57 protein-coding genes and 1 tRNA gene (2 of these 58 cut by a window edge) are annotated in these 55666 nt (G+C 66.3%); 22 read left to right on the forward strand and 36 right to left on the reverse strand.

Annotated features, from left to right (window positions below):
• On the reverse strand, positions 1–1009 hold the beginning of the coding sequence (locus FBX97_RS07410) for an FdhF/YdeP family oxidoreductase (RefSeq protein ID WP_141829954.1). The gene continues 1289 nt to the left of window position 1, outside the view; 1009 of the gene's 2298 nt are visible here — the first part of the coding sequence; it begins with the start codon at positions 1007–1009; its stop codon lies off the left edge, out of view.
• A gap of 191 nt (positions 1010–1200) precedes the next feature.
• On the opposite strand from FBX97_RS07410, the gene FBX97_RS07415 reads away from it, so the two are divergent.
• Positions 1201–2313: a catalase family protein gene (locus FBX97_RS07415; protein ID WP_141829955.1), complete on the forward strand. Its 1113-nt coding sequence runs from the start codon at positions 1201–1203 to the stop codon at positions 2311–2313.
• A gap of 11 nt (positions 2314–2324) precedes the next feature.
• Entirely contained in the window at positions 2325–2711 is a 387-nt protein-coding gene (locus FBX97_RS07420) for a hypothetical protein (protein WP_141829957.1), read from the forward strand.
• 156 nt (positions 2712–2867) lie between these two features.
• On the opposite strand, the gene FBX97_RS07425 is transcribed toward FBX97_RS07420, so the two are convergent.
• The 7 genes from FBX97_RS07425 to fdnG all read right to left on the reverse strand — a co-directional run bounded on the left by FBX97_RS07425 (position 2868) and on the right by fdnG (position 12157).
• Positions 2868–2963 (reverse strand) — tRNA-Sec (locus FBX97_RS07425).
• A gap of 20 nt (positions 2964–2983) precedes the next feature.
• Positions 2984–4879: a selenocysteine-specific translation elongation factor gene (gene selB / locus FBX97_RS07430; RefSeq protein ID WP_141829959.1), complete on the reverse strand. Its 1896-nt coding sequence runs from the start codon at positions 4877–4879 to the stop codon at positions 2984–2986.
• Positions 4876–6297 carry an L-seryl-tRNA(Sec) selenium transferase gene (selA, locus tag FBX97_RS07435; RefSeq protein WP_255517335.1) on the reverse strand — a complete coding sequence of 474 codons (1422 nt, stop codon included), beginning with the start codon at positions 6295–6297 and terminating at the stop codon, positions 4876–4878. The genes selB and selA overlap by 4 nt, the downstream gene beginning before the upstream one ends.
• A 16-nt stretch (positions 6298–6313) precedes the next feature.
• Entirely contained in the window at positions 6314–7342 is a 1029-nt protein-coding gene (gene fdhE, locus FBX97_RS07440) for a formate dehydrogenase accessory protein FdhE (protein ID WP_141829962.1), read from the reverse strand.
• Positions 7343–7472: 130 nt separating this feature from the next.
• Positions 7473–8156 carry a formate dehydrogenase subunit gamma gene (locus FBX97_RS07445; RefSeq protein WP_141829964.1) on the reverse strand — a complete coding sequence of 228 codons (684 nt, stop codon included), beginning with the start codon at positions 8154–8156 and terminating at the stop codon, positions 7473–7475.
• On the reverse strand, positions 8146–9066 hold the full coding sequence (gene fdxH / locus FBX97_RS07450) for a formate dehydrogenase subunit beta (protein ID WP_141829966.1): 921 nt from the start codon (positions 9064–9066) through the stop codon (positions 8146–8148). The genes FBX97_RS07445 and fdxH overlap by 11 nt, the downstream gene beginning before the upstream one ends.
• Before the next feature lie 19 nt (positions 9067–9085).
• On the reverse strand, positions 9086–12157 hold the full coding sequence (gene fdnG, locus FBX97_RS07455) for a formate dehydrogenase-N subunit alpha (protein ID WP_141829967.1): 3072 nt from the start codon (positions 12155–12157) through the stop codon (positions 9086–9088).
• A 259-nt stretch (positions 12158–12416) separates the two neighbouring features.
• Between fdnG and fdhD the strand changes: the two genes are divergently transcribed.
• Together fdhD and FBX97_RS07465 are read left to right on the forward strand one after the other, a co-directional pair.
• A complete protein-coding gene (gene fdhD, locus FBX97_RS07460) occupies positions 12417–13214 on the forward strand; it encodes a formate dehydrogenase accessory sulfurtransferase FdhD (RefSeq protein ID WP_255517336.1) in 798 nt (265 codons plus the stop codon).
• Between the two features lie 48 nt (positions 13215–13262).
• Entirely contained in the window at positions 13263–13583 is a 321-nt protein-coding gene (locus tag FBX97_RS07465) for an EthD family reductase (RefSeq protein WP_141829971.1), read from the forward strand.
• A gap of 26 nt (positions 13584–13609) precedes the next feature.
• Here the strand turns inward: FBX97_RS07465 and FBX97_RS07470 are convergent, their stop codons facing one another.
• Complete coding sequence (locus FBX97_RS07470; RefSeq protein WP_141829972.1) at positions 13610–13960, reverse strand: hypothetical protein; 351 nt, start codon at positions 13958–13960, stop codon at positions 13610–13612.
• Between the two features lie 182 nt (positions 13961–14142).
• On the opposite strand from FBX97_RS07470, the gene FBX97_RS29840 reads away from it, so the two are divergent.
• The 3 genes from FBX97_RS29840 to FBX97_RS07485 all read left to right on the forward strand — a co-directional run bounded on the left by FBX97_RS29840 (position 14143) and on the right by FBX97_RS07485 (position 18348).
• Positions 14143–16089, forward strand: coding sequence for a patatin-like phospholipase family protein (locus tag FBX97_RS29840; RefSeq protein ID WP_141829974.1), 1947 nt, complete (start codon positions 14143–14145; stop codon positions 16087–16089).
• A 77-nt stretch (positions 16090–16166) separates the two neighbouring features.
• Positions 16167–17312 (forward strand): DSD1 family PLP-dependent enzyme, encoded by a 1146-nt coding sequence (locus FBX97_RS07480; RefSeq protein ID WP_141829976.1) that lies wholly within the window; start codon positions 16167–16169, stop codon positions 17310–17312.
• A 25-nt stretch (positions 17313–17337) separates the two neighbouring features.
• On the forward strand, positions 17338–18348 hold the full coding sequence (locus tag FBX97_RS07485; RefSeq protein WP_141829977.1) for a LacI family DNA-binding transcriptional regulator: 1011 nt from the start codon (positions 17338–17340) through the stop codon (positions 18346–18348).
• A gap of 25 nt (positions 18349–18373) precedes the next feature.
• On the opposite strand, the gene FBX97_RS07490 is transcribed toward FBX97_RS07485, so the two are convergent.
• From FBX97_RS07490 to FBX97_RS07520, 7 genes are all read right to left on the reverse strand, one after another.
• A complete protein-coding gene (locus FBX97_RS07490) occupies positions 18374–19177 on the reverse strand; it encodes a transporter substrate-binding domain-containing protein (protein ID WP_221631760.1) in 804 nt (267 codons plus the stop codon).
• An 11-nt stretch (positions 19178–19188) separates the two neighbouring features.
• Complete coding sequence (locus FBX97_RS07495; protein ID WP_221631762.1) at positions 19189–20121, reverse strand: isoaspartyl peptidase/L-asparaginase; 933 nt, start codon at positions 20119–20121, stop codon at positions 19189–19191.
• Positions 20118–20852 carry an amino acid ABC transporter ATP-binding protein gene (locus FBX97_RS07500; protein WP_141829979.1) on the reverse strand — a complete coding sequence of 245 codons (735 nt, stop codon included), beginning with the start codon at positions 20850–20852 and terminating at the stop codon, positions 20118–20120. Before FBX97_RS07500 ends, FBX97_RS07495 begins: the two co-directional genes overlap by 4 nt.
• Before the next feature lies 1 nt (position 20853).
• Positions 20854–21528, reverse strand: coding sequence for an amino acid ABC transporter permease (locus FBX97_RS07505; protein WP_221631764.1), 675 nt, complete (start codon positions 21526–21528; stop codon positions 20854–20856).
• Entirely contained in the window at positions 21525–22187 is a 663-nt protein-coding gene (locus tag FBX97_RS07510) for an amino acid ABC transporter permease (RefSeq protein WP_141829981.1), read from the reverse strand. The genes FBX97_RS07505 and FBX97_RS07510 overlap by 4 nt, the downstream gene beginning before the upstream one ends.
• Before the next feature lie 116 nt (positions 22188–22303).
• Entirely contained in the window at positions 22304–23035 is a 732-nt protein-coding gene (locus FBX97_RS07515; RefSeq protein ID WP_141829982.1) for a copper homeostasis protein CutC, read from the reverse strand.
• The gene (locus tag FBX97_RS07520; RefSeq protein WP_141829984.1) at positions 23028–23945 is read right to left on the reverse strand and encodes an ROK family protein; all 918 of its coding nucleotides are present in this window, start codon (positions 23943–23945) and stop codon (positions 23028–23030) included. Before FBX97_RS07520 ends, FBX97_RS07515 begins: the two co-directional genes overlap by 8 nt.
• Positions 23946–24039: 94 nt before the next feature.
• Between FBX97_RS07520 and FBX97_RS07525 the strand changes: the two genes are divergently transcribed.
• Positions 24040–25407: a hypothetical protein gene (locus FBX97_RS07525; RefSeq protein WP_141829986.1), complete on the forward strand. Its 1368-nt coding sequence runs from the start codon at positions 24040–24042 to the stop codon at positions 25405–25407.
• A gap of 122 nt (positions 25408–25529) precedes the next feature.
• On the opposite strand, the gene FBX97_RS07530 is transcribed toward FBX97_RS07525, so the two are convergent.
• Both FBX97_RS07530 and FBX97_RS07535 read right to left on the reverse strand, forming a co-directional pair.
• Positions 25530–26693 carry a site-specific integrase gene (locus FBX97_RS07530; RefSeq protein WP_141829988.1) on the reverse strand — a complete coding sequence of 388 codons (1164 nt, stop codon included), beginning with the start codon at positions 26691–26693 and terminating at the stop codon, positions 25530–25532.
• 329 nt (positions 26694–27022) lie between these two features.
• Entirely contained in the window at positions 27023–29251 is a 2229-nt protein-coding gene (locus FBX97_RS07535; protein ID WP_255517337.1) for a TonB-dependent receptor, read from the reverse strand.
• 326 nt (positions 29252–29577) lie between these two features.
• Between FBX97_RS07535 and FBX97_RS07540 the strand changes: the two genes are divergently transcribed.
• Both FBX97_RS07540 and FBX97_RS07545 read left to right on the forward strand, forming a co-directional pair.
• Positions 29578–29856 (forward strand): hypothetical protein, encoded by a 279-nt coding sequence (locus FBX97_RS07540; protein WP_141829990.1) that lies wholly within the window; start codon positions 29578–29580, stop codon positions 29854–29856.
• Between the two features lie 22 nt (positions 29857–29878).
• Positions 29879–30277: a hypothetical protein gene (locus FBX97_RS07545; protein WP_141829991.1), complete on the forward strand. Its 399-nt coding sequence runs from the start codon at positions 29879–29881 to the stop codon at positions 30275–30277.
• Positions 30278–30287: 10 nt separating this feature from the next.
• Here the strand turns inward: FBX97_RS07545 and FBX97_RS07550 are convergent, their stop codons facing one another.
• The 4 genes from FBX97_RS07550 to FBX97_RS07565 form a co-directional block, all read right to left on the reverse strand.
• Positions 30288–30623, reverse strand: coding sequence for a four-helix bundle copper-binding protein (locus FBX97_RS07550; RefSeq protein WP_141829993.1), 336 nt, complete (start codon positions 30621–30623; stop codon positions 30288–30290).
• A 108-nt stretch (positions 30624–30731) separates the two neighbouring features.
• Positions 30732–32054 (reverse strand): amidohydrolase family protein, encoded by a 1323-nt coding sequence (locus tag FBX97_RS07555; RefSeq protein ID WP_141829995.1) that lies wholly within the window; start codon positions 32052–32054, stop codon positions 30732–30734.
• Positions 32051–32665, reverse strand: coding sequence for a nicotinamide riboside transporter PnuC (gene pnuC, locus FBX97_RS07560; protein WP_141829996.1), 615 nt, complete (start codon positions 32663–32665; stop codon positions 32051–32053). The genes FBX97_RS07555 and pnuC overlap by 4 nt, the downstream gene beginning before the upstream one ends.
• Before the next feature lie 102 nt (positions 32666–32767).
• Positions 32768–33265, reverse strand: coding sequence for a pyridoxamine 5'-phosphate oxidase family protein (locus tag FBX97_RS07565; RefSeq protein WP_141829998.1), 498 nt, complete (start codon positions 33263–33265; stop codon positions 32768–32770).
• A 383-nt stretch (positions 33266–33648) separates the two neighbouring features.
• On the opposite strand from FBX97_RS07565, the gene FBX97_RS07570 reads away from it, so the two are divergent.
• The 5 genes from FBX97_RS07570 to FBX97_RS07590 all read left to right on the forward strand — a co-directional run bounded on the left by FBX97_RS07570 (position 33649) and on the right by FBX97_RS07590 (position 39591).
• Positions 33649–34929, forward strand: coding sequence for a TIGR03088 family PEP-CTERM/XrtA system glycosyltransferase (locus FBX97_RS07570; RefSeq protein ID WP_141830000.1), 1281 nt, complete (start codon positions 33649–33651; stop codon positions 34927–34929).
• A 96-nt stretch (positions 34930–35025) separates the two neighbouring features.
• Positions 35026–36654, forward strand: coding sequence for an L-aspartate oxidase (gene nadB / locus FBX97_RS07575; protein WP_141830003.1), 1629 nt, complete (start codon positions 35026–35028; stop codon positions 36652–36654).
• Entirely contained in the window at positions 36654–37568 is a 915-nt protein-coding gene (locus FBX97_RS07580; protein WP_141830005.1) for a DMT family transporter, read from the forward strand. Before nadB ends, FBX97_RS07580 begins: the two co-directional genes overlap by 1 nt.
• A 64-nt stretch (positions 37569–37632) precedes the next feature.
• Positions 37633–38529, forward strand: a complete 897-nt coding sequence (locus FBX97_RS07585; RefSeq protein WP_141830006.1) for an NAD-dependent protein deacetylase — start codon at positions 37633–37635, stop codon at positions 38527–38529.
• A 21-nt stretch (positions 38530–38550) separates the two neighbouring features.
• A complete protein-coding gene (locus FBX97_RS07590; RefSeq protein WP_141830008.1) occupies positions 38551–39591 on the forward strand; it encodes an alpha/beta fold hydrolase in 1041 nt (346 codons plus the stop codon).
• Between the two features lie 9 nt (positions 39592–39600).
• Here the strand turns inward: FBX97_RS07590 and FBX97_RS07595 are convergent, their stop codons facing one another.
• From FBX97_RS07595 to queE, 9 genes are all read right to left on the reverse strand, one after another.
• Entirely contained in the window at positions 39601–40233 is a 633-nt protein-coding gene (locus FBX97_RS07595) for an NUDIX hydrolase (RefSeq protein WP_255517338.1), read from the reverse strand.
• Between the two features lie 7 nt (positions 40234–40240).
• Positions 40241–41116: a carboxylating nicotinate-nucleotide diphosphorylase gene (nadC, locus tag FBX97_RS07600; RefSeq protein WP_141830012.1), complete on the reverse strand. Its 876-nt coding sequence runs from the start codon at positions 41114–41116 to the stop codon at positions 40241–40243.
• Positions 41113–42249: a quinolinate synthase NadA gene (gene nadA, locus FBX97_RS07605; protein ID WP_141830014.1), complete on the reverse strand. Its 1137-nt coding sequence runs from the start codon at positions 42247–42249 to the stop codon at positions 41113–41115. The genes nadC and nadA overlap by 4 nt, the downstream gene beginning before the upstream one ends.
• Before the next feature lie 94 nt (positions 42250–42343).
• The gene (locus FBX97_RS07610; RefSeq protein ID WP_141830016.1) at positions 42344–43945 is read right to left on the reverse strand and encodes an ABC-F family ATPase; all 1602 of its coding nucleotides are present in this window, start codon (positions 43943–43945) and stop codon (positions 42344–42346) included.
• A gap of 124 nt (positions 43946–44069) precedes the next feature.
• Entirely contained in the window at positions 44070–45002 is a 933-nt protein-coding gene (gene ldcA / locus FBX97_RS07615; protein ID WP_370457176.1) for a muramoyltetrapeptide carboxypeptidase, read from the reverse strand.
• Complete coding sequence (locus FBX97_RS07620) at positions 44999–45925, reverse strand: alpha/beta fold hydrolase (RefSeq protein WP_141830019.1); 927 nt, start codon at positions 45923–45925, stop codon at positions 44999–45001. The genes ldcA and FBX97_RS07620 overlap by 4 nt, the downstream gene beginning before the upstream one ends.
• Positions 45926–46041: 116 nt before the next feature.
• Positions 46042–46542 carry a tRNA adenosine(34) deaminase TadA gene (gene tadA, locus FBX97_RS07625; RefSeq protein ID WP_255517400.1) on the reverse strand — a complete coding sequence of 167 codons (501 nt, stop codon included), beginning with the start codon at positions 46540–46542 and terminating at the stop codon, positions 46042–46044.
• A gap of 90 nt (positions 46543–46632) precedes the next feature.
• A complete protein-coding gene (gene queD / locus FBX97_RS07630) occupies positions 46633–47079 on the reverse strand; it encodes a 6-carboxytetrahydropterin synthase QueD (protein WP_141830023.1) in 447 nt (148 codons plus the stop codon).
• Positions 47080–47103: 24 nt separating this feature from the next.
• Positions 47104–47739, reverse strand: coding sequence for a 7-carboxy-7-deazaguanine synthase (gene queE, locus FBX97_RS07635; protein ID WP_141830025.1), 636 nt, complete (start codon positions 47737–47739; stop codon positions 47104–47106).
• Between the two features lie 213 nt (positions 47740–47952).
• Here queE and FBX97_RS07640 point away from each other — a divergent pair, with 213 nt between their 5' ends.
• Together FBX97_RS07640 and FBX97_RS07645 are read left to right on the forward strand one after the other, a co-directional pair.
• Positions 47953–48432 carry a hypothetical protein gene (locus FBX97_RS07640; RefSeq protein WP_141830027.1) on the forward strand — a complete coding sequence of 160 codons (480 nt, stop codon included), beginning with the start codon at positions 47953–47955 and terminating at the stop codon, positions 48430–48432.
• A 168-nt stretch (positions 48433–48600) separates the two neighbouring features.
• Positions 48601–49602, forward strand: a complete 1002-nt coding sequence (locus tag FBX97_RS07645) for a sensor domain-containing diguanylate cyclase (RefSeq protein ID WP_255517339.1) — start codon at positions 48601–48603, stop codon at positions 49600–49602.
• A gap of 63 nt (positions 49603–49665) precedes the next feature.
• Here FBX97_RS07645 and FBX97_RS30025 read toward each other — a convergent pair whose 3' ends face one another.
• The 4 genes from FBX97_RS30025 to FBX97_RS07665 all read right to left on the reverse strand — a co-directional run bounded on the left by FBX97_RS30025 (position 49666) and on the right by FBX97_RS07665 (position 53161).
• A complete protein-coding gene (locus tag FBX97_RS30025) occupies positions 49666–51384 on the reverse strand; it encodes a DUF2382 domain-containing protein (protein ID WP_255517340.1) in 1719 nt (572 codons plus the stop codon).
• A 23-nt stretch (positions 51385–51407) separates the two neighbouring features.
• Positions 51408–51839 (reverse strand): YsnF/AvaK domain-containing protein, encoded by a 432-nt coding sequence (locus FBX97_RS07655; protein ID WP_255517341.1) that lies wholly within the window; start codon positions 51837–51839, stop codon positions 51408–51410.
• Positions 51840–52085: 246 nt separating this feature from the next.
• Positions 52086–52346 (reverse strand): hypothetical protein, encoded by a 261-nt coding sequence (locus FBX97_RS07660; RefSeq protein WP_141830028.1) that lies wholly within the window; start codon positions 52344–52346, stop codon positions 52086–52088.
• 23 nt (positions 52347–52369) lie between these two features.
• Positions 52370–53161 carry a DNA/RNA non-specific endonuclease gene (locus tag FBX97_RS07665; protein ID WP_141830030.1) on the reverse strand — a complete coding sequence of 264 codons (792 nt, stop codon included), beginning with the start codon at positions 53159–53161 and terminating at the stop codon, positions 52370–52372.
• A 175-nt stretch (positions 53162–53336) separates the two neighbouring features.
• Here FBX97_RS07665 and FBX97_RS07670 point away from each other — a divergent pair, with 175 nt between their 5' ends.
• The 4 genes from FBX97_RS07670 to FBX97_RS07685 all read left to right on the forward strand — a co-directional run bounded on the left by FBX97_RS07670 (position 53337) and on the right by FBX97_RS07685 (position 54527).
• The gene (locus tag FBX97_RS07670) at positions 53337–53729 is read left to right on the forward strand and encodes a hypothetical protein (protein ID WP_141830032.1); all 393 of its coding nucleotides are present in this window, start codon (positions 53337–53339) and stop codon (positions 53727–53729) included.
• Positions 53730–53987 carry a DUF5985 family protein gene (locus FBX97_RS07675; RefSeq protein WP_141830034.1) on the forward strand — a complete coding sequence of 86 codons (258 nt, stop codon included), beginning with the start codon at positions 53730–53732 and terminating at the stop codon, positions 53985–53987.
• Between the two features lie 2 nt (positions 53988–53989).
• Entirely contained in the window at positions 53990–54259 is a 270-nt protein-coding gene (locus FBX97_RS07680) for a DUF5985 family protein (protein ID WP_141830035.1), read from the forward strand.
• A gap of 64 nt (positions 54260–54323) precedes the next feature.
• Entirely contained in the window at positions 54324–54527 is a 204-nt protein-coding gene (locus FBX97_RS07685) for a hypothetical protein (RefSeq protein WP_141830037.1), read from the forward strand.
• On the opposite strand, the gene FBX97_RS07690 is transcribed toward FBX97_RS07685, so the two are convergent.
• Positions 54517–55350 (reverse strand): phytanoyl-CoA dioxygenase family protein, encoded by an 834-nt coding sequence (locus FBX97_RS07690; protein ID WP_141830038.1) that lies wholly within the window; start codon positions 55348–55350, stop codon positions 54517–54519. The genes FBX97_RS07685 and FBX97_RS07690 overlap by 11 nt on opposite strands.
• Before the next feature lie 217 nt (positions 55351–55567).
• Here FBX97_RS07690 and FBX97_RS07695 point away from each other — a divergent pair, with 217 nt between their 5' ends.
• Positions 55568–55666, forward strand: partial view of an ATP-binding protein gene (locus FBX97_RS07695; protein WP_141830040.1) — the 5' portion only. The gene runs 2217 nt beyond the window's last position; 99 of the gene's 2316 nt are visible here — the first part of the coding sequence; the start codon lies at positions 55568–55570; the stop codon falls past the right edge of the window.

Raw genomic sequence — 55666 nt, forward strand, 5'->3', positions numbered from 1 at the left:
CGGCCCAGTCGAGGGCACGCGCCGAGGTCGCCAGTTCCTCGAAGCCGTGCGTATGGCCGGCGAGGAAGGGCGCGTCGAGCGTACGGCCGGCGTGCGCGGCCATGGCGGCATCGTCGGCGTCGATCACGGCCTTGCACAGGCCCATCAATGCGGCGGTATCGCCGCCGGCCTTGAGCTGGTGGTACTGGGTGCTGATGCAGGTCTCGCTGCCGGTCAGCATCTCGAGCGGCGATTGCGGATTGGTGAAGCTGACCAGGCCGCGTTCGCGCAGTGGGTTGAAGGTGATGATCTCGACGCCGCGCTTGCGCGCTTCCTGCAGCTGGTGCAGCATGCGCGGGCTGTTGACGCCCACGTTCTGGCCGAAGAAGAAGATACAGTCGGTCTTTTCGAAATCGTCCAGGGTGACGGTGCCGATCGGCACGCCGATCGACTTCGGCAGCGCCACCGAGGTGCTCTCGTGGCACATGTTGGAGCTGTCCGGCAGGTTGTTGTTGCCGTACATGCGCGCCAGCAGCTGGTACATGTAAGAGGTTTCGAGCGAGGCGCGGCCCGAGCTGTAGAACACCACCTGCTTCGGATCGAAGCCGCGCAGCTGGGCGCCGATCTCGTCGAAGGCCTGGTCCCAGCCGATCTCGGTGTAGCGGTCGCTGGCGGCGTCATAGCGCAGCGGCACCGTCAGGCGGCCGATGTCTTCCAGGTCGTGGTCGTCCCAGCTTTCCAATTCGCGCACCGTGTGCTTGGCGAAGAATTCCGGCTTGACCACCTTGCTGGTGACTTCCCACGCCGTCGCCTTGGCGCCGCTTTCGCAGAATTCGGCCGGGTGCGGATGCGCCGGCTTGGCCCAGGCGCAGCTGACGCACATGAAGCCGTCCGGCTTGTTCTGCTTGAGGAGGAGGGCCGAACCCTCGACCGGGACCCGCTGCTCGAGCAGGATGGTGGTCACTTCCTTGATCGAGCCCCAGCCGCCGGCCGGGAGTTTGGGTTCGTTGCTGCTGCCATCCTTGTTCATGATCCGTGCCCTGTGGTGGTCTCCATACGAGCAGCGTGCGTCACCGGCGCAGCCATGTCTGTTCGCAAGCGCACATGGGAGGCCGCATCGAATGCATTCGCAATCAAATCCGTCAAATACGTGCGCCGCTGCACAGAAGAGTCGGCGCGGGTCCGGCATCATGTCAGTTCCATAACCGAAAGCGAACGATCATGACGACTCCCGCTGAAATCCGTCCGATTCCTTATACGCCGGCCTATGAGGTGCCGGAAGACGAGGAACAGGTCACCACCTTCGACCTGAAGGACACGATGCACGGCATCTCGGTCAAGACCTTCCAGGATTCCGGGCATGCGATCCGCAGCGTGCACGCCAAGACGCACGGCCTGCTGGTCGGCGAACTGACCGTGGAGGGTGGCCTGGCGCCCGCGTATGCCCAGGGCCTGTTCGCCCAGCCCGGCCGTTATCCGGCGGTGATCCGCCTGTCGACCACCCCGGGCGACATCCTCAGCGACGACGTCTCGACGCCGCGCGGGCTGTCCTTGAAGGTGATCGGGGTGCCGGGCAGCCGCGTCGAGGGCAGCGAGGATGCCACCACCCAGGACTTCGTGCTGGTCAACGGGCCGGTGTTCAGCGCGCCGAACGCCAGGAAATTCCTGGGCAGCGCCAAGCTGCTGGCCTCGACCACCGACAAGGTGCCGAACCTGAAGCGCGCCTTTTCGGCGGTCGCGCGCGGCGCCGAAAAAGTCATCGAGGCCGTCGGCGGCGAGAGCGCGACGCTGAAGTCGCTGGGTGGCCATCCGGAAACCAACCCGCTCGGCGAAACCTATTACAGCCAGGTGCCGATCCTGTTCGGCGACTACATGGCCAAGGTGTCGGTGGCGCCGGTCAGCCCCGAACTCACCGCGCTGAAGGATGCCGCGGTCGACCTGAAGGACAAGCCGGACGGCCTGCGCGATGCGGTGGTCGATTATTTCTCCGGCCACGGCGGCGAATGGGAGTTGCGCATCCAGCTGTGCACCGACATCGACAAGATGCCGATCGAGGATGCCTCGGTTGAATGGCCGGAAGACCTCAGCCCGTATGTGACGGTGGCGCGCCTGCGCGTCGCCCAGCAGGAAGCCTGGAGTACCGACCGGGCACAGAAGATCGACGAAGGCATGCAATTCAACCCATGGCACGCGCTGGCCGCGCATCGCCCTCTGGGTTCCATCATGCGTGTACGCAAGGAAGTGTATGCAATGTCAAAACGCTTCCGCGCCGAACGCAACGGTGTCGAGATCGCCGAGCCAAGCTCGGTCGACCCTATTCTCGGCAAACATTGAAAGGAACGACCATGAAGACCAAACTCGCAATCGTACTGGCCGGCCTGCTGGGCGCCGGCCTGGCCCAGGCCCAGAGCCACTCGGTGGCCAATTACTCGAACCCGCCCAACACCCAGGCCGACAGCAAGGCCGGCACCGACGCCACGCCGGGCCTGAGCGCCACCCATGCGCGCCAGGACGTGCATCACACCAACCAGAACAAGCCGAACGGGAAGCACAAGAACATCGGCAAGGGCGTGAAGTCGAAGAATGGCGCCGATAACGCGACCACCACCCAGCCGAAGCCGGGTGCGGAAGCGACGCTGCAGAAGGATCCATCGGAGGCGGTGGATCCGCAGCAGCAGAAGGCGTTCAATGCGACGTCGTCGACGTCTTCGAGCACTCCGGATTCGAAGTAATAATCATCTCGGCCGGCAGGTGCTGCACATAGCAGTACCTGCGGCCGAAGCACGTCGCCCCTGTGCAGGCAGGGGCCCAAGTTTTGCGCTATGCCGGCAACTTGGGCCCCTGCCTTCGCAGGGGCGACGTTTACGTGCTAATTGATACTAAAAGATTGGCGGAAGGCAGAAAGAGTCGAACTTACAGGAGAGCGGCTGACGCCCCCCACTGGGTTTGAAGCCCAGCCCCATCACCGGATGAGAATGCCTTCCTTCGTCGTACAGAACCGGGGTCAGCTTTGCCAGCTGACTTGCGGACGCAGCATGTGGCTGTTGCGGACGCGGCGAGTATAGCCGACGCGGTCGAAAAACTCCAGAATCTGGATCGCGCGCTTGCGTCCCAGGCCGGTGGCGTCGCGGAAGGCGGCGGCCTGCACGTCCGGCAGGCCGGCCACGATGTGTGCCAGTTCGGCCAGCGGCGCCGGGTGGTAGAACAGGTCGGGCACCACCTGGCTCAATTGACCCGCGCGCGCCAGCTTGCGCAGCAGTGCGCGCACGGCATCCTCGGCCACGTTGTAGGTCCTGGCCAGGTCGCGCACCCAGGGCGGATCGTAGCGGCCGGCCTGCAGCGCCGGCAGCAGGCGCGCTGCCAAAGCCTCCTCGGCAGCGCTGAGGGCGACGCTGTGTCCCGGCAGGTGCACGCTGTGGCCGGTGCGGGTCAACGTCCCCGCGTCCAGCATGCGCGCCGTGAGGCCGCTCCACAGGGCGTCGCTCGCATCCGGCGCCGCCATGCGCTTCAGGCGCCACAGTTCCGGGCCGGCTTCGTCGGGCTGGCGCGCGTGAAAGTCGGCCAGCACGGCCAGCACCTTGTCCTGCAGCGGCGCCAGCATCGCCGGATCGACCAGCAGCGTATCGCCGCCCGGGAGCGGCAGGCGCAGCGTGTCGGGTGGCAGCGCCAGCCGCTCCAGCGGCACTTGCGTCAGGCGCACCAGTTCGGCGCCGCTCAGGCCCGAGGGGCTGGCGCGCAGCAGCGGTGCGGCATCGCCGTTGTCGACGAAGGCGGCCAGTGCGTCGAGCCAGGCCAGGCGCGCCGGGCTCCTGCGCTTGCGCGCGGCGCCGAACGGATCGAGCACCACGCCGCCGCCGACCGTCTGGGTGGCCTGGGCATTGCGCAGCACGAAGCGGTCGCCCGGCACCGCGTGCAGCGCCTGCTCGAATACCAGCTGCACGCGGCCGCGCTGGCCGGCCTGCAGCTGCTCGGCGTCGAGCGGCACCACGTTGGCGGTATGGTGGGCGGCGCCGATGTGCACGTGTACCGGGCTCCAGGCTTTGAGGGCGCTGCCGGCGTCGGGCAGAAGTTGCAGGTCGACGTCGAGGCGCTCCGAGCACGCGCCCATGCGCGGATCGACGATCCAGGTGCCGCGTTCGATGTCCTCGCGCGCCACGCCGGCCAGGTTCAGCGCCAGGCGCTGGCCGGCCAGGCCGCGCTCGGCGGCGCGGTTCTGGGCGTGGACCGCGCGCACGCGCGCCCCCTTGCCCGAGGGCGCCAGCACCACGCTGTCGCCGATGGCGACGCTGCCCGCGAGCGCGGTGCCGGTGACCACCGTGCCCTGGCCGGACAGCGTGAACACGCGGTCGACGCCCAGGCGGAACAGGCGCGCCTCGTCGCGCGCCGGCAGCGATGCTTCCAGCGCGCGCAGGTGGGCCAGCAGGGCGGCCACGCCCGTATCGCCCTGGTCGGTCGAGCGGGTCGGGAAGATCGGCGCGCCGGCAAACGGCGTCGCCGCCAGCAGTGCGCGGATCTCCCCTTCGACTTCGGCGATGCGCTGCGCATCGGCACGGTCTGCCTTGGTCAGCGCCACCACGCCGCGGCGCACGCCGAGCAGCTGCAGGATGGCCAGGTGCTCGCGCGTCTGCGGCATCACGCCGTCGTCCGCAGCCACCACCAGCAGGGCAACGTCGATGCCGGTCACGCCCGAGGCCATGGTGCGGATGAACTTTTCGTGGCCGGGCACGTCGATGATGCCCAGCACGTGACCGTCCGACTGCGACGGTAAATACGCGTATCCCAGTTCGATCGAGATGCCGCGCGCCTTTTCTTCCTTCAGGCGGTCGGTGTCGACCCCGGTCAGGGCGCGCGTCAGCGTGGTCTTGCCATGGTCGATATGGCCTGCGGTACCGACGATCATGCTGCTGCGGACGCCAGCTGCGCCAGTTGGCGGATGAATACGTCGCGCTGCGGCTCTTCGAGGCAGCGCAGGTCCAGCCACAGGGTATCGTCGGCGATGCGGCCGACCACCGGGCGCGGCAGGGCGCGCAGGCGCCGTTCCAGCACGCCCAGCGGATTGCCGCGTACGCCCGCACCGGCGCGGATCGCCAGGCCATAGCTCGGCAAGCGGTCCACCGGCAGGGCGCCGCTGCCGATCTGGCTGCTCATCGGCTCGGCCGCCACCGCGTAGCCGGGGCCGAGTGCATCCTGCATCGGCTGCAGCAGCGCTTCGGCCAGCGCGCGCATGTCGGCTGCCGGACGGGTCAGCAGGCGCAGCGTGGTCAGGCGTTCGGGCAGCAGGTCGGGCGCGCGGTACAGGTTCAGCACCGGTTCCAAAGCAGCTAGCGTCAATTTCGACACGCGCAGCGCGCGCTTCAGCGGGTTCTTCTTGATCGTGGCGATCAGGTCGGCACGGCCGGCGATGATGCCGCACTGCGGGCCGCCGAGCAGCTTGTCGCCGCTGAAGGTGACCAGGTCGGCCCCGGCCGCGATGGTTTCCCTGACCGTGGTCTCGTGCGGCAGGCCGTAGCGCTCCAGGTCGACCAGCGTCCCGCTGCCGAGATCGACGGCGATCGGGATGCCGCGCTCGCGCGCCAGCGGCGCCAGTTCGGCCACCGTCACTTCCTTGGTGAAGCCGGTGATCGCGTAATTGCTGGTGTGGACCTTGAGCAGCATGGCGGTGTTCTCGCCGGCGAACTCCGCATAGTCCTTCAGGTGGGTGCGGTTGGTGGTGCCGACTTCGCGCAGGATGGCCCCGGCGCGGGTCATGATGTCGGGGATGCGGAAGGCGCCGCCGATCTCGACCAGCTCGCCGCGCGAGACGATCACTTCGCGGCCGGCACCCAATGCGTTCAGCATCAGCAGCACGGCCGCCGCATTGTTGTTGACGATGGTGACGGCCTCGGCCCCGGTCAGCGCCCGCAGCTGGGCTTCGACCAGGTTGTCGCGGTCGCCGCGGCTGCCGGTCTCGAGGTCCCATTCCAGGTTCATCGGCCAGCGCAGCGCTTCGACCACGGCCTGCACCGCTTCGTCGGGCAGCAGCGCGCGTCCGAGATTGGTGTGCAGGACGGTGCCGGTCAGGTTGAACACCGGAACCAGCTTCGAGGCGTTGCTGCTGCGCAGGCGCGCGTCCAGCAGCGCCAGCAGCGCGGCCGGCGCCGTATCGGGCGCTTCGCCGGCCAGGAGGCGCGACCGCACCTCGCTCAGCACCGCGCGCAGCGTCTCGACACTCTGTTCGCGCCCGTATTGCGCCAGCAGCGGTGCGCAGGCCGGATCGTCCAGCAGCACATGCACCGCAGGCAGCCGCAGGTTGGGGGTTGCCGCACCATCGGCTGCCATTACGCTCGTTCCTTCATCATGCATCTTCCTTCAGCCATAGCAGCGGGTTGCCGCTGGCGCGGGCATAACCCGCTTCCGACACCAGCACGTCCAGCATCATGCTGGCCAGGTCGTCCGCCACCGGTTCGACATGGAAGTCGTGTTCCTGGTTGAAGATCTTGCGGTAGGTATGGCAGTCGTCGCAGGTTTCGGCGCGCGCCACCTTGGACGGGTCGATGTTCTTGTAGCCCGGTTTGCCGGCCTTGGCGGCGGCTTCGTTTTCGAGCTGCGGGTCCTCGTCCTTGCCGATCAGGCCCTGGTAGGCGATCTTGCCGTTCGATTCGCAGCACGAGCACTTCACGCGCACCATGTGCCATTCGCTTTCGCAGACGCTGCAGTGCAGGTAGCGGTAACCCTGCGACTGGCCGCCGATGCGCACCACGCTGGCCACCGGATGCGAGCCGCATACCGGGCACAGGGTGCTCGTGACCAGCGGCTGGGCCCAGGCGGCGTCCAGCTGGCCCGCCATCAGGCTCCAGGTGACTTGCAGGGCGGCCGCGATGAACGGCGCGCGCAGCGGATCGGCGCCTTCGTCGAAGCTGCCGAGGATGGCGTCGGCGATGCCTTCCAGCTCGGCGCTCGGGGTGGCGCGCAGGCTGGCGACGGCCGGCGCCAGCTGCGGCGGCGCGTCCTTGGCGGCTTCGAGCGCGTCGAGCAGGCTGGCGAACACGCCCAGCCAGACCGCGGGACGGGTGCCGGTGGCCGGCAGCGGCGGCATATTGTGGTCGTGCGCGAGCTTCAGCTCTTCATTCGCAGGCAGCGCCACGCCGGTGGCGCCGAGGCGGGTGACCACGGTGTGCTGGGCGTCGGCGACGCATGCCATCAGGGTCAGATAGCCTTTGAGGGCTTCCTCGACCGGAATGCCGGGCACTTCGCCGGCGGCCAGGGCGCGCAGGCGCGCGGCGCGGGCCTGGTAGAGGGACGCCGGGTGCGGCAGCAGCAGGCGCGGGATGGCGTTATGATCGAGTGCTTCGATCTCGCCGGGTTGGAGTAGACGTTGTACCAAGATATCTCTCGACTAAAAACAAAGGCCGGGTCGCGTCGGCGAACCCGGCCTATTCTAAATGAATGATGAAAAGCTTGCCGTCGTCGTCCCTGCCTTCGCAGGGACGACGGGTCATGCTTGCCGGGTCAACTTAATGACCGCTGTCACCCTTCTTCATCACCTCTTCGAACCACTTCGGATGGTGCTTGCGCGCCCAGCCGTAGCTGACGAAGCCGCGCGTCATCGCGCCGATCGAGCCCTTGATCCACAGGCCGGCGTAGATGTGCACGATGATCGCCGTGATGATCACGAAGGCGAAGAACGCGTGCATCAGCGCCGAGAAGCGGATCAGGCCGATCGGGAAGAAGTGCGAGAACCACTGGCGCCAGATCACGATGCCCGACAGCAGCAGCACGATCATGCACACCACCAGCGTGAAGAACAGCATCTTCTGGCCGGCGTTGTACTTGCCGATGCGCGGCAGCTTGTCCTCGCGGTTGGCCAGCACGTCGCCGATCTGCTTCAGCCACTGCTTGTCGCCGTCCTCGAACTTGTTGTGGGCACGCATGCGCAGTGCCAGCAGCATGAACGAGACGAACATCACCACACCGAAGAACGGGTGCAGGATGCGGGTCCACTGGCCGCCGCCGAACAGCAGCGCCAGCCACGACATGGCAGGGTGGAACATGGCCAGGCCGGTCAGCGCCAGCACGATGAAGCAGATCGCCGTCAGCCAGTGATTGCTGCGTTCGTTGGCGGTGTAGCGCTGGATGACCGGGTTGCCGTCCTTATCGGTCCGCAACTTGATCAAGTTGCCGTCCTGATCACGCTTCATGCTTTTCCCCTTTCAACTGGCGGGCCTCGTGCAGCGCCTCGGCTTCCTCGTCCTTGCTGACCTCGTTCGGGCCGACACGGGTGTAGTGGAACCAGCCGGCGACCGCGGCCGCCGCCATGCCCAACAGGGCCAGCGGCTTGGTGGCGCCTTTCCACAGGCCGACCATCGGGCTGATGGACGGGTTGTTCGGCAAGCCGTGGTACAGCGCCGGACGGTCCGCGTGGTGCAGCACGTACATCACGTGGGTGCCGCCGACGCCGGCCGGGTCGTACAGGCCAGCGTTCTCGTAGCCGCGTTCCTTCAGGTCTTCGATACGGCCGGCGGCGTGTTCCTTCATCGCCTCCTTGGTACCGAAAACGATTGCGCCGGTCGGGCAGGTCTTGACGCAGGCAGGCTCCTGGCCGACAGCCACGCGGTCCGAGCACAGGGTGCACTTGTAGGCGCGGTTGTCTTCCTTCGAGATGCGCGGAATGTTGAACGGGCAGCCGGTGACGCAATAGCCGCAGCCGATACAGTTTTCCTCGTGGAAGTCCACGATGCCGTTGTTGTACTGCACGATCGCACCCGGCGACGGGCAGGCCTTGAGGCAGCCCGGCTCTTCGCAGTGCATGCAGCCGTCCTTGCGGATCAGCCACTCGAGGTTGCCGTCGTTGGTCTCGTGCTCCGCAAAGCGCATCACGGTCCACGACTTCGGCGTCAAGTCGAGCGGGTTGTCATACACGCCCGCATTGACGCCGACTTCGTCGCGCACGTCGTTCCACTCCATGCAGGCGGTCTGGCAAGCCTTGCAGCCGATGCACTTCGAGACGTCGATCAGCTTGGCGACCTCGCCGGCCGCCGGATGACGATTGGTCGGCGGTACCGTCGTGGTAGCGGAAACCCGCTTGATATCCAAAGATTGTAATGCCATAAATATTCTCTCCGGAGCCTTATGCCTTCTCGACTTTCACCAGGAACGACTTGAATTCCGGCGTCTGCGAGTTGCCATCGCCCACGGCAGGGGTCAGCGTATTGGTCAGGTAGCCAGGCTTGGTCAGGCCCTTGAAACCGAAGTGCAGCGGAATGCCCACGGTGTGGGTTTCCTTGCCGTCGATCTTGAGCGACTTGATTCGCTTGGTCACCACAACCTTCGAAATGATATGGCCGCGCTTCGAGCTCACCTTCACCGTCTCGCCGCTGCTGACGCCGATCTGCTTGGCCAGCGCTTCGCCGATCTCGACGAACTGCTCCGGCTGGATGATCGCATTCAGGCGCACGTGCTTGGTCCAGAAGTGGAAGTGCTCGGTCAGGCGGTAGGTCGTTGCCACCACCGGGAACTCCTGCGCCGTGCCGAACTGCGCACGGTCACCCGGGAACACGCGGGCGCCCGGATTGCTGGTCGCCTTCGGATTGTTCGGGTGCATCAGGTTCTTGCCGACCGGGTTCTCGAACGGCTCGTAGTGCTCGGGGAACGGACCTTCGTTCATCTGGCCGCGGGCGAAGAAACGTGCCACGCCTTCGGCGTTCATGATGAACGGGTTCATGCCGTTGGCCGGATCCTCGTCCAGCTTGAAGTCCGGCACGTCCGGACCGCTCCAGGTCGCACCGTTCCAGGCCACCAGCTTGCGCTTCGGGTCGAACGGCTTGCCCTTGGTGTCGGCCGAGGCACGGTTGTACAGCACGCGGCGGTTGGCCGGCCATGCCCACGCCCAGTTCAGGGTATTGCCGATACCGGTCGGGTCACTGTTGTCGCGGCGGCCCATCTGGTTGCCGGCCTGGGTCCAGCTACCGCACCAGATCCAGTTGCCCGAGGCGGTCGAGCCGTCGTCGCGCAGCAGGCCGAAGCTGCCCAGCTGCTCGCCTTTCTTGGCCAGCACCTTGGTCGGGTCCTTCGGATCGAGCACGTCGGCCAGCGCCTTGCCGTTGAACTCCATCGCGAGTTCTTCCGGGGTCGGGCTGCTCGGCTTGGCATACGGCCAGGTCAGGTTGACGATCGGGTCCGGGAACTTGCCGCCTTCCGTCACGTACGCCTGCTTAAGGCGCAGGAACAGCTCGGACATGATCTCAATGTCCGAACGTGCCTTGCCCGGCGGCTCGACGCCTTGCCAGTGCCACTGCAGCACGCGCGACGACGACACCAGCGAACCGCGCTCTTCGGCGAAGCAGGTGGTCGGCAGGCGGAACACCTCGGTCTGGATCTGGGCCGGATCGACGCGATGGAACTCGCCGTGCGGTTTCCAGAACTCGGCGGTTTCCGTTTCCAGCGGGTCCATGATGACCAGCCACTTCAGCTTCGACAGCGCTTCGGTGGTCTTCTGCTTGTTCGGCGCCGACGCGATCACGTTGAAGCCCTGGCAGATGTAACCGTTCATCTTGCCTTGGTGCATCAGCTCGATCGCCTGCAGCAGGTCGTACGGCTTGTCCAGCTTCGGCAGGTAGTCGAAGGCGAAGTTGTTGTCGGTGGTGGCGGCGTCGCCCCACCAGGTCTTCATCAGCGAGACGTGGAACTTCTTGTAGTTCTGCCAGTAGCTCAGCTGGTTAGGGCGCAGCGGCTTCGAGGCGCGTGCCTCGATGAACTTGCCGAAGTCCTGTTCCGCTTCGAACGGCAGCGTCATGTAGCCGGTCAGCAGGTTCGACATCAGGCCGAGGTCGGTCAGGCCCTGGATGTTCGAGTGGCCGCGCAGTGCGTTCATGCCGCCGCCCGCCGCACCGATGTTGCCCAGCAGCAGCTGGACCATCGCGCCGAGGCGGATGATCTGGGCGCCGACCGAGTGGTGGGTCCAGCCCAGCGCGTACAGGATGGTCGCGACACGGCCCGGGACCGCGGTCGATGCCAGGGTCTCCGCAACTTTCTGGAACTGTTCCGGCGCCACGCCGCAAATCTGCTGCACTTTTTCCGGCGTATAGCGCGAATAGTGCTGCTTCATCAGCTGGTACACGCAGCGCGGGTGCTGCATGGTCGGATCGACCTTGGCGAAACCGTCTTCGCCGATCTCGTAGTTCCAGCTCGACTTGTCGGTGTACTTGCCGGCCTTCTCGTCATAGCCCGAGAAGATACCGTCGTTGAACTGGTAATCCTCGCGCACGATGAAGGACATGTCCGTGTAGTTCTGGACATACTCGTGCTGGATCTTGTCGTTCGTCAGCAGGTAGTTGACGATCGCACCCAGGAATACGATGTCCGTGCCGGTACGCGTCGAGACGTGGAAGTCGGCGACGGACGCAGTACGGGTAAAGCGCGGGTCGACCACGACCAGCTTCGCTTTATTGTGGGCCTTTGCTTCGGTGACCCATTTGAAACCACACGGGTGTGCTTCAGCGGCATTGCCGCCCATGACGAGGATGACATCGGCGTTCTTGATGTCGACCCAGTGATTCGTCATCGCACCACGGCCAAACGTCGGGGCAAGACCTGCCACCGTCGGACCGTGTCAAACACGCGCCTGGTTATCGAATGCGAGCATACCCAAAGAACGGATCGTCTTGTGGGTAATGTATCCTGCTTCATTGCTGGCAGCCGATGCGGCCAGCATGCCGGTGGTGAGCCAGCGGTTGACGGTCTTGCCGTCCGGGGTCTGCTCGATGAAGTTCGCGTCGCGGTCTTCCTTCATCAGCTTGGCGATACGGTCGAGGGCCTTGTCCCACGAGATCTTGGTCCACTCGCTGCTGCCCGGTGCGCGGTATTCCGGCTCCAGCAGGCGGCTCGGGCTGTGGATGAAATCGACCAGCGAAGCGCCTTTCGGGCACAGGGTGCCGCGGTTGACCGGGTGGTCCGGGTCGCCTTCGATGTGGATGATCGAGGCGGCAGCGTTCTTCGCGCCATCGCCCAGGCCATACATCAGGATGCCGCAACCGACTGAGCAGTAGGGGCAGGTATTGCGGGTTTCAGTCGTGCGGGCAAGCTTGTACTGCCGGACTTCGGCCAATGCCGTTGCCGGCGCAAAGCCGAGTACTGCCAGACTGGAACCCGCGATGGTCGCGCCAGAGACCCTGAGGAACTGGCGCCGTGACATCTGGTTCATGAATAATCCTTCTAACGGGAAAGTATTGCTTCGCTACTTTACCACTCTATGGAAACCTTGGTGCTACCATGTTTGAAAACAGGTCTGTACGCACGGAAAAATACGTAGTATCCACAACGTTTCTTTGTGGCTTCGTGTATTGCTTTGCAACCATTAGTTAAAATACTTTCATTTGATGAAACTGCCGATTACAAATGATTCTGAACAAGAATCGACCGGAGAATTACCGAAAACGTCGCAGCCACGCCCTGTGTTGCGAATGAAACACGGTGTGTTGAGCAAGGCCGACGACCTCGTCGTCGACGAGCACGCCATTGCAATGACGTATAACGGGATATCACACGCAGTGATGATGGCCACCCCGGCCGACCTCGAGGATTTCGCGCTCGGCTTCTCGCTCAGCGAAGGCATCATTGCGCATCCGGGCGAGTGCTACGGCATCGACGTGGTCAACGGCGCCGGCGGCATCACGGTCGAGATCGAGATCGCCAGCGGCGCTTTCATGGCGCTCAAGGAACGCCGCCGCACGCTGGCCGGACGTACCGGCTGCGGCCTGTGCGGGGTCGACAGCCTCGACCAGGTCTGCCGGCCGCTGCCGATGCTGGCGCGCGCGCAGGGCTTCAATACAGAAGGGGTGCGGCGCGCACTGAGCGAGATCGGCCCGCGCCAGGCATTGACCCGCCTGACCGGTGCCGCCCACGCGGCCGCCTGGTGCGGCATGGACGGCGAGCTGCACATCGTGCGCGAGGACGTCGGCCGCCACAACGCCCTCGACAAGGTGATCGGTGCGATGACCCGCGCCAAGGCTGCCCCTGCCGACGGCTTCCTGCTGATTACGAGCCGGGTCAGCTTCGAGATGGCGCAGAAGGCCAGCCTGGCCGGCGTGTCGGCGCTGGTCGGCATGTCGGCGCCGACGCTGGCCGCGGTCGAACTCGCCGAGACGGCCGGCATGACGCTGCTGGCGTTTGCCCGCGGCAGCGATTTCGTGTGCTACACCCATCCGGACGGCCTGCAACTGGACAGCGCTTGCCAAGTGGCGCCGCCTGGCGCAGCATAAGTGTTCAGGATGAGCAAACCGCATTAGCTAACTACCAGGAGAGCGGCAATGATCAAGGTGAGCGTAATGTACCCGAACGGCCCGGACGCCCGTTTCGACACGGCCTACTATGTGGAGCGCCACATGCCGATGGTGAAGGAACGCATGGGCAGCCAGTTGCGCTACTACACGGTCGACGTCGCGCTGGCGCCCGGCTCGACCGATCCGAATGCGCCCTACATCGCAATGGGCCACCTGTTCTGCGACTCGGCCGAAGCCTTCCAGGCCGGCTTCGGGCCGCATACGCAGGAAATCATGGGCGACATTCCGAACTACACCAACCAGAAGCCGGTGATCCAGATGAGCTCGGTGGCAGTCGGCGCGCCTTGAGCAGTCCGGCGCCCCTTTACGCGGCTTCAGCCCGACACCAGCGCCAGCAACTGGCGCCGGTCGTCGGGGCGCTGGACCTGGGCCGTGACCCGGTCCCACAGTAAAAACATGCCGTAGGCCCACTGCGTCACCAGTTCGGCCTCGGCCGCCGGCTTGTCCGCCAGGCCGCCCAGCAGGCGCCCGATCTCGGCGCGCGCCTGCGCGGTCACGTGCTCGTAATTCCACTCGTCCTTCGGCAGCATGCGCTGGCGCGCACGGTAGCGGCGCGCACGCTCGGCATCGCTCATTGCATCGTCCTTGGGCGGGCGGCCGCGCTTTTTGGCACGATTCGGGTCGAGCGGGAGTTCGATGGTGCGCTGGTCTTCGGGATGCTTCATGGATGGGCTTGCGTCGTTGTGGATGAGATCGATTATTCGTGATGCATCACGCGATAGCAAGCACCGAATTCAACTTCATTTATCGTGGCGCATCACGAAAAATGCCGCAGCCAGGCGGAGTCACCCTGGAACGCCGCGCCAGCCCACCTGCCTAAGGGAGATGCGGCGAAAGGAGGGCGATCATGGCATCCAGGGACATAGCGATTGCATGCCAGGGCGGCGGCAGTCATGCGGCTTACACCGCCGGCGTGTTGCCGGTACTCTTGGGCGAATTCGACAACCTGGCGCGGGCCCATGCGGCGGCCGGCCAGGCGTATCGCGAGTCGGGCACCGAAGGCGGCCTGGAAGCGCCGGTACTAGTCGCCATCAGCGGCACCTCGGGCGGGGCCATCAGCGCCTTGCTGGGCTGGTACGGCTTCATCACCGGCGGCTTTGAGGAGGCCAGGCGCCGGCTCGACACCTTTTGGGACAACAACTCGGCCACGCACTGGGCCGAGGCCACGCTGAACCACTATGCGCGTGCCGTCAGCGATGCCACGTCGATGTTCGGCCTGGACGTGAAATCCAGCCCGTACGCGCAAACGATGCAGGGCATGGAATGGTTCAGCGCTTCACTGTGGCCGGCAATGGCACGCGCGCTCGGCCCGGACAACCCGTGGATGCGGCCCGATTACTTCGCGCTGCCGCAGCTGCTGCGTCCTGCCGTCGATTGGCAGCTGATCCACGCCTGGGGCGAGTTCGCCAGCCTGCCGCTGGAAGTGCGGCGCTGGGTTCGCAGCGAATTGCAGGCGGCCATGTTCGCGCCCGACGCACCCTGCCAGCAAACCTACCGTGCCGAACGCATGGCGATCGAACAGCGGATCGAGGACAAGCTCGGCGCCGCCGGACGCGTGTTGGACCGCATCGAGCGGCTTGGCCTGGGTGACGCCAGCCTGCTGCGTGCAGCCTTCGGCCGCTGGCAGCCGCCGCCGCTGCGCTACGAGGCGCAGTCGCTGGAAGCGCTGGCCGGCGCGGTACAGGCCGTTACGCAATGCATCCCGCACCTGCTGATCGGCGCGGTCGAGCTGCACGAAGGCGATTTCGTGGCGTTCAGCTCGGAACGCGGCAGCGACGACGGCGGCATTTCGCTGGACGCCGTGCTGGCCTCGGCGGCGGTCCCGTGGCTGTTCCGCGCGCGCCTCATGCGCGGCCTCGACCCGGACACGCTGGCGCCGCGCGAGCTCGCGCTGTGGGACGGACTGTTTTCCCAGAATCCGCCGGTCCGCGATTTCCTGTCCGGGGTGCTGGACGACGCCAAGAAGCCAGACGAGATCTGGGTGGTGCAGATCAACCCGGCCCAGGCCAAGGTCGAAGCCGGGGCGGCGACGGGAAGCGGCGCCAAGGCCGCGCGGCGGCTGGTGATGTCCGGCGGCGAGATCTGGGACTTGCGCAACGCGCTGGCCGGCAACCTGGCGCTGAACCAGGAGCTCGGCTTCGTCGAAGCGATCAACCGGCGCATGGATGCCACGCCGCCGGACAGCGATGGCCGGATGCCGGCCAAGCGCGACGACCGCCGCGTGCAGGTCGACCGCATCGTCATGGACAGCGATGCGATCGAGCTGGCGACCGGCATGGACCTGGGCGCCAATTCCAAGCTCGACCGCGACCCGCGCCTGAAGGAGGCGCTGTGCGAGCACGGCCGCTTGCAGGCGCGGCGCTACCTGGCGCTGCGGCGCCAGGTCGGGCAGCTGTGCGGCGACCTCGGGCCGGTGCTGGCCGGCGCCTGCGGCAGCGTGGCCGGGATCGCAGGCGACGCCGGCGGCGCGTGCCGGGCGACGGCTGGACGCGGCGCCTTGCTGGTCGAAGGCAGCACCGTCTACAGTACCGGCGCCGCGGCCGGCGCACCGCGCGCGCTGGTACGCTGGCGTACGCTGGATGCCGAGATCGGCGGGCGGCCGGTACAGATCGAAGGGCGCAGCGAGCTGGCCGACGACATGGACGCCGGCAGCGGCTGGCGCGTGCAGGCGGTCAGGATCACTGGCCTGGCGCCGCGCCGCATGCCTGCCGGCGGCGTGGCGGCGCTGGCCGACGCCACCCGCGGCGGGGAGCGTGTGGAGGCAACGCCGGCGAGGACGCAGGTACGCCACTGAGGGGCCGCGGAGCGGGAGTGTTCAAATCACGGGGTTGGCGCTAAGCTGTCCGCTTTCCATGATTTCAACAACTCCCCATGTCCACGACCCAGCATTACCCGAATGCCGCCCTGGCCGGCGTGCCCGGCGGGCGCCAGCGGCTCGACACGCCGGCCCTGCTGCTCGATCTGGACGCGATGGCGTGCAACATCGCCCGCATGGCACAGTTTGCGGCGGACCGGGGCGTGGGGCTGCGGCCCCACGTCAAGACCCACAAGTCGGTCGAGATTGCGCGCCGCCAGCTGGCGGCAGGGGCCATCGGCCTGTCCTGCGTCACCCTCGGTGAGGCGGAGACGATGGCCATGGCCGGACTGCCCGGCGTCCTGATCACGTCGCCGATCGTCACGGCCGGGAAGATCCGCCGCCTGGTCGAGCTGGCGTCACGGGCAACGCCGGGCGAGCTGATGGTGGTCGTGGATCACCCCCGCAACGTCGACGACCTGGCAGCCGCCGCCGGCGCGCTGGCGCATCCGCTGCACGTGCTGATCGACTACGCGGCCGGCTACGGACGCACCGGCGCGGAGGATGCCGACGCGGTGCTGGCACTGGCACGACGGATCGACAGCCATCCCACGCTGCGCCTGCGAGGACTGCAAGCCTATGCCGGCAACATCCAGCACATCGGCGAGCGCGCGCAACGCGCGGCGGCGGCAGCGGCAGTGCGGTCCTCGGTGCGCCAGGTGATCGAAGCCGCGTCGGGTGCCGGCATCCGCTTCGGGATCGTCACGGGCGGCGGCACCGGCAGCCACGACCTCGACGCGCAAGACGATCTGTTCACCGAACTGCAGGTCGGCTCCTACGTGTTCATGGACGCCGACTATAGCGCGGTGCTGGCCGGCGCCGCCGCGTCCCCGTCTTTCGACGTGGCCCTGCTGGTGCAGGCCGCGGTGGTGAGCGTGAACCAGCCCGGCTGGGTCACCGTCGACGCCGGCACCAAGGCATTCGCCACCGACAGCGGCGTGCCGCTGGTCGCGGGCGGGCCGCTGGCCAGTGCCGCCTACGCCTTTGCCGGCGACGAGCACGGCAGGCTGACGGTCGATGCCGGGCGGCGTCCGCAGCTGGGCGACCGGGTCGAATTCGTGACCCCGCACTGCGACCCGACCGTCAACCTGCACGAGGTCTACCACGTGGTCAGCGGCGACACGCTGGTGGACATCTGGCCAGTGGATGCCCGTGGCCGCTGAGGGAGCGGCAGGTATAATCGCTTCCATGACCGACCCCACGCGCGACGCCCCGGCACCCGTTCCGGCACCGACCCTGTCCGACGTCGCCGCCCTGGCGGGCGTGTCGCGCGCGATCGCCTCGCGTGCGCTGTCGGCGCAGCCGCGCCCTGTGTCGGCCGACAAGCGCGAACGCGTGCTGCGTGCGGCCGAGACCCTCGGCTTCCGCCCCAATTCACTGGCGCGCGGGCTGGCCAGCAAGACCGTCAACCTGGTCGCCATCCTGGTCAACCACATCCACGACCTGTCCGACCTCGACCTGTTCGACCTGCTGCTGGCCGAAATCCAGGCGATCGGCAAGCAGGTGATCTTCATCCGGGTGGGCGCCGGCGGCGATGCCGAATCCTTCCTGCGCGACGGCGTCGCCTACCACGTCGATGCGGCGCTGGTGTTTACCGACTTCGCCGACGCCGCCAGCGTGCGCCGCATGTTCCGCAACAATGCGGTGCTGATGCTGAACGGCCACCACGATCCGGGCGCGCCGTCGGTGACGATGGACGAAGACCAGGGCATCCGCGAAGCCGTGGCCGATGCCGCGGGCAAGGGCGTGCGCAGCGCGCTGCTGCTGACCGGGCGCACGATGTCGCTGGTGGAGCAGGCGCGCATCGCTTCCTACCGCGCGGCGCTGGCCCGGCACGGCATCGACCTGCTGGGGGAGCTGGCGGGCGATTATTCGTATGCCAGCGGACGCGCGCTGGCGGACAGGATCGACGTCGAGCGTACCGGCGCCGTGTTCTGTACCTCGGATGCGATGGCGATGGGGGTGCTCGATGCCCACCGCGCGCACTTTCCGCAGCACCGGCCGGCACGTTTTCGCCTGTACGGATTCGACAACGTCTCGCTGACCCAGTTCGACGCCTATCCGATTTCCTCGATCGGCGCCGACAAGCGCGCGTATGTCGCGCAGATCGTGCGCATCCTGAACGGGCCGGCGCCGCTGGCGCAGAACAGCGAGCAGGTGCTGGTGCCGACCCGCTTCGTGCCGCGCCTCACGGGATGACGCCTCACAAGCTAAATTAGGTGCTTCAAGGCGCCAACGACGGCGGCACCGCTTTCGCACCCCACCATTTGCGGTAATTGGCGGCGTAGGCGCCGGTCCGGACGTAATCGGCCACGAAGCCGTTCACGAACTGCAGCAGCGCCGGATCGCCCTTGGCCATGGCGATGCCGATCGGCGTGTTGCCGTACATCGCAGGCAGGGTCTCCAGCTGCGGGTTCTTGCTGGCCAGGTAGTCGAGCAGCGACGCATCCTCGATGCCGGCATCGGCGCGCTTCTGCTGCAGCAGCAGGACGCCGTCCGGCGCGAAGTTGTCGGTGTAGACCGGCACTGCCCCTGGCGCCGAGTGGCGCAGGAAGGCATCGGCCGTGGTGCCGCGGCCGACCACCACGCGCTTGCCGTCCAGGTCCGCCAGCGTCTTGACGTGCGCGCTCTTCTGGGCGATCACGCGCAGGCCGGCCACGTTATAAGGCATCGAGAAATCCACCACGCGTGCCCGCTGCGGCGTGATCGAGACGTTGGCGACCACCAGGTCGAGCTGCTTCGAACGCAGCATCGAGATACGGGCGTCGCTCGAGACGTCGGAAAAGCGCACCGGCACGCCCAGGCGCGCGGCCAGCTGTTTCGCCACGTCGACGTCGTAGCCGACCGGCTCGTTGGCGGCGTTGCGGAAGCCCACCGGCTCGCCGCCCAGCGAAACGCCGATGCGCACATAGCCGCGCGCCTTGATCTCCTCGATGCGGCCGGCGAGCGCCGACGCCGCCATCAGCATCAACAGGGCGCCGGCGGCGCAGCGTCTTAGATTCGTTTCCAGTGTCAGGCCGTGCTGCATGTACTGTCCTTTCAGGGTTTGACGTTGGCGGCGATGCGCAGTTCGGGGGCGGCCATGCGCTCGTCCCAGTACCAATAGCGGATTTCGTCGTCGCAGCGGTAGTTGACCACCTGGTGGTTGCCCCGGGCGTCCATCGCGTGAATGACGACGCCGGCCAGGAAGCCGGTCTGCAGTTCGGCCAGTTCTTCCACCGCCAGCTTGACCGCATCTTCCAGCGTGTGGCCGAGCCGCAGCGCCAGCACAATGCTGCGCGCGGTCCCGCAGCGCATGGTCATCTCGCCGGTATGGGTGCAGGCGGCCGCGCCATAGCGGCTGTCCGCATAGAAGCCGGCGCCGGGAATCGGCGAATCGCCCAGGCGCCCCGGATACTTCCAGGCCCAGCCCGAGGTCGAGGTGACCACGCCGAGATTGTCGCCGCCGTCACGGCCCAGGAACACCGTTGTATCGCGTACGCGCTCCGGATCGGTGATCGTGTTGCTGAGCGGCGCCAGCGGAATGTCCGGGAAGGCGGCCAGCTGCTGCGGCGACATCTCCTTCTGCAGGCGCTCCCACCACACGCGCTTGCTGTCCGGATGCAGCACCTCGTCGAGCGCGAACCCGCGCTCGGTGGCAAAGCGGCGCGCCCCGGCGCCGGTCAGCATCACGTGCGGCAGGTGCTGCATCACTTCATAAGCCAGCGCGGAGACGGGCAGGGTGGCCGGCACCGCGCCGACCGCGCCGACGTCGCGCGTGGTACCGTCCATGACGCCGGCGTCGAACTCCATCTCGCCCAGCATGTTCGGCCAGCCGCCGTAGCCGACGCTGCGCACCCTGGCCTCGCGTTCGACCTTCGCGATCCCTTCGATCATGGACGGGATGCCGGCGCCGCCCCCTTTCAGCAGCTCGACCGTGGTGTCGAAGCCGGGCCAGGCTTCGGCGTTCGCCAACAGCATTTTCATGTTCATGACTTGTTCATCTTTGACAAAAATTGGGCGATACGCGGCTGCGCCAGGCCGCCGTCGGGGGCGAAGAACTGCGCCGCCGGCAGGTCGGCCAGCAGCCGGCCGCCGTCCAGGAAGACGATGCGGTCCGAGATCTCGCGCGCGAACTCGATTTCGTGGGTCACGAACAGCATCGTGGTGCCGCTGCGCGCCAGTTTCCCGAGGATGGCCAGCACCTCGGCCGTCATCTCCGGATCGAGCGCGCTGGTGACTTCGTCCAGCAGCAGGTAGCGCGGCTGCATCGCCAGGGCGCGGCAGATGCCGATGCGCTGGCGCTGGCCGCCCGACAGCTGGGACGGATACAGGCCGGCGCGCTCGCCCAGGCCGACGGAAGCCAGCAGCTCGCGCGCTGCCTGTTCGGCGCGGGCGCGCGGCATCTTGAGGACTTCGATCGGCGCCAGCGTCACGTTCTGCAGCGCCGTCATGTGCGGATACAGGTTGAATAGCTGGAACACGGTGCCCGAACAGCGCCGCGCCAGCTGCAGCCCCTTCGGATCGTCGACGCGGTGGCCGTCGACCGAAATCGTGCCGCCGTCGAGCTTTTCCAGGCCGTTGATGCAGCGGATCAGGGTCGACTTGCCGGAGCCGCTGGGGCCGAGAATGGACACGACTTCGCCCGGCGCGATGCGCAGGTCGATGCCATCCAGGATGATGTTGCTGCCGAAGCGCTTGGACACGCCTTCGATGTTGATCATGCTATAAACCCTTCCATTCACGATGCGCGCGCAGGCGCGCTTCCAGGCGTGCGCAGGCGCCGGCGATCAGCCGCGCCATCAGGTAGTACAGCAGGCCGATCACGGTCCAGACGATGAAGGGCTTGAGGGTGCGCAGGTTCAGGATCGCGCCGACCTTGGTGAGATCGATCACGCCGATCACCGAGATCAGCGAGGTCACCTGCAGCTGGTTGATCAGCAGGCCGGCCAGCGGCCCGAAGCCGAAAGCGGCCGCCTGCGGCGCCACGACGCGGCGCAGCGTCTGCCAGCGGCTCAGGCCGAACACGCGCGCGGTCTCGAGCTGCTCGCGCCCGACCGATTCGATGGCCGACACCGCAATGACATAGATAAAGGCGGCGGTATTCCCGGACAGCGTGATCAGCGCGGCCTGCACCGGCGTCAGGTCTGTCTCCAGCAGCACCGGCAAGCCGAAGAACACCAGGAACAGCTGCACCAGCACCGGGGAATTCTTCAGCAGCTCGGCCAGCAGGGCGGCCAGGGGCGCCAGCAGCGGCACGCGGTAATAGCGCAGCAGCGCCCAGCCCAGGCCGATGACGCCGCCGATGAGGGTGGTCGCGGCGAACAGGGCTGCCGAGACGCCGAGGCCCTGCAGCAGCAGGAACAGGTCGTGCGAAGTGAAATCGGTGTAGCGCATCATCGTGCATGCTCGCGGTTCAGGCGCCGGTGCAGGGCGCCGGCCGACAGCGAGACCAGCCAGGTCAGCACGGCGTACAGGACCAGCAGCAGCGCATACACCTCGAACGGCTGGAAGGTGTCGGCCGCCACGATCTTGGCGCTGCCGGTCAGTTCATTCAGGGTGATCGCCGACAGGATCGACGAGGTCAGGATCAGGTTGACGAACACCGAGCCGAGCGGCCGCACGGCACTGCGCAGCGCGATCGGCAGCACGATGCGGCGGTAGATGGCCACCCGGGACAATCCGCTGACTTCCGCCGCTTCCAGCACGCCGGGGTCGATCGCCAGGATGCCGGCGCGGATCGCATCGGACGTGAAGGCGCCGCCCGCCAGCGACAGCGCCAGTACGCCGGTGGCGAAAGCGCTCAGCTCGAGGCCCATTTCCGGCAAGCCGTAGAACAGGAAGAACAGCTGGACGATGAAGGGCACGTTGCGGAACACGTCGACGTAGACGCCGGCCGCGCGCCGTGCCGGTGCCGATGCCGCGGTGCGCATCAGGGCCACCAGGGTGCCCAGCAGCAGGCTGCCGGCCAGGGCCAGCGCACAGGCGAGGGCGCTCAGGCGCGCCCCGGCGGCGAGGTCGCCGAAATACGGTATGAGCGAGGTCGGATCGAACTGCAAACTGCATTCTCCCATCAAGCATGAAGCCAAAAAGTGAAACCGGTTTCACTTTAAGCCCGACGAGTCTCACACAAACTGTCGGGAATTTCAAGAACAATGGCGGCTGGCGCGGCGGATCAGGCCCGCAGGGCGGCCTTCAATGCGGCCACCTTGGCGGCGCTGGTCTGGCGCCGGCCGCCGGCGTCGAAGCCGAACGCGGCGACCTGCGGCGATGCAGGCGCCAGCGGCACCGAGCAGGACGCGTGGACGTCGGTCAGCGGCAGGCGCGCGCGCAGCATGCCGGCGTTGCCGGCGTCGATACCGGCACCGGGCATGACGGTGATGCGCCCGGCGGCGGCGTCGAAGCAGCGCTGCAGGCCGTCCAGGCCATCCGGCGCTTTCCTGGCGCCGCCGGAGGTGAGGATGCGTTCGAAACCGAGGCCGATGGCGAGGAGGGTGGCTTGTGCCAGGTCCGGGCACAGGTCGATCGCGCGGTGCAGCGTGCAGCGCAGCTTGCGGTCTGCGGCGTGCCGGACCAGGCGTTCCAGTGTGCCTGCATCCAGCTGGCCGTCGTCCAGCGACGCGCCGAGCACGACGCCTTGCAGGCCGGCAGCGGCGACGGCGTCGATCTCGTGCAGCATCAGCTGAATGTCCGCTTCGTTGAAACGGAAGTCGCCGCCGCGCGGGCGGACCATGGCCACGACCGGCACCGGGCTGCCGGAGGCCGCGCGCAGCAGGCCGGCGCTCGGGGTCAGGCCGCCGATCTCGAGGGCGCTGCAGAGTTCGATGCGGCCGGCGCCGCCTTCGAGCGCGGCGGCCAGGCCGTCGGGGTGGTCGACGCAGACTTCGAGGGTGATCCCGTCAGCCACGCTGGTTGCCCAGCTTTTCCAGTCCGAGCCAGGCGGCGCCGATCAATCCCGCTTCTGCGCCCGACTGGCCCGGCACGATGATCGGCGTGTCGGTCTTGCGCAGGATGGCGGCGCGCACCGCCGCGTCCAGGCGCGCGATCAGCGGCGCGCTGTTGGACAGGCCGCCGCCGACCGGCAGGATCGATGCGCCCACCGTATTGACGAGCATCGCCAGCGGGCCGGCCAGCAGGTCGATGAAGACGGCGACCGTGCGTTCGGCAGCGGCGTCGCCGGCCTGCCAGGCGTCGATGATGGCGCGGCTGTCCAGCCCCGGCTGGCCCAGCGCCCCGTGCAGCCGCTCGAGGCCGCGCGCGCCGCCGACCGTGTCGAGGCAACCGGTCTGGCCGCAGCCGCAGGGGAAGCGCGGGATCGCCTGCGGCGGCGTGCCGGCGAACTGTGCGGCCACCGGGCCGTGGCCCCATTCGCCGGCGAGGCCGCCGGGGCCACCGACCAGGTGGCCATCGATGACCAGGCCGCCGCCGACGCCGGTCCCCAGGATCAGGCCGAAAACGTTGCGGTGGCCGCGCCCGGCACCGGCCCGGGCTTCGGCCAGCGCGAAGCTGTCGGCGTCGTTGAGGATCCAGACCGGCAGCCCGAATGCCGCGGACAGGTCTGCGGCAAGCGTGCGGCCATCGATGCCCGGGATGTTGGCGCACTTGATGCGGCCGCTGTCCGGATCGATGACGCCGGCGATCGAGATGGCGACGCCCTCGGTCGGGCCGCCGGCATCGATCAGCGCCTGCATGGCTGCCGCGAAAGCCGCGAAGTCGTGGGTGGGCGTCGGCACGCGATGGGCGGCGCCGATCTGGCCGTCGGCGGTGGCGACGGCGGATTTGATGGCGGTGCCGCCGATGTCGAAGGAAGTAATCATGTTCGGGATCATAAGGGCAAAAGTTGCGGATTGCCACAAAGATCATAATTCATTCCGCCCTTCGTATAATCCATTTTTCGCTCCAGACATGAACATGATGAAATCGAAACACATTCTCTCGGCGCTCGCGTTTTCCGGCGTGACGGCCGTTGCCGCCGGCCAGGCCGGCCACGTCGACAAGCTGCCGCAGGCGGCCGGCAAGGCGCCCGCGGTGCTCAGTACTGCCGAATTCGGCGCGAAAGACGGTCCCCTGAGCGACGATTCCGCCGCCGAGGCCGCCGCGCTCGAGCAGGCGACGGCGGCACGGAGCCTGCTGCGCAGCCAATGGATGTACAAAACGCCGAAGCGCGGGATCAAGGCATGGAAATCGACCTTCGGGACCCGGGATCAGGCCACGGTGGCCAGCTTCAGCGACGGCGACGAGGCGAGGGAGGCGCGCACCGAGGTGCTCGGCCTGGCGGCCGACTCGGACGTCTCGGTTCACCCCGAGCGCGATCACGTCGCACTGTTCGTGCAGCAGCTGGCACAGCCGGCGGCGGTGGCGACGTCGAAGACGACCTACACCGCGACCTCGGTCACGTCGCCCGACTTTGCTGCGGCCATCGCCGCCGGAAAGATCAAGCGCGGCATGATGATCGATACCGGGGAGAGGCCCAAGAAAACGGGCGTGATCTACAGCGCGAGCGGGTCGACCATCAACGTATCGGCCTGGTATGTGGTCGACGGCACGCGCGCCACCGCGACGCCGGCGCGCGGCACGCCGGCCTACGTCAACCCGAGTACGAAGGTGTGGGCGCTGAATGCCAACGTCGAATTGCGCGCCAATGCCATGGCCACCGACGCCGTCGGCTTCGAACTGGGTCTGGTCAACGACAAGGCGGACGATCTCGGCTACCTGTACGACGCCGTGAACCTGGGTTCGAAACGTGGCCTGAATGCCTTCCAGTCGCGCGGACGCTGGGTGCAGGGCTTTTATGCATACAACGGCACGAACTACGGTTTCGTGTCGCAGACCGCCGCGCAGATCGGCTTTTATGCCCAGGGCGGACCAGTCGGGATGCAGTCGGACGGCGCGACCGCCATTGCATACCTGGCCAAGAATGCGGCCAACGCGCTCGTGGTACAGAACACGGCCGGCAAGTCGCTGACCATTCTCGACGGTGCCGGCGTGTGGCAAAGCATCCGGACGCGCTATGCGACATTCGGCAACGGCCAGACCATCGACGGCCAGGCGGTGGTGGCTTCGGCGCTGGTCGTCTCGACGGCGACCACGATCCATCTGCCGGCACCGGGCGCGAATGCAAATCGCGTGCTGTACGTGAAAAACCCGAAAGGCAGCACGGTGCCGGTCGACTTCGCCGGCAACGTCGAAGACGCATCGGGTTCGGTGCAGGTTGCGCCGGGCGGTGCGGTGACGCTGATTTCGGATGGCAGCAAGTGGATACCGATCGGGAAATATTGATCCGAAAGCGCAGGCCGGCGATGGGCTTGCCGGCGCTTGCACAGCGTATCTGCAACTTCGCATAATCTATATTATGTCAAATACGCGTTATGGAAAGGCGCCGAAACGCCCTCGGAGCAGTCCTACATGATCCCTTTTCCGTTGACCGACCCGATGATCTCGTCATAGCGCTCGTTATCGGTCTTGTGCAGATACGCCGCCGTCGTCGCGATATTGGCGTGCCCGGCCGTATCCTGCAGCGTCTTCAGCTGCACCCCATTGTTCGCATGGTTGGTCAGCATGCTGTGGCGCAGCCAGTGTGCCGAGGCCTGGCGCAGCGTCGCCGCGGTGTCGCCGTCGCCCTGGGCATCGGCGGCACGTGCGGCGTCGGCGAACATCGCCTTGATCGCTTCCGACGCCGCCTCGTCCGTGATGCGCGCCAGTTCGCGCGAGCGGCTCGACAGGACCAGCGGCGTGCGGTCCGTGCGGCTGCTTTGCGGCAGCAGTTCGAAGGCCTGGCGGTAGTCGCGGAAGGCTTCCAGCATGTCGGGCGGCACCGGCAGGCGGCGCGGTTTATTTCCCTTGCCGGTGACGTCCAGCCACCAGCGGCCGTTGCCTTCGGTGTAGATCGAGCCCATCGAGGCGCTGACGATCTCGTTCAGGCGGGCGCCGGTGTGGGCAAAGGCGACCAGCAGGAACCGGTCGCGCGCGCGGCGCCGGAACGCCGCCGGGGTATCGGCCGGACGGCTGGAAACGGTCTGCAGGGCCAGTGCGATCGCGCCCTGGGTCAGGTAGCGCGTGATCCGGCTGGCCGACGGCGCCCGCACGTTGCGCACCAGTGCACCCGGATTGCGGCGCAAATAGCCGGTCTGTTCGGCAAAGCCCATCAGGCCCTTCACCGCGATCATGGCCTGGCGTCGGCTCGGATCCGACAGCGGTCCGGTGAATGGCCGGTACTGCGGATGGCTGCGCGGCCATTTGGTGGTCGACACCCAGCCAGGTGGCGGATTCTTGAGGAATTCCTTGTAGCTGTTCAGGTCGGCGACATTCAGCTGGACCAGGGTTTTCCTGGCTTCTTCGCGGCACCAGGTCAGGAAGCGGAACAATTCCTTCTGCGTGTTCTGGATCGACTTCGCGCTCAGTTCGCCGTGGGCGATGAACTCCCGCGCCAGTTCGATGTCGGTAGTGGCTTCGGTGATGGCATCGTCGGCCAGGCGGTACATCTTGACGTGCATGCGCCCACTCTCTCCGGTGGCGATCTCTTCCGGTTGGGATGGGCCCAGGTCGATTGGGGTAAAGTCTGGCATACGATGCTTGGGAATACGGTTTGACGGGCTGGTAGGGCTGTATCTATGTACAGTATAGCATTTGCGCTGTTCCGATCTCGAACTCGACAATATATTTGGTAATGTCGAGTTTAAGATTTCAGGAAAAAGACCAATTCTGCTTCCGCCCTGGTGGCAGAAAACGTTCATGCCTCGAAGCCACCTGTTCATGGCCCGTGAATCCAGCTTCGCGTTTGATGGATTCCGGGCTATGAACAGGTGTCCGCAGATAATCACACTGCGGCAGGCCCACGGTCGATCCCGCTCGCGCAGCCCCTGCTCTGCGCGGTCACGTGAAGGATCCCAGGCTGTCAGAAGTTCGCCTTGAACTGCACGCCGAGCGTACGCGGTTCGTTCAAGATGCCGGTCAGGTTGTCGAAGTCGATCGCGCCCACGACCTGCACGCGGTCGGTGATGTTGCGTGCGAAGGCAGCCACTTCGTACTTCCCGTCGCTCCATTTATAGCCGATGCGCGCCCCGCCCTCCACCAGCGAGCGCGCCTTGTATTCCTTGGCCTCGTACAGGAACATATTGTAGGTACTGCGGTAAGCCCAATCGGTCGAAGCCGAGAACACGCCGTTTCCGATCGGCGTGCTGTAGAACAGGGAAAAGTTCGCTTGCCATTTCGGCGCGCGCGGCAGCGGATTGCCATCGATGCGCACCGTGCCGGGGAACGGTCCGGCCGCGTTGGTCACCGTGCATCCTGCGCGTCCGCCGGTATTCGCAAAGTTGCCGCATTGCTGGACGAACAGCGAGGCATCCTTGATCTCGGTGTCGTTGTAGCTCGCGCCGACCGTCATGCGCAGGGCATCGCTCAACACTGCCTGCAGGTCGAGCTCGACGCCCTGCCCGGTCACCTTGTCGGCATTGATGAGCTGGTTCATGTTGATCACGCCGCTGCCCGCGGTTAGCTGCTTGTCCTTGACACGGTATCGGAACACGCTGGCCGAAAGGCGTGCGCGGCGATCGAACAGCTCTTCCTTGATGCCGGCCTCGAACGACAGGGCTTTCTCGGCGCCCGCGAACGACGGCCGGTCCGCCAGGCCGTTCAGGCGGCCCTGCATCGACGGTGCGCGGTAGCCGGTGGCGATGCGGCCGAACAGGTTGGTGTCCTTGTCGAGCGCATAGGTGCCGCTCAGGTCCCAGCTGATGTTGCTGGAGTCGTTATTGATGACGAACGGACCGGCCGTGGTGGCTTCGACGCGCGTGGCCGAAAAATCCTTCGAGTCGCGGGTGTAGCGCAGGCCGCCGCGCACCTTCAGCCTGTCGCTGACGGTGTAGTTCAGCGATCCGAACGCGGCCCACGACTTGGTCGACTGGTCTTGCGTGGCGTAGAACGGATTCTGCGGATTGCCCGGTGCGAGCGAGTCGAAGCTGATGCTGTCGATGCGGATGTCTTCGTTGAAGAAGAACAGGCCGCCAATCCACTGCAACGGACCCGCAATGTTCGACTCGGCACGGAATTCCTGGGTGAACTGCCTATGGTTGGGCAGCACGTCGGCAGTCTCGACGACGAAGGGAATGTAGCCCGGCCCCGTCGGCTGGGCGTACACCGCGCCGTAGCCGCCGTCGACGTCGGCGCGGCTGTAGAATTCCGCCGTTTCGTAGCCGGTAATCGAGTGCAGCGTGACCTGGTCGAGATTCCAGCGCATGCGCAGGCTGGCGCCATGGGTGCGCAGGGTCTGCTTGTTCACGCCGTCGGTCGGGTAGGAATCGTAATCGAATCCATCGATCAGGTCGCTGGTGCCTTGCTTGATGATATTGGCACGGAACAGCGTCGCGTTGTTGTCGAGGTCGCGGGCGTGCACGTTCAGCAGCGCGCTGAAGGCCTTGTTTGGCTGGAACAGCAGCTGGAGGCGGCCGGCGTTGTCGTGATAGCCTTCCAGGTCACGGGTTCCGGTCGGACGCGGATTGTGCACCCGGTCGTCGCGGTTCTGCGACTGCAGCGATACCCGCGCGGCAACGGTCTCGCCCAGCGGGAGATTGAAGACGCCTTCCGCATTCTTGGCGCCGTAGTTGCCGGCACCAATGGTCAGGTAACCTTCGGTCTTGAACACCGGGCGCGCCGAATCGAACTTGATGACGCCGGCGGGCGAATTGCGGCCGAACAGCGTGCCCTGCGGACCACGCAGCACCTCGACTCGTTCCGTGTCGAAGACCGGGAAGCCCTTCAGCATCGGGCTTTCCTGCACGATATCGTCGACCACCAGACCAACCGGTTGCGACGCATTCAGGTCGAAGTCGGTGTTGCCCTGGCCGCGGATGTAGAAACGCGGGAACGAGCGCCCATAGTCGGACTCGATACTGAGGCTGGGCGCACGCCCGGAAAGGAAGCGGATGTCCTGGGCGCCGGCGGTCAAGGTGTCGAGCCGGTCGCCGCTGATGGCAGTGATCGACATTGGCACCTCGCGGATGTTTTCCGCCCGGCGCTGGGCAGTGACGATCACCACATCGAGGCGCTGCGTACCCTGCCCGGCATTTGCCTGCGCGGCAGGCGCGCTTTCCGGCGCGACGCTTTCTTGTGCCCACGCGGTTTGCATGGGGAAAGCGCCAATGATGGCAAGACATACGAGACTACGGCGGCCTGCGCGCGGCAGGGTCATCTGGATTGGCTTCATTCTTTTCCTTGCGTCGTGAGGCCGGCATCGTAAAAGACCGGCCTGCTTGTAAAGACGCAAGTTTAATATTTTGGCATGAGTAGTCCAAGGAAAAGTTCGCACGGCGAGGCTTTTTTGCGAATTTGAACAGGCTGCGGAATCAGGGCGCTCCGCCCTTCTTCGCCGACCGGCATTTCAACCGTGTTTGCACCCATCGCTGACGTACGGGACAATGAGCGAAACGACAACGTCATCCGAAAGGAGCATCGATGAGCATCACGGTCAAGAACACCACGCCGGACACGACCAGGGTCACCCTGTTCGGCGAACTGCAGGACGGCACCTTCGACGCCAAGGTCATGGGCGAAACCGACGTGCCATACACCCGTTACTGGGACAACGAGGTCGAGCAGCGCATGGTCTATATCGAGCCGGATGCGGACCAGCTGAAAGCGATCCTGGCCGCGCTCAACGCGCGCCGCCTGACCATGGAACAGCTGGTCGAATTCGGCAGCGCCGGCGGCGGCACTTCCGACATTCCGGTTTGACTATCTATATAGAGGACGCATCATGAGCAGCACGAACAATACGACCCCGGGCGCCAGCCACACCTCAAGCGACGGCCAGTCGGTCACGATCGGCGTCGGCAATCCGACCAGCGGCGAGGAAGGCGCTACCCTCACCCATGAGACGATGCAGGAAACCGGCGGCAGCGGCGGCGACGCCCTGACCAAGCCGCGGGACCTGGAAACGGCGCCGCCCGCCCCGGTATCGTCCGAGGCCGCGCAGCGCGAGCAGGCCAGCGCAACCGCGGCGCCGGAAGGCGCCGGCAGCGATGCCACCGCGATCGCGCGCGGCTACCAGGACACGCGCAGCGGCCAGGCCGGACGCGGCGAAACCGGCCTGGGTACGCCGGAAACCGGCGGCAACCAGGACGAAAGCGACCTGCCGCCACCGCGCAAGAACTGAGCCGGCCCGGTCAGGCGGCTTGCGCCATGCGCAGGCAGGCGTCGGCGCAGTCGCGGCATGCGCGGGCGCAAGCCTGGCAATGGTCCATCTGGTGCTTGCCGCATTCCTCGGCACAGGCGGTGCAGACTTCGGCGCACAGGCGGCACAGCTGCTGCGCAAAGTCGCTGCCGCGCGCCATGAAGCCGGCGGCCGCGCGGCAGATCTGGGCGCAATCCATGTCGTGGGCGATGCAGCCCGCCATCATTTTTATGTCCTCTTCCTGCAGGCAGGAGGCGGCGCAATAATCGCAGGCGGTTGCACAGGCGTAACAGGCGTCGATACAGGCTTTCAAGGGGTCTTGCAGCATCGTGATCTCCACATCGGCTTGAAAACCACAGCTTAGCATGCATGCATTTGTCCAAATGCGACGTTAGGCCGGAGCAACATGGGGTCGTCGGAACGGCCCCATCTGCGCTTATTTCTGCGGCGCTGGCTTGACCACCGCCCCGCCCTTCATCACGAAGGTCACGCGCGTCAGCTCGGCCGGGTCCTGCAAGGGATCCCCGCCGACCGCGATCAGATCCGCATACTTGCCCGGGCTGACCGAACCGATACGGTCTTTCCACCCCAGCAGGTCGGCACCGTTGATGGTGGCGGCCTGGATCGCCTGCATCGGCGTCATGCCGTACTTGACCATGTAGTAAAACTGGCGCGCATTGTCCCCGTGCGGGTAGACGCCGGCATCGGTGCCGAACGCCATTTTCACGCCGGCGCGGAAGGCTTTCTGGAAGTTCTCGCGCTGGACGCGGCCGACCATCTTTTCCTTTTCCAGCGATTCCGGCAGCATGCCGGCCTTGGCGCCTTCCTGCAGGATGTAGTCGTCGTTGTAGATGTCCATGACCACGTACGTGCCCTTCTCGCGCGCCAGGCGAATGCCTTCGTCGTCGATCAGGCTGCCGTGCTCGACCGAGTCGACGCCGGCCAGGATCGCATCGCGAATGCTGCTGGCGCCGTGCGCGTGGGCCGCCACCTTGCGGCCCAGTTTATGGGCTTCCTCGACGATTGCGCGCATTTCTTCCAGCGTCAGCTGCTGGGCGCCGGCTTCGTCGCCTTTCGAGAGCACGCCGCCCGAGGCGCAGATCTTGATCGTGTCGGCACCGTACTTGGCCATCTCGCGCACCTTGGCGCGCGCCTGCCACGGTCCGTCGGCAACGCCGTTTTCGGTGTAGTGGTAGTCGGCCGGCAGCAGGTTGTTGTCGCAATGGCCGCCGCGGATGCCGATGGCGTAGCCGGCCACGCGCATGCGCGGACCGGTGATCTCGCCGTCGTTGATGGCGTCGCGCAGCGCGATGTCGCCGAAGCCGCCGGCGCCGACGTTGCGCACCGTCGTGAAGCCGGCGTCGAGCGTCAGCTTCGCCGCGTGCACGCCGTACATCGCGGCACGGATGTCGGACACGCCCAGCGACTGGTAGCCGTGCAGCTTGGGGTCGCCGGTCAGGTGGACGTGGGCGTCGATCAGGCCGGGCAGCACGGTCGCGTGCGACAGGTCGATGCGCTCGGCGCCGGCCGGGACCAGCACGTTGGCGGCCGGGCCGACGGCGGTGATGCGTTGGCCGCTGATCAGGATGACCTGGTCGGCCAGCACCTTGCCGGCGACGACGTCGACCAGTTTGCCGGCGCGCACGGCGACCACGTGTTCCGCCGCGGCTGCGGCGTTGGCCTGGCTCTGGGCGCCGGCGGGCATGGACGCGACAGCGCCGAGGGCGGCCAGCATGGCCGCGAGGATGTTGACTTTCATGGACGCGAACTTTCGATGGTGTCGAGGGACGGGGAAACCTGGCTATCGGTGGCGGCCTGCAGCGCCAGCCGCCGCCAGTTGCGCCAGGAGACCACGGCGTTCAGCCAGAAGCCGGCGTACAGGACCGCGGTCAGGTACAGGCCGCGGCTGGCATACAGCGGCACGGCGATGGTATTCACGAGCAGCCAGAAGCCCCAGTTCTCGACGCGGCGCCCCATCATCAGCACCTGGGCGATGATCGAGAACACCAGCACGGTGGAATCGGGGAACGGCGCGAAGGCGTCGGTATGGAAGTGCAGCAGTGCGCCGTAGGCAGCGGTGCCGGCGATGCCGAGCACGGCGGTGCCGATGAGGCCGGCGCGGCTGGCATGGGTGATCGGGAGCGGCTTGCCATGGGCGCCGCGCAGCCAGGTCCACCAGCCGTAGAAGCTGGTGGCGACGAAGAACACCTGCAGCGCCACGTCGGCGTACAGGCGGTTTTCGGAGAACAGTGCGCCGAACAGCGCGCAGCCGATGATGCCGGTCCACCAGGTATGGACGCTGTTACGCCCGGCCAGCACGATGGCAAGGGCGGTAAATATATTGGCCGCGATCTCGAGCGGTCCGATCATCCTGCCCTGCCCCTGCTCAGCTTCATCGATGCTCCTTATTCAAGAAGCATGTACTGTACGCCAGCCGCGCTGTTCCTTGCAAGTAAGTAATTAATAAGGCGACTACAGCTTGATCGTGTCGTGTTCGCTGTCCAGGTCCGGCTTCTGGCCGGTGATCGCGGCCTTGGCCATCGCGAACAGCTGCACCATCTTGCTGTCGTGGTTGTCCCAATACTCGGCCGAGTGCGGATCGACGCGGACCAGCACGGCATGCTCGTCGTCCGGGCCGGCCGGGAACCAGGCCTGGGCACCGGCGTTCCACTTACTGCGGATGAGTTCGCGATCCACCACGCGTTCGGCGGTACCGCTGATCGAGACGTACAGGCTGTCGTCCGGCTTGGCGAAAGCGAGGTTGACCAGCGGACGGTGGGCGATGCAGTTCCACAGGCCGGTCAGGGTCGAGGTGAAGAACCAGATGCCGCCATCCTTGTCGACCTCTTCCTTGGTCATGGGCTGGCTGAGCAGGTGGCCGTGCTGGTCCTGCCAGGTGAACATCGGGAAGCGGACGTCCGCGATCTTGGCGGTCAGGGCGGCGACTTTGTCGCTGTCATGGGTGCTCATGGTGTGTCCTTGTCATATATGGTCGAGCTGTCATTGTGCGCACAATGAGATGCTGCGTCCGTGCGGCGGCGAACCATGGCGCGAATGGCACGTTATGGCCTGATCCGCAGCCTGCAAACAGCCGTGCGATCGGCCTATCGAAGCAATTTTTGAGACGAGTCAACGGTCCCGGAGAGCGGGAAAAATGCCCGCCGGCAGCGCCATATAATGGAGCCATGCGCCAGATTGCCGTGCGCATCGCCGCCGCCAACGAGCATGGAGCAGCCCCCACATGATCCGCCCCGACCGCCATGCAAGCACCGCCACGGCAAGCGCGCCCCATCCCCTGCGCCGGCCCCTGCATACCTGCCGCACGTCCTGTACCGCAGGCTGACGGATGAAACATGGGCGCCAACCATCCTGCCGGGATTCCCATGTCCGCACCGGGCGGACCTGCACGGCTCGTCGTGCACCTCGTGGAAGCCCTGGACAGTGCCGATCTCGAGAACGGCCTGCTCAACCTGATCCGGCACCTGCCGCCCGAGCGCTACCGCCACGCCATCGTCTGCCTGCATGACCGCGGCGACTACCAGGCCGGCATCCGCGAGCACGGCGTCGACGTCGTCAACCTGAACAAGGCCGAGGGCCGCGATCCGCTGCACTACCTGCGCATGTTCCGCGTGCTGCGCCGCCTGCAGCCCGACCTGATCCACACCCGCAACCGTTCCGGCCTCAAGGCGCAGATTATCGCCACACTGGCCGGGGTGCCGCTGCGGGTGCATGCCGAGCACGGCCGCCAGCGCGGCGACGCCGCCGGCGGCGTCAAGCAGGGGCGCACCGGCAAGCGGCTGCCGGGATTGCTGCTGCGACGGCTGCTGTGTCCCTTCATCGACCATTTCATCGCCGTCAGCAGCGACCTCGAGCAATGGCTGGTGGAGTCGGTCGGCGCCGAACCGGCCCGCGTGTCGCAGATCGCGAACGGGGTCGACAGCGTCCAGTTCCACCCGCGTCTGGGCCCGGCCGCGGCGGTGGGTCCGCCCGGCTTCATGCACGACAATGCCTTCGTCATCGGCAGCGTCGGCCGCATGGACGATACCGCCAACCATGCGACACTGGTCGAAGCCTTCCTGCGCCTGATCGCTTCGCCGCACCCGGCCCATGCGCGGCTGCGCCTGCTGATCGTCGGCGACGGTCCGGCGCGCGCGGAGTGCCAGGCCCTGCTCAACCGGGCCGGTGCCGCCCAGCGCGCGTGGCTGCCCGGCACCCGCGCCGACCTGGCCCAGCTGATGCGGGCGATGGACCTGTTCGTGCTGCCCTCGCTGGCCGAAGACCGCTCGAACGCGATCCTGGAAGCGATGGCGAGCGGCCTGCCGGTGGTGGCCACCGCGGTCGGCGGCAATACCGAGCTGGTGCATCCGGGCTTTACCGGCATCCTGGTGCCGCCGATGGCGCCCGAACTGCTGGCCTCGGCGATCGCCGACTATTGCCGCATCCCGGAGATGGCCGTGCGCCACGGCGCGCGCGCGCGCAGCCAGGTCATCGCGCGCCACAGCATGCCGGCCATGGCACGCGACTACCTGGCGGTGTACGATACCCTGATCGATACGCTGACCCACCGCCTCGATGCCGGCACCCGGCCGGCGGCGCCCGGCTTCGACGCCCCCGATGGCGGACGCGAGTCCTGAGGCGGTGTCCAACCTTGACCGAATCGTCTATAGTGATGCCTCTTTACAATTAACGTACCGGCCACGCCGACACCCGTGCGGGCCTACACCAGAGACATGAAATTTGATGTAGCAATCGTCGGCAGCGGCCTGGCCGGCCTGTCGGTGGCCCTGCACCTGGCCCAAACGCGCAAGGTCGCGATCATCTCCAAGCGCGCACTGCTGGACGGCGCCAGCAACTGGGCCCAGGGCGGCATCGCCGCCGTGCTCGATTCCGGCGACAGCCACGACCAGCATATCGCCGACACCCTGGTCGCCGGCGCCGGCCTGTGCGACGAGACGGCCACCCGTTACATCGTCGAGCACGGCCGCGAAGCGATCGAATGGCTGATCGAGCAGGGGGTGCCCTTCACCCGCGATGAGACGGCCGAGCTCGGCTTCCACCTGACCCGCGAAGGCGGCCACAGCCAGCGCCGCATCATCCACGCCGCTGACGCCACCGGCCACGCCGTGCAGGTGACGCTGGAACAGAAGGTGCGCGCGCATCCGAACATCACCTTGTTCGAGCATCACTGCGCGATCGACGTCATCACCTCGGATAAATTGACCCCGACCGGCGTACACAGCGGTGCGCCGGCGCTGGTCGGCCAGCCGCGCTGCCATGGACTGTATGTACAGGACGAGGCCAACGGCAAGGTGCTGACCTTCGAAGCCGAGCACACCGTGCTGGCCACCGGCGGCGCCGGCAAGGTCTATCTGTATACGACCAACCCGGACACCGCCACCGGCGACGGCATCGCGATGGCCTGGCGCGCCGGTTGCCGCGTGTCGAACATGGAATTCATCCAGTTCCACCCGACCTGCCTGTACCATCCGTACGCGAAATCCTTCCTGATCAGCGAAGCGGTGCGCGGCGAAGGCGGCCTGCTGAAACTGCCGCCCGAAGCGGGCGCAGCGGGCGGTACCCGCTTCATGCCGGCCCATGACGAGCGCGGCGAACTGGCCCCGCGCGACGTGGTGGCGCGCGCCATCGACTTCGAGATGAAGAAGCGCGGCCTCGACTACGTGCACCTCGACATCACCCACCAGCCGCCGGAATTCATCCAGGAACACTTCCCGACCATTTATGCGCGCTGCCTGGAGCTGGGCATCGACATCACCAGGGAGCCGATCCCGGTGGTGCCGGCAGTGCACTTTACCTGCGGCGGCGTGGTGACCGACATGGCCGGCCGCACCGACATCCCGGGCCTGTACGCGGTCGGCGAGACCGCCTATACGGGCCTGCACGGCGCCAACCGCCTGGCCAGCAACTCGCTGCTGGAATGCCTGGTCGTCGGCCGCGCCTGCGCGCACCAGATCGCCGCTACCCCGCCGCTGGAGTCGCCCGTGCTGCCGCCGTGGGACGAAAGCCGCGTCACCAATGCCGACGAAGAAGTCGTCATCGCCCACAACTGGGACGAGCTGCGCCGCTTCATGTGGAATTACGTCGGCATCGTACGTACCACCAAGCGCCTGGAACGCGCCCAGCACCGCATCAAGCTGCTGAAGGAAGAGATCGACGAGTACTACCGCAACTTCCGCGTCACCAACGACCTGCTCGAACTGCGCAACCTGGTCGAAGTCGCCGGCCTGATCGTGCGCAGCGCGCTGTCGCGCCACGAAAGCCGCGGCCTGCACTATTCGCGCGACTATCCGGACACGCTGCCCAAGGCCCTGCCGAGCGTCCTGACCCCGCGCAGGCACTGATGACGGCGCCGCACAACACCCAGAAGCTGAGCCCGTCGACGATCCTGCTGCTGAGCGTCCCACCGCTGATGTGGGCCGGCAACGCCATCGTCGGCCGCCTGGTGCGCGAGGCGGTGCCGCCGATGACCCTCAACCTGCTGCGCTGGGCGATTGCCATGGCCGTGCTGGTGCCGCTCGGACGCGCTGCCTTCCGTGCCGGCAGCGGCGTGCTGCTGCACTGGCGCCGCTATGCGGTGCTGGGGCTGCTGGGCATCGGCATGTACAACTCGCTGCAATACCTGGCGTTGCAGAGTTCGACGCCGATCAACGTCACCCTGGTCGCCTCCGGGATGCCGGTGTGGATGATGCTGGTCGGGCGCCTGTTCTTCGGCGTCGCCGTGCGCCGCTGGCAGGTGGCGGGTGCGGTGCTGTCGATCCTGGGCGTACTGGTCGTACTGTGCCGCGGCGACGTCCACCAGCTGCTGGGCCTGCGCCTGGTCGCGGGCGACCTGTACATGATCCTGGCGACCATCGCCTGGTCGTTCTACAGCTGGATGCTGCTGCAGCCGAAGGACGTGCCTGCCCTGCGCAACGACTGGGCCGCCTTCCTGCTGACCCAGGTGGCTTACGGTTTGCTGTGGTCGGGCCTGTTCAGCGGCGTCGAGTGGTCGCTCGGTGCGCATGCGATCGTGTGGAGCGCACCGGTACTGGCGGCCCTGCTGTTCGTGGCGCTGGGGCCGGCGGTGCTGGCCTATGCGCTGTGGGGCGTGGGCGTGGGCCGCGCCGGACCCAGCGTCGGCGCGTTCTTCGTCAACCTGACGCCGCTGTTCGCCGCCTTGCTGTCGTCGGCTTTCCTCGGTGAATCGCCACATGCCTACCACGCCCTGGCCTTTGCGCTGATCGTCGGCGGGATTGCCATCTCCACGCGTCGCTGATCCGTCACTCGGGCGTCATCGGCGGCGCCCAAATGATACGATCACATGCGAAGGAGAACTTACGATGGCCGAAGCATTCACCACCCACGACCACGCGGCCAGGATCGCCGAATTCCTCGACCGCCATCCGCACGCCCTGGTCCTGACCGGGGCCGGACTCTCGACGGCCTCCGGCATCCCCGACTACCGCGACCGCGACGGCACCCGGCGCGGCAAGCCACCGATCCACGGCCCTGATTTCCGCAAGTCCGAATTCGTGCAGCGCCGCTACTGGGCGCGCAGCATGATCGGCTGGCCGGTGCTGTCGCGCGCCCAGCCGAATGCCGGCCACATCGCGATCGCCGGCCTGGAAGCCATCGGCCGCATTGGCTCGGTGCTGACCCAGAACGTCGACGGCTTGCACGGCCAGGCCGGCAGCCACGCCGTGCTCGAGCTGCACGGCAATATTCACACGGTGGTGTGCCTGGCGTGTGCGGCGCTGTTTCCGCGCGCCTTTATCCAGAAGCAACTGGAAGATGCCAATCCGCAGATGCTCGGCGCCAACGCGACCCCGCTGCCGGACGGCGACGCCTCGGTGGAGCCGACCGAGCTGGCCGATTTCCGCCTGCCCTGGTGCACCTGCTGCGGCGGCACCCTGATGCCGAACGTCGTCTTTTTCGGCGACAACGTCCCGCCGGCACGCACTACCATCGCCCTGGCGCAGATGGAGCGCGCGGACGCCTTGCTGGTGGTCGGGTCCTCGCTGATGGTGTATTCGGGCTTTCGCTTCTGCCGCATGTCCCAGGCCAGCGGCAAGCCGATCGCCGCCATCAATCTCGGCCGCACCCGGGCCGATGACCTGCTCGATATCAAGATCGAAGACTCGAGCGAACGTGTATTGCCGCTGGCACTGCAACTGCTGGGTGCCGGCCGGCGTCCAAGCGATTTGCCCCCGCTGCCGCTCGACGGCGGCCACTTGTAAGCACACAGTGAGGATGCATCCATGAACAGCGATTTGCGCACCACCGTCCGCAAGGCCACGGAGGGGCACACTGGTCTACTGCTTGCAGGCGTCGGCCTTGTGGCATCGTTCTTTTACGTGCGCGCCCAAACCCGGCGTGCCGAAGCCGAGCATCCACCACGCGGCCGATTCATCGACGTCGACGGTGTGCGCCTGCACTACATCGAGCGCGGCAGCGGACCGACGCTGGTGCTTCTGCATGGCAACGGCGTGCTGGCCAGCGATTTTGAAAACAGCGGCCCGCTGGACAAGGCTGCCGAGCATTACCGCGTGATCGCCTTCGACCGCCCCGGCTTCGGCTACAGCGAGCGTCCGCGCACCCGCGTATGGACCCCGCAAGCCCAGGCGCGCCTGCTGCACCATGCGCTGCAGGACATCGGTGTCGATTCCGCCATCGTGCTCGGCCATTCCTTCGGTACGCTGGTCGCGCTGTCGATGGCGCTCGAGGTGCCCGGCTTCGTGCGCGGCCTGGTGCTGCTGTCCGGCTATTACTACCCGAGCTGGCGGGCCGATGTGCCGCTGGTGTCGTGGCCGGCGGTCCCGCTGCTGGGCGACCTGATGCGCTACACGGTGTCGCCGCTGGCCACGCGCATGCTGTGGCGGCCGCTCACCAAGGCCGTGTTTTCGCCGCAGCCGGTCGATGCGCGCTTCCACCGCACGCCGGCGTGGATGCTGCTGAGACCGCAGCAGTTGCGCGCCAGCGCCGCCGATGCAGCGCTCATGATCCCGGGCGCCAAGGCGCTGGCCGGGCGCTATGCGGAGCTCAACATGCCGGTGGCCGTGATCGCCGGTACCGAGGACAAGGTAGTCGACTTCGGCCACAACGCGGAGCGGCTCGGCGAACGCCTGCCCCACGGCGAGCTGCACTTGCAGCCCGGCGTCGGCCACATGACGCACTACGCCCATCCGGACAAGGTGCTGGCGGCGGTCGAATCGATTGCGGGTCAGGCCGGCGAAACCCGGTTCCGGCGCGATCCGCAAGCGGAAGCGCTGACCAGGGCTGCCGGCGAAGTCGGCATCTAGCCTGCCTGATCAGCGTGATGCGTCACGCAAAACCAGCGCGCTCACGGCGCGGATGATGGCGGCATCGTTCGGATGCACGGCAAGTTCCTGCAGCCGCGCCGCCGGCACCAGGTGTACCGCCTGGCTCTCCCAGCCCATTTGCGCCGGGCTGCCGCCCACGCGGCGTGCCAGGTAATAGCGCGAATACGTCTGGGTGCGGCTGACGTCGAGCAGATAAGCCTCCAGGCGCACCACGAGGCCCGATTCTTCGAACACCTCGCGCACGGCCGTGTGCTGCAGCGTGCCGCCGGCGTCGAGCCGGCCTTTGGGAAAGGTCGCGCTGTAGCCGCCGAAGCCATTGCTTGGCGATACCAGCCAGACCCGGCCGTCATCCTCGACCACGACCGCCCCGGCGGCGGCCCGCATCCCCGGCGGCAGCACGAATGGCGGCTCGGCAATCGCCTCGGCGGCGGCCGGCAAGGTCAAGGGCTGTGCAGACACCGCGATGCCGTTCAGCACGGCCGGCATGTCGCCGCCCGGAATCACGGTCGCGATGCACGCCGTATCGGCCCAGGTCGCCGATGGCGTCGGCAGGCTGGGCTGGCGGATGAGAACCGGCTTGCCGTTCTCATCCGGATGAGGGTGCCAGGCCCCGGTGCTCAAATGATGCTCAAGCCACGATGCGCAGCGAATAATCGGTCGCCCGCACATCCTTGGTCAGGCTGCCGATCGAGATGCGGTCGACCCCGGTCTCGGCAATCGCGCGCACGGTCTGCATGTTGATGCCGCCGGACGCTTCCAGCAAAGCGCGGCCGCCATTGATGCGCACCGCATCGCGCATCATCTCGAGGTCAAAATTATCCAGCAGGACCGAGACGGCGCCGGCCGCCAGCGCTTCTTCCAGCTCGGCGATCGACTCGACCTCGACCTGGATGGTGACGCCGGCATTCAGCGCAGTCGCCGCCTGCAGCGCCGCCGTGATGCCGCCCGCGGCCGCGATATGGTTTTCCTTGATCAGGATGCCGTCATACAGCGCCATGCGCTGGTTGGCGCCGCCGCCCACGCGTACCGCATACTTTTGCGCCTGGCGCAGGCCGGGCATGGTCTTGCGGGTGTCGAGGATCTGCGCGCGGGTGCCGGCGACCACGTCCACGTAGGTGCGGGTGGCGGAGGCCACGCCCGACAGCAACTGCAGGAAGTTCAGCGCCGAGCGTTCGGCCGTCAGCAGCGAGCGTGGCGAGCCTTCGATGGTGCAGACCAGCGAGTCGGCGGCCATGACCTCGCCTTCGGCATATTGCCAGTCGATCTCGATATCCTGGTCGATCGCCAGCATGACGCCTTCGAACCATGGCGCGCCGCACAGCACGGCCTGCTCGCGCACGATCACGCGCGCCCTGGCACGCGGCTGCTCGGGCACCAGCTTGCCGGTCAGGTCGCCGCTGCCGACGTCTTCCAGCAGCGCGGCCAGCAGGTTCTGTTCAAACGCGGCCTGGAGTTTTTCGTCGAACTTGCCTTCGTCGGCAAAGGGATTGCGAAGATTGGTCATGCCGGGCCGATTCCATTGAACAGGTTGGTTTCTTGTTCGAGCGCGCCGGTCGGCAGCGCCTTTGCCTTTTTCGCGGCCGCGAAATCGAGCATGCGGTCGATCGCACGCTTGGCCTGGCGGCCGGTTTCAGGGTCGACGAAGATTTCGTTATTGCCTTTCTCGAGCACCTCGGCCAGGTTCTGCAGGCCGTTCATCGCCATCCATGGGCAGTGCGCGCAGCTCTTGCAGGTAGCGCTGTTGCCGGCGGTCGGCGCTTCGATCAGGGTCTTGCCCGGCGCCGCCATGCGCATCTTGTGCAGGATGCCGTTGTCGGTGGCGACGATGAAATGGGTCGCGTCCATGGTCTGGGCAGCATTGATCAGCTGGGTGGTCGATCCGACCACGTCGGCCTGCTCGACCACGTTGCTCGGCGACTCCGGGTGCACCAGCACCTTCGCATCCGGGTATTCGGCGCGCAGCAGGTCGAGTTCGATGCCCTTGAACTCGTCGTGCACCAGGCAGGAACCCTGCCACAGCAGCATGTCGGCGCCGGTCTTCTTCTGGATGTAGGAACCGAGGTGGCGGTCTGGTGCCCACAGGATCTTCTTGCCTTCCTTGTGCAGCGCTTCGACGATGTCGAGGCCGATCGACGAGGTCACCATCCAGTCGGCGCGCGCCTTCACGGCGGCGCTGGTGTTGGCATAGACCACCACCGTGCGGTCCGGATGCTGGTCGCAGAAGGCCGCGAATTCCTCGGCCGGGCAGCCCAGGTCGAGCGAACAGGTGGCATCCAGGTCCGGCATCAGGATGGTCTTTTCCGGGCTCAGGATCTTCGCCGTCTCGCCCATGAAGCGCACGCCGGCCACGACCAGGGTCTTGGCCGGATGGTCGCGTCCGAAACGCGCCATTTCCAGAGAATCCGAGACGCAGCCGCCGGTTTCCTCTGCGAGATCCTGCAGGTCGGCGTCCACGTAGTAGTGGGCAACCAGCACGGCCTCGCGTTCCTTCAGCAGCGTGCGGATGCGCTCCTTGAGGGCGTTCTTTTCAGCGATTTCGAGCGGCGACGGCGTGCGCGCCCAGGCCTCGGCGGTCGAGCAGACGCCGCCGACCGGGCGGTCGTATTCGAAGGTCTTGATGGGGGCAATGGTGTTCATGGCAATCTCATCGGTGGCAACAAGCGTGACAAGGGGCGGCACACCCTACCGGCATGCCGCCCCAATGTTTATTTACCGTTACGCGTCACGGAAATCAGTTCAGGCCCTGGCTACGCAGATAATCCTCGTAATTGCCCTGGAAGTCCACCACCTGGTCTTCCTTCACCTCGAGGATGCGGGTTGCCAGCGAGGACACGAACTCGCGGTCGTGCGAGACGAAGATCAGGGTGCCGGCATATTTATCCAGCGCCACGTTCAGCGATTCGATCGATTCCATGTCCATGTGGTTGGTCGGCTCGTCGAGCATCAGCACGTTGTGGCGGCCCAGCATCAGCTTGCCGTACATCATGCGGCCCTTTTCACCACCGGACAGCACGCGCACCGATTTCTTGACTTCGTCGCCGCCGAACAGCAGGCGGCCCAGGATCGAGCGCACCGCCTGGTCGTCGTCGCCTTCCTGGGTCCACTGGCCCATCCAGTCGGTCAGGTTGGCGTCGGTCGCGAATTCCTCGGTCGGATCCTGCGGCATATAGCCCGGGTTGGCGTTCTCGGCCCACTTGATGCGGCCGGTATCGGCGTCCAGGCCGGTGACCTCGTGGCCGCCGATCGAGCGCAGCAGCGTGGTTTTACCCGCACCGTTGGCGCCGATGATCGCGACGCGCTCGCCGGCTTCGATCATGATCGAGAAATTCTTGAACAGGGTGCGGTCGTAGGACTTGCTCAGGCCTTCGGTCTCGACGGCGAGGCGGTGCAGCTTCTTCTCGCCTTCGAAGCGCACGAACGGATAGGCGCGCGAGGATGGCTTGAATTCCTCGATCTTGATCTTGTCGATCTGCTTGGCGCGCGAGGTCGCCTGGCGCGCCTTCGACTTGTTGGCCGAGAAGCGGCGCACGAATTCCTGCAGTTCGGCGACCTTTTCCTTGGCCTTGGCATTGTTCGCCAGCTGCTGGTTACGGGCCTGGGTCGACGCTTCCATGTAGTCGTCGTAATTGCCCGGGTACACCTTCAGGGTGCCGTAGTCCATGTCGGCGACGTGGGTGCAGACCGAGTTCAGGAAGTGGCGATCGTGCGAGATGATGATCATCGTCGAGTTGCGCTGGTTCAGCATGTCGCCCAGCCAGCTGATCGTGTGGATGTCCAGGTTGTTGGTCGGTTCGTCCAGCAGCAGGATGTCCGGATCCGAGAACAGGGCCTGGGCCAGCAGCACGCGCAGCTTCCAGCCCGGCGCCACGGCGCTCATCAGGCCCTGGTGCAGATCGGTGCCGATACCCAGGCCCAGCAGCAGCTCGCCGGCGCGCGCTTCGGCCGAGTAGCCGTCGTATTCCGCGACCTTGCCCTCGAGCTCGGCGGCTTTCATGTAATCGTCGTCGGTGGCTTCCGGATTGGCGTAGATGGCGTCGCGCTGGGCGATCGCATCCCACAGCTCGGTGTGGCCCATCATGACCACGTCCAGCACGCGCACGTCTTCGTAGGCGAACTGGTCCTGGCGCAGCTTGCCGAGGCGCTCGCCCGGGTCGAGCGAAACGTTACCGGCGGACGGGTCGAGGTCGCCGCCGAGGATCTTCATGAAGGTCGACTTGCCGCAACCGTTGGCGCCGATCAGGCCATAGCGGTTGCCGTCGCCGAATTTGACGGAGATGTTCTCGAACAGCGGCTTGGCGCCGAACTGCATCGTAATATTGGCTGTACTGAGCACTTGAGCTACCTTTTGCGTGGAGTTTCGCGTAGTGATTCGCGCGACGTTTCGTTTAACCGCGCATTCTACCATTCTGTTCCACAGCGTGATAGCAGGCAGGGCCATCACACCCCCATGCGCGCCGTCAGGCAGTGCGCACGGTCGGGTAGTCGGACAGTGTCAATGTCCAGCCGGAGTCGCTCGAGACCAGCCTGCCCTGCGCGCCGAAAGGAATCGTCACCCGGCGCGGGATATGGCCGAACGCCAGCCCGGTCAGCACCGGGCACGGCAGGGTCTGGCGCAGGTAGGCCAGCATCTGCTCGAAATCGTAGCCATTGTCGCCCGGCGACAGGCGGTAGCCGGAGAAGTCGCCCAGCACGATCGCCTGCTGGCGCTGCAGCACACCGGCGTGCATCAGCTGCAGCAGCATGCGTTCGATGCGGTAGGGATGCTCGGCGATGTCTTCCAGGAACAGGATGCCGCCGTCGACCGGCGGGAAGTATTCGGTGCCGGCGACCGACATGATCATCGCCAGGTTGCCGCCCCAGACCGTGCCGCCCACGTCCAGCGCCGGATTGCCGGCGGCGGTGCCGGAAACGACGTGCGTCGGCCCTGCCAGGCAGTGCCAGAAGTCGTCCAGCGTGAAGTCGACCGGCTCGGCGGCGCCGAAATCGCCGGCGAACATCGGTCCGGCATAGCTGAGCGCGCGTGTCTTGGCGTACAGGCCCATCTGGAAAGCGGTGACGTCGGAGTAGCCGACGAAGATCTTGCCGCTGGCCGCCATGCGCTCGAAGTCGATCTGCGGCAGCAGGCGGCTCATGCCGTACTGGCCGCGGATCGCCATCACGACCTGCACGTCGGGATCGTCGGCGGCCGCGTTCAGCTGGGCCAGGCGGCCGGCGTCGCTGGCGCCGAAGCGCAGGTGACGGGCGTCGTGGTCGTAATAGTTGTGAACCAGGATGCCCTGGGCTTCGAGGCGGGCGATGCCGCGGCCAATCGCTTCCGGCTCGGGCGCGTAGCCGCCCGGTGCCACGAGCGCAATCCCGAGCTTTTGATGCGCGATTTGTTGAAGGGTCACTGTTTGACGAAAAGCCGCGGTGTTGAGTCGGGCGCCATCTTACCGTGGGCATGGGCGTCGATCAAGGCGAGCAGGCGTTCCATCAGCTGGACGGGCAAGTCGTGGCCCATCCCTTCGATCACTTCGAGGCGGGCGCCGGGGATGGCGCGTGCGGTGTCGACGCCGCAGGCCAGCGGCACCAGCGGATCGGCGGCGCCGTGGATGACCAGCGACGGCGCCACCACGGTGCGCAGCTGCGGGGTACGGTCGCCGCAGGCCGTCACGGCCAGCATCTGGCGTGCGACCCCGCCCGGACAGCAGTTACGGCGCAACGCGCGCGCGACGCGCCGCCGCAGGTGCTTCTCGGCGGTCGGGTATGCCGGGCTGGACAGCGCGCGCAGCAGCTGGACGCCGTGTTCGATCATGGCATCGACGTCGCCATCGCTGCCGGGACGGCGCACCAGCGCCCGCCGCACGGCCGGTGCCGGACCCGGCAAGCCGCGGCGGCCACTGCTGGACATGATCGAAGTCAGGCTCAGTACCCGCGATGGGAACTTGGCCGCCATCAGCTGGGCGATCATCCCGCCCATCGACACGCCGACCACGTGGGCGCGTGCCACGCCCAGCGCCGACAGCACGCCGATGGCATCGTCGGCCATGTCTTCGAGGCTGTAGGGTGCGCGCAGCGGCAGGCGCAGCTTGGTGCGCAGCCAGGCCATGGCCAGGCTCGGTGTGCCGGCATGCTCGAACTTGGTGGACAGGCCGCAGTCGCGGTTATCGAAGCGGATGACGTAGAAGCCGAGGTCGGCCAGGCCGTCGACGAATTCGTCGGGCCAGGCGCTGAGCTGCAGTCCCAGCCCATTGATCAGGAGGAGTGGGACGGATTTCGGATCGCCCGCGGTATCGAAGGCGATGCGGATGCCGTTGGCGTTCAGACTGGGCATATCGGCTGGATTCAGGAAGGCTCGGCGGCCGCACCATGCGACTCGAAATCCAGCATAGCATTTTTACCAGCTTATGGGCGCAAGCCGGCGCCCAATCGGACGCGGGCCGGCCGGCCTCAGGCGCCGCTGCCCGGGATTGCGGACGTGACCGCGGCGGCGTCGGGCGCCGGGGCCGGCGCGCGGCGGGCGGCGCGGCGTTCGGCAAAGAAGCCGCGCAGCATGGCGGCGGCCTCGTCGGCCAGTACGCCGCCGTCGACCCGGGTATGGTGGTTCAGTTCCCCGAGCGCGAACAGGTCCAGTACCGAGCCGCACACGCCGGTCTTGGGATCGCCGGCGGCGTACACCACGCGTGCCAGGCGCGCATGCATCATCGCACCCGAGCACATCGCGCACGGCTCGAGGGTGACATACAGTTCGCAGCCCGGCAGGCGATAGTTGCCGAGCTTGTCGGCGGCGGCGCGCAGGGCCATGATCTCGGCATGGGCGGTCGGATCATGGCGGCCGATCGGCTGGTTGTAGCCGGTGGCGATCACCTCGCCGTCCTTGACCACGACGGCGCCCACCGGCACCTCGCCTTCCTGCCAGGCCTTGCGCGCCTCGGCCAGGGCCAGGCCCATGTAGCGGGCGTCGGCCGGATCGACTGCGCCGGCGGCGGCAGCGTCGGCAGGCAGGAGGTCGGCGGCAGGCAGCGCGATGTCAGGCATGGCTCAACCCTCGGTGATCTCGGCCCAGCAGTTCGGGGTCTCGTGCAGGACCAGCTTCTGCAGGCGCAGGCCGGTGCCGTAGCGGTCGGTGTAGGCGGCTTTCAGGATGTTCCAGGCCACTTGCGCCAGGTTTTCCACGGTCGGGATACGGTCGATCACCACGGTCTTGTGGCCCGGCAGTGACTTCAGGAAGCCGTGCACCGCCTCGTCCTTTTCGTACACCAGGAAGGCATGGTCCCACACGTCGACCAGGTGCTCTTTCGCCAGCGCCTTGATGTCGGAAAAGTCCATGATCATGCCGTTGTCGGAATTGCCTTCGACATCGATGACGGCGCCGGTCAGCGTGATCTCCAGGGTGTAGCGGTGGCCGTGCAGGTTGCGGCACTGGCTCTTGTGGTCAGGAATGCGGTGGCCGGCATCGAATTCGAGTTTGCGGGTAATCGTGAGCATGTAAAGGTCGGTTCCGTGTTGCGGTCAGGGGATTTGCAGGAGTTTGTGGGTCTGGATGCTGAGCTTCCACTTGGGATTGCGGCGGCAGGTCTCGATCGCCAGCTTGGTGTTGAAGGCGGCCAGCGGGCCATCCATCGGCTGGACATAGAAGTTGTCGAAATCGAGGTCTTCGTAGGCGGCCAGGTCCTGCCCCGCCTGCGGGATCACGACCTTGATCTCGTTGCCCTTGCCGACCACCAGCTTGCTGCCCATCTTCGGGCTGACGCAGATCCAGTCGACACCATCCGGCACCGGGAGCGTGCCGTTGGTCTCGATGGCGATCGTGAAGCCGCGCGCGTGCATGGCGTCGATCAGGGCTGCATCCAGCTGCAGCAGCGGCTCGCCGCCGGTGAACACGACGTATTTGCTGGCCGCATGGGTGTCGGGCCACAGGCCGTCGATCTCGGCGGCCAGGGTGGCGGCATCCTTGAACTTGCCGCCGCGCTCGCCGTCGGTGCCGACGAAATCGGTGTCGCAGAACTGGCAGATCGAGGTCGCACGGTCGCTCTCGCGGCCGGTCCACAAGTTGCAGCCGGAAAAGCGGCAGAACACGGCCGGACGCCCGGCATGGGCGCCTTCGCCCTGCAGGGTGTAGAAAATCTCTTTGATGCTGTAAGTCACAGTAAGTTTCGCTCAGGCTTCTCGTCAACCTTCCATTATAGCGCGTGCAGCCACGGCTGCAGAAGAGGCGCCGATTTTGCCTGCGCCTGCCGGCTGGACAAGGCCTGCGCATGACTGTTGAGAATAGGCAACATATTTCGCAAAGGAAAATCGTAATCTCTGTACGGAATCGTCCTAACGCATTCGTCCTAAACCTCGGTCGAAAGGTCCGCCATGAAGACACTCAAGCACCCTACGCTGCGCGCTGCCCTCGGTGTCCTGGTCCTGTTCGCCATGTGGCAGGCGGTCATCCTGGGCGCGGGTTGGGAAACCGGCTCGGCCGGGCTGCATGCCAGCGTGCTGCTGCTGGTGGCGGTCACGGCCATGGTCGGTACCTTGTACCGGCGCGTCCGCAGCGAAGACAGCGCGGTGCGCGATGAAGCCGACCAGTGCCGCGCCCGCAGCGCGCGCAGCCGTGCCGACGCCGCGCTGCGCGAGGCCGACCAGTTGCTGGCCCGTGTCAGCGGCCAGGGCGGCATTGGCCTGCGCCAGGATCCGGTCGGACAGCTTGGCCTGGTCCAGGCCGAGCTGATGCGGATGCAGAACGGCGCTGCCGACCCCGCCGCCGCGGCGCGCATCGAAATGCTGCGCACGCGGCTGGAACTGGTCGCCAAGGCGGTGCGCCAGACTGCGCGCACCGCGGAGGCAGGCTGAGCGGGCTACCTGCCGTCCTCATCACGCTCTGTCCGGCGCCAGCAACGGCGCTGGGGCGTCGCCTACTGCGTTTGCCCCCTATTGTTCTAGATCAATAGGGCGCCATCTGCGCTGAAGCAAAATCGGTTCTTGTCAGCAACACTCTAACCGACAGACCGAGGACGGCACATGACAAGCACCACGACCTTGCAGCGGCTCATGGATACCACGGGCACCAATCCGGATCGGGCCTTCGCCCACCAGCTGATGGAAATGCTGGCGATCCCCGTGTTCGTGCTCGATGCGACGTCGCGGGTCATGATCTGGAACCGGGCCTGCGAACGCCTGACCGGTGTGGCGTCGGTCGAAGTCATCGGCACCCGCGAGCATTGGCGCAGCTTTTTCGACCAGGAACGGCCGACGCTGGCCGACCAGCTGATTCAGGAGCGTGGCGGCGACATCGCCCAGCTGCATCCGCGTCCGGGTTCGCTCCATGCGCCGGGCGCGCACCTGTCGGCCGAGAGCTGGTGCGACATGCCGCGCGTCGGCAAGCGCCGTTACCTGGCCGCCGACGCCAGTCCGATCTTCGACGAGCGCGGCAAGCTGAGCGCCGTGGTCCAGACGCTGCGCGACATGACCGAGGAAAAGCACGCCCAGCTCGCCCTCGAGCAGCTGGCCACGCGCGACGGCCTGACCGGCCTGGCCAACCGCCGCTGTTTCGACGAAACCCTGCATGCGGAATGGGCGCGCGCGTTGCGCCAGCGCCAGCCGCTGTCGCTGCTGATGGTCGACGTCGACAACTTCAAGGCCTACAACGATGCCAATGGTCACCTCGGCGGCGACGAGTGCCTGAAGCGCATCGCCACCGCGGTCTCGAGCGAGATGCGCGCCAACGACCTGGTGGCACGCTACGGCGGCGAGGAATTCGCGGTGATCCTGCCGAACCAGTCGCTGAAGGGCGCGGCGGTGGTCGCCGAGCGCATCCGCACCCGGGTCGAGCAGCTGCAGGTGCCTAACCGCATGGCGCCGGGTGAACACGTGACGGTGTCGATCGGCGCCGCGACCGCCCTCGCCTCGCCCGAGAACAGCGCCAGCGACCTGGTGGCGATCGCGGATGCTGCCCTGTACCGCGCCAAGCACATGGGGCGAAACCGGATCAGCCTGCCGGTGGCGCCGGAGCAGCCGCAATAAGCAAAAAAACGCCGGCAAGCGCCGGCGTTCCTTATTGACTGCCGCTTACGCGGTGGTCTGGGCTCAGGAAGTCATCTTGTCCCAGCCGTGACGCACGGCGGACTTCATCTTGTCCCAGGTCGAGGCGCCGCTGGTGCCCGGATAGCGGCTGTCCCAGTCGGTGCGCAGGTCGGATTCGACGTCGTCCCAGTTGCGGCCCTGGTATTTCGGGTTGCGGCGCGCTTCGGTGCCGTAGCCGTAGGCCGGTGCCAGCGAGTCGTAGGTGTCGCCGCTGTTGGCGTACTGGGTGCTGTAGTGGGTGCGGTAGTAGGAATCGTCATCATCCATGTCCGGGGTAATCTTGTCCCAGCCATGGCGCACTGCCGCCTTGAATTTTTCCCAGGTCGACGCACCGCCGGCATTGCGCGATTCCCAGTTGGTACGCAGGTCGGATTCGACGTCGTTCCAGTCGCGGCCCTTGTACTGCGAGCTGCTGCGCATTTCGTTGCCGTAGCGGTAGGCCGGGGCATAGTCGTCATAGCTGCCGCCCAGGCTGGAATAATTGGTATCCCAGTCCTTGCGCCAGGCATCGTCGCTGCCCAGGCCGCCCGTGCGCGAAGCGCCCAGGGTGGTGTCGCCGGCCAGGTTCTCGACCTGCACCTCGGTGTGGCGCACGGTGTCGTGGATCTGTTCCTGGCGCTGCGAGACTTCCTTGCCGACCAGGACTTCCTCGACCACGCGGGCCGATTTCTGCACCACGGCTTCCTCGGCGGTTTCGCGCAGCTCGATCGACTGTTCCTTGAAGGCGGTGGCGTCGGCGCTGCTGATCGGCTGGTCGACCGGGCGGCGTTCGACGTTCACGTGCTCTTCACGCAGGCCGATGGTCTGATCGACCGGGGTTTCCACGACGCGCGAGAAGACGCGCACGCCGCCACGCTGGACTTCGCGCTTGCCGACTTTCAGTTCTTCCTGCACCACCGGGATGGCACGGGAGGTGCTGTCCGACGACTGCGACATGTCACGCTGCATCGACTGGCCGCTGGTGACGGCGGTGCCGCCCAGCGAGGCGTCGTTCGAGCCTTGCAGCGATGCGGTGCCCTGCAGCGAGCCGGACGAGGAGCGCAGGCTGTCGGCGTCGCGGCCGGTGCCGTCGTCCAGGTCGCCCGATTGCAGCGAGCGGCCCTGGGTTTCCTGGAAGGTGGAGGTGTCACGCGGGACGTTGTCGCCGGTGTTCTGGGTGCCGAAGTACAGGTTGTTGTCCTGCGAGCCCTGCAGCGAGCCCGGCTCGGTGCCCGGCGGCAGTGCCGATTGCTGCGACATCGATTGCGAACCGGATTGCATCGAAGCGCCGGCCATCGAACCGCCCGACAGGGAGGACGACTGCGGCTGGTAGGCGCCGGCGCCCAGGCTGGCGGCGCTGCCGGTCAGGTCGTGGCGTTCGTCGATGTCGACCGGGCCGAAGCGCTCGATGACGTCGGCGGCGCGCTCGACTTCAGGTTCCGACTGGGTAGTCAGCGTGAGCACGTGATGGCCGCGGGTGACCGCGTCCGAGTAGCGCGACACGTGGGTGTCGCTGTCGGAACCGAACAGGCCGGTGAAGAAATGCTTGATCGATGCGCCGATGCCTTCCTCGTGGGTCTGGTCGATGCCCGGCACGTCGCCGCTCAGGCTGCTGGTCTGGCCGGTCGGGTCGGCGCTCGAAACATTCACGTCGGTGCGCGAGAAGCCGGATGCCAACAGTTCGTCCATGGCGCTCTGGGCGTCGCTACGGTTGTCGAAAACCGCTACTAGAGTATGTTGCATGATGGTTCCTCCGATGATAGGTATCACGTTGATGGTTTGTCGCCGTGCTCGTCGAAGCGCTCCACGCTGATCTGCTCCGATTTGAGCAGGACAGTTTCAGCGTGGTGCTCCTCGCGCCGGTGCCTGGTGATGCGCAGCTCTTCCTTGATGCGCAGGCGGCGTTCGACCACCAGCACTTCCTCGAGGATGGGCACCACCAGCGTGTCGCCTTCGTAACGGGTGGCAGGCGCCTGGTCCAGCGGAACGATACGGTCCACGGGAACATGGCTGACTTCCACGTCGTCGCGCAACAGGCGTTCGTCGATCCGGACAGGGTGCTCGGCGACAGTCTTGTGGATGCGCACGCCGCGGCCGGTGTCGACGGCGTGCTTCTCGACCCATGCCTCCTCCTGGTAGACGGGAACCACGATCGGTTCCTGCTGTTCCTGGTTGAGTTGCGATGGATCAATGGTCACGATTCGGCTCCTGGTCACGGCGTTGGAGCAATTGAGATTACTCCAAAGTGGCCCGGCAGCGCACACCCTAGACGCGCGGAAATAATCAATACGGAAGAGCCCTTAAAGCTGGGTTCGCGGAAACAAAAAACGGGCTGAAAAGCCCGTAAAATCAAAGTTTTAGTTAGCGCGCGCACGGATGGGTCCGTGGGCGCCGTGGCAGAGCGTGGCGCAGCCGCTTGCGCTCTGCCATTGCAAGCGCCGTGCTCAGCCGAACGGATTGGCTACCGTCTTGACTGGCGGCGGCGGCAGGCGGTCGGGCAAGTCCTTCGCTTCCAGGCTGGCCACCACCTTGCCCAGCAGGTCGTGCAGCAGGCGCGCCTGTTCCAGGCCGGGTTTGTCGGCGGTCAGGTCGAGGTCGCCGGAGAGCGTGATGCGGTCGAGCCGGTTCTCGAGCGCGAGCCGGCCGATCTCGACGACGTCGGCTTCATTCTCGAAGGGGGCGAATTTCGGGGTCTTGGCAGTCATGGGGTCCTCTACGGGTACAGTGATCAGTCGCGCTTGCGCTTGCCGCCGTTGTCGCGGATTTTCGGCAGGCGCAGCATGCGTTCCTTGTCGCGCTCGGCGAGCGCCGGCAGCAGGTTGATGCCGATGATGCGTTCCAGTTCCGTGATCGGGATCACGTTCGGCTTGGCGTCGGCCTGGTTTTCGATGAACCATGCGGCGCCGGCTTTCTGGCGCGGACTGTACACGACTTTGTACAGGTGCGACGGCACCAGCACCTTGCCGACCTGGCGCAGGTTGGCCCCGAGGAAGGCCGGCCCGGTGATCACGTACAGGTCGCCCTCCTTCTTCGCCATCTTGCGCACCGCACCTTCGATCGCGGCCCACACGTAGCGGTTGTTCTCGCCGTCCTGGGGCACGATGTTGGCCAGGCTGAAGCTGTCGCGCTGGCTGCTGCGGTCCGGCATATCGCCGTTGGGCGCCATGTGGCCGCGGTCGAAGCCGCTGCGCGCATAGTCGGCCAGTTCGGCGCGCTGGGCCGGCGGCAGGCGCGGCTCGGCGTGGAAAGAATTTTCGCGCGACAGGTCCTGGGCCGCCTCGATGTTGTCGGCGCGCAGGTGCTCGGCCGACCACAGCGGGGTCCGGGTCACGCCCGAATGCATGACCCCGAACACGTTGAAGCACAGCGCGCGGGTCTGCTGGGCCAGCCTGGGATTGGTGATCTGGGGCGCGCGGCCGCCGACGTAGTGCACCGGGCAGGCAGCATCCTGGGCCTGGACCGCGGTCGCGGCCAGCAATCCGGCCATCAATACGGCGCGGACAATTAACTTCTGAAACATATGGACTCGATAAGATCAAACGACCTGCCATTGTATATGACACGTCCTTGACTTACCGCATGGGGCTGTTCAGATATACAGTGCGCACGCTTGAATTCCATTCGCCATTTCTGGTCGGAATACTATAAAATTCGCGTTTCTAAAAGTTAAATAGATTTGAGCAAATAGATTGGCAGTGGACAAGCCCTCCATTCCCGAGGACATCCGGCGCTTCGTGCTGACCAGTATTCCCTCCGTTCCCTTCCTGGAAGCCCTGCTGCTGATGCATGCCGACCCGGCGCGCCAGTGGCGCAAGGACACGCTCGCCCAGCGCCTGTATGTGCGCGAAAAGACGGCGGACGGACTGCTGGCCGACCTGTGCGCGGCCGGCATGGCGGCGCGCTGCGCGCCGCCTCACACCGATTCCTATTGCTATGCGCCGGACGGCGCAGCGCTGCGCACCCGTATCGACCGCCTGGCCGACCTGTATGCCACCCACCTGGTCGAAGTCACGCTCCTCATCCACTCTTCCCTCGATCGCAAGGCGCAACAGTTCGCCGACGCCTTCAAATGGCGCAAGGACTCCTAAATGGCGGTTACCATCTACGTGCTGTGCACCCTCACCTCGCTGGCCTGCGCCTGGCTGCTGCTGGCCGCTTATCGCCGCACGCGCCACCGGCTGCTGTTCTGGAGCGGCGCCTCGTTCGTGGCGATGACCATCAACAATGTATTCCTGGTACTCGACAAGATCGTCTTCCCCGACGTCTACCTGCTGCCGGTGCGCCAGGGTGCAGCCCTGATCGCCATGCTGCTGCTGCTGTACGGCTTGATCTACGAAAAGGAGTGAGCGTGACCGACCTCGTTACCGGCATGATCGCCATGGCCTCGCTCATCATCGGGCTGTTCTTCCTGCGTTTCTGGCGCAATACGAAAGACCGTTTCTTCCTGTATTTCGCGCTGTCCTTCGGGATCGAGGGCGTGCACCGCATCGTCACCACGCTGACCTACGACGAGCACGAAGAGTCGCCGCTGCACTACCTGGTGCGGCTGCTGGCGTACGGCTTGATCCTGTGGGCGATCCTGGAAAAGAACCTGCCGTCGCGCCGCGACAAGTCCTAGCGTGCGCCCTCCTGCATGGGGCCGGGCACATAATGGGCCACCGAAACATGCAAAGGAGGCAACAATGACTGCACCGACCCAACAGGACAAGGACCGCTCGGAAAACCTGCTGCCGCCGGATGGCGAGGATGACGGGCAATTCAACGTGGCCGAGGAAGTCAACCTCGACCAGCAGGGCGACATGGCGCGCCAGGTCGGCAAGGCGCCGAAAGGCATCGCCTCGGACGCCCTCGCCGATTCGCTGAAGGACGACGGCGCTACATCGTGACGCCCATGCGCAGGCCCTCGATTGTGTGGGCCTGTTCGATATTCTCCAGTTCCGGCACGATACGGCAGCGCAGGTGGCAGCGGACGGCCTCGGGCAGCGTGTCCCAGTAGGCTTGCGTGACCTGCAGGTCGTGCTTGTCGGCGTTGCGCCCGTCCGGGGCATCCACGCCCAGCACGAATACCGGACGCGACTGGCTGGAACGGTTGGCGGTGCCGCGGTGGATCGCCAGCGCCGAGCGCGCCGAGATGTCGCCCACTTTCGGCAGCTTGCGCTGGGCGCGCGCTTCGTAGCGCGCATAGTGCGACTTGTCCGGGAACATCGGGTCGCCATCCGCCAGGTCGTCCCACTGGGTGCCGGGAGCGATCTCGAACGGACCGATTTCCTCGGTGACGTCGACCGTGGTGATGTTGAAGGCGAGCGAATTCAGGCGCCGTCCGACCAGGGTTTCCGGCGGCGCCGGGAAGTCGCGGTGCCAGGGCTGGTGCATCGCGCCCGGGAACGGGATGTCGAAGCCGGCTTCGACGATCTTGTAGTCCGGGCCCAGCACGGCCGCGCATACCGCCACCACCCACGGGTGGCTGACGATGTCGACGAAGCCGGACAGGCGTTCCGGATGCACCTCGACGTAGAACCGGTTCGGCCCGCGTTCGAGCGCGCCGCGCGGGCTGCGGCGCGCCTCGGCGAACAGGCCTTCGATGTCCTGCTTCAGGCGCCCCACCCACTCGGGGCTGAAGGCGCCCTTGCAGGCGATGATGCCGTCACCGTACAGGCCACCCATGATGGCGGCTACGTCATAGTCGGTGCGCGGGCTTGCTGTGTCCATGGTCTCCTCCGATGTTCGATTGCAGTCCTCAGGCGGCTCATCCTACCGGAAACCGCAGGCGCTGGCACGCACCCGACAGTCCGTGCGGTAATTGACATTCACCGCGAGTCCTCCTACAGTCGCAGCCAGGCTGACCACTCTGACAATACATACATGCATCTCGCAGCACTCGGCCTTCAGCCGGCCTTGCCCGTCCTCCTGCGCGCAGGGAGGCCCCATGATTGATCACGACCACGGCCGTGTCCTGTTCCTGTGCGACCGGCCGGTACCGGATCCGGCGGTCGGCAGCGTCGCCGCCGAGCTGGGCTACGAACTG

This window comes from Herbaspirillum sp. SJZ107 (assembly GCF_006715485.1).
GTDB lineage: Bacteria > Pseudomonadota > Gammaproteobacteria > Burkholderiales > Burkholderiaceae_D > Telluria.

Excerpts from the sequence above, each read along its gene's own strand:
- FBX97_RS07530 (WP_141829988.1), bottom strand. The coding sequence starts at position 26,693 with ATGCCAGACTTTACCCCAATCGACCTGGGCCCATCCCAACCGGAAGAG.
- FBX97_RS07645 (WP_255517339.1), top strand. The coding sequence starts at position 48,601 with ATGACAAGCACCACGACCTTGCAGCGGCTCATGGATACCACGGGCACC.
- FBX97_RS07540 (WP_141829990.1), top strand. The coding sequence starts at position 29,578 with ATGAGCATCACGGTCAAGAACACCACGCCGGACACGACCAGGGTCACC.
- tadA (WP_255517400.1), bottom strand. The coding sequence starts at position 46,542 with ATGGGCCTGGCCCTGGCCGAGGCGCGCAAGGCCTGGCAGGAAGGCGAG.
- FBX97_RS07660 (WP_141830028.1), bottom strand. The coding sequence starts at position 52,346 with ATGACTGCCAAGACCCCGAAATTCGCCCCCTTCGAGAATGAAGCCGAC.
- FBX97_RS07690 (WP_141830038.1), bottom strand. The coding sequence starts at position 55,350 with ATGGACACAGCAAGCCCGCGCACCGACTATGACGTAGCCGCCATCATG.
- FBX97_RS30025 (WP_255517340.1), bottom strand. The coding sequence starts at position 51,384 with ATGCAACATACTCTAGTAGCGGTTTTCGACAACCGTAGCGACGCCCAG.
- FBX97_RS07570 (WP_141830000.1), top strand. The coding sequence starts at position 33,649 with ATGGGCGCCAACCATCCTGCCGGGATTCCCATGTCCGCACCGGGCGGA.
- fdhD (WP_255517336.1), top strand. The coding sequence starts at position 12,417 with ATGAAACACGGTGTGTTGAGCAAGGCCGACGACCTCGTCGTCGACGAG.
- fdxH (WP_141829966.1), bottom strand. The coding sequence starts at position 9,066 with ATGGCATTACAATCTTTGGATATCAAGCGGGTTTCCGCTACCACGACG.
- FBX97_RS07495 (WP_221631762.1), bottom strand. The coding sequence starts at position 20,121 with ATGAACATGAAAATGCTGTTGGCGAACGCCGAAGCCTGGCCCGGCTTC.
- FBX97_RS07590 (WP_141830008.1), top strand. The coding sequence starts at position 38,551 with ATGAACAGCGATTTGCGCACCACCGTCCGCAAGGCCACGGAGGGGCAC.
- FBX97_RS07675 (WP_141830034.1), top strand. The coding sequence starts at position 53,730 with ATGGCGGTTACCATCTACGTGCTGTGCACCCTCACCTCGCTGGCCTGC.
- FBX97_RS07620 (WP_141830019.1), bottom strand. The coding sequence starts at position 45,925 with ATGCCCAGTCTGAACGCCAACGGCATCCGCATCGCCTTCGATACCGCG.
- FBX97_RS07485 (WP_141829977.1), top strand. The coding sequence starts at position 17,338 with ATGACCGACCCCACGCGCGACGCCCCGGCACCCGTTCCGGCACCGACC.
- FBX97_RS07555 (WP_141829995.1), bottom strand. The coding sequence starts at position 32,054 with ATGAAAGTCAACATCCTCGCGGCCATGCTGGCCGCCCTCGGCGCTGTC.
- FBX97_RS07480 (WP_141829976.1), top strand. The coding sequence starts at position 16,167 with ATGTCCACGACCCAGCATTACCCGAATGCCGCCCTGGCCGGCGTGCCC.
- nadB (WP_141830003.1), top strand. The coding sequence starts at position 35,026 with ATGAAATTTGATGTAGCAATCGTCGGCAGCGGCCTGGCCGGCCTGTCG.
- FBX97_RS07490 (WP_221631760.1), bottom strand. The coding sequence starts at position 19,177 with ATGCAGCACGGCCTGACACTGGAAACGAATCTAAGACGCTGCGCCGCC.
- FBX97_RS07585 (WP_141830006.1), top strand. The coding sequence starts at position 37,633 with ATGGCCGAAGCATTCACCACCCACGACCACGCGGCCAGGATCGCCGAA.
- FBX97_RS07500 (WP_141829979.1), bottom strand. The coding sequence starts at position 20,852 with ATGATCAACATCGAAGGCGTGTCCAAGCGCTTCGGCAGCAACATCATC.
- FBX97_RS29840 (WP_141829974.1), top strand. The coding sequence starts at position 14,143 with ATGGCATCCAGGGACATAGCGATTGCATGCCAGGGCGGCGGCAGTCAT.
- nadA (WP_141830014.1), bottom strand. The coding sequence starts at position 42,249 with ATGAACACCATTGCCCCCATCAAGACCTTCGAATACGACCGCCCGGTC.
- nadC (WP_141830012.1), bottom strand. The coding sequence starts at position 41,116 with ATGACCAATCTTCGCAATCCCTTTGCCGACGAAGGCAAGTTCGACGAA.
- FBX97_RS07565 (WP_141829998.1), bottom strand. The coding sequence starts at position 33,265 with ATGAGCACCCATGACAGCGACAAAGTCGCCGCCCTGACCGCCAAGATC.
- FBX97_RS07415 (WP_141829955.1), top strand. The coding sequence starts at position 1,201 with ATGACGACTCCCGCTGAAATCCGTCCGATTCCTTATACGCCGGCCTAT.
- selB (WP_141829959.1), bottom strand. The coding sequence starts at position 4,879 with ATGATCGTCGGTACCGCAGGCCATATCGACCATGGCAAGACCACGCTG.
- FBX97_RS07520 (WP_141829984.1), bottom strand. The coding sequence starts at position 23,945 with ATGATTACTTCCTTCGACATCGGCGGCACCGCCATCAAATCCGCCGTC.
- pnuC (WP_141829996.1), bottom strand. The coding sequence starts at position 32,665 with ATGATCGGACCGCTCGAGATCGCGGCCAATATATTTACCGCCCTTGCC.
- FBX97_RS07550 (WP_141829993.1), bottom strand. The coding sequence starts at position 30,623 with ATGCTGCAAGACCCCTTGAAAGCCTGTATCGACGCCTGTTACGCCTGT.
- FBX97_RS07640 (WP_141830027.1), top strand. The coding sequence starts at position 47,953 with ATGAAGACACTCAAGCACCCTACGCTGCGCGCTGCCCTCGGTGTCCTG.
- selA (WP_255517335.1), bottom strand. The coding sequence starts at position 6,297 with ATGGCAGCCGATGGTGCGGCAACCCCCAACCTGCGGCTGCCTGCGGTG.
- FBX97_RS07420 (WP_141829957.1), top strand. The coding sequence starts at position 2,325 with ATGAAGACCAAACTCGCAATCGTACTGGCCGGCCTGCTGGGCGCCGGC.
- FBX97_RS07445 (WP_141829964.1), bottom strand. The coding sequence starts at position 8,156 with ATGAAGCGTGATCAGGACGGCAACTTGATCAAGTTGCGGACCGATAAG.
- FBX97_RS07525 (WP_141829986.1), top strand. The coding sequence starts at position 24,040 with ATGATGAAATCGAAACACATTCTCTCGGCGCTCGCGTTTTCCGGCGTG.
- FBX97_RS07470 (WP_141829972.1), bottom strand. The coding sequence starts at position 13,960 with ATGAAGCATCCCGAAGACCAGCGCACCATCGAACTCCCGCTCGACCCG.
- FBX97_RS07665 (WP_141830030.1), bottom strand. The coding sequence starts at position 53,161 with ATGTTTCAGAAGTTAATTGTCCGCGCCGTATTGATGGCCGGATTGCTG.
- FBX97_RS07465 (WP_141829971.1), top strand. The coding sequence starts at position 13,263 with ATGATCAAGGTGAGCGTAATGTACCCGAACGGCCCGGACGCCCGTTTC.
- FBX97_RS07545 (WP_141829991.1), top strand. The coding sequence starts at position 29,879 with ATGAGCAGCACGAACAATACGACCCCGGGCGCCAGCCACACCTCAAGC.
- FBX97_RS07535 (WP_255517337.1), bottom strand. The coding sequence starts at position 29,251 with ATGCAAACCGCGTGGGCACAAGAAAGCGTCGCGCCGGAAAGCGCGCCT.
- FBX97_RS07580 (WP_141830005.1), top strand. The coding sequence starts at position 36,654 with ATGACGGCGCCGCACAACACCCAGAAGCTGAGCCCGTCGACGATCCTG.
- FBX97_RS07505 (WP_221631764.1), bottom strand. The coding sequence starts at position 21,528 with ATGATGCGCTACACCGATTTCACTTCGCACGACCTGTTCCTGCTGCTG.
- queD (WP_141830023.1), bottom strand. The coding sequence starts at position 47,079 with ATGCTCACGATTACCCGCAAACTCGAATTCGATGCCGGCCACCGCATT.
- FBX97_RS07685 (WP_141830037.1), top strand. The coding sequence starts at position 54,324 with ATGACTGCACCGACCCAACAGGACAAGGACCGCTCGGAAAACCTGCTG.